Origin of the sequence: Paraburkholderia sp. (genome assembly GCF_035948235.1) — a bacterium.
Taxonomy (GTDB): Bacteria; Pseudomonadota; Gammaproteobacteria; order Burkholderiales; family Burkholderiaceae; genus Paraburkholderia.
Genome location: NZ_DASZJJ010000011.1, coordinates 1 through 48,460, shown reverse-complemented (window position 1 = coordinate 48,460; position 48,460 = coordinate 1). Strand labels below are relative to the sequence as shown.

47 protein-coding genes and 1 pseudogene are annotated in these 48,460 nt (G+C 63.1%); 25 read left to right on the top strand and 23 right to left on the bottom strand.

Annotation, left to right across the window (positions count from 1 at the left end; genetic code table 11):
• Nucleotides 1-381 precede the first annotated feature (381 nt).
• A complete protein-coding gene (locus tag VG320_RS00890) occupies nt 382-1,914 on the top strand; it encodes a methyl-accepting chemotaxis protein (protein ID WP_327198301.1) in 1,533 nt (510 codons plus the stop codon).
• 83 nt (nt 1,915-1,997) lie between these two features.
• Here the strand turns inward: VG320_RS00890 and VG320_RS00885 are convergent, their stop codons facing one another.
• Nucleotides 1,998-2,438 (bottom strand): hypothetical protein, encoded by a 441-nt coding sequence (locus VG320_RS00885; RefSeq protein ID WP_327198300.1) that lies wholly within the window; start codon nt 2,436-2,438, stop codon nt 1,998-2,000.
• 295 nt (nt 2,439-2,733) lie between these two features.
• On the opposite strand from VG320_RS00885, the gene VG320_RS00880 reads away from it, so the two are divergent.
• The 7 genes and pseudogenes from VG320_RS00880 (at nt 2,734) to VG320_RS00850 (ending at nt 6,290) form a co-directional block, all read left to right on the top strand.
• Nucleotides 2,734-3,060, top strand: a complete 327-nt coding sequence (locus tag VG320_RS00880) for a hypothetical protein (RefSeq protein WP_327198299.1) — start codon at nt 2,734-2,736, stop codon at nt 3,058-3,060.
• A 145-nt stretch (nt 3,061-3,205) separates the two neighbouring features.
• On the top strand, nt 3,206-4,087 hold the full coding sequence (locus VG320_RS00875; protein WP_327198298.1) for an alpha/beta hydrolase family protein: 882 nt from the start codon (nt 3,206-3,208) through the stop codon (nt 4,085-4,087).
• Nucleotides 4,088-4,329: 242 nt separating this feature from the next.
• A complete protein-coding gene (locus VG320_RS00870) occupies nt 4,330-4,695 on the top strand; it encodes a hypothetical protein (RefSeq protein WP_327198297.1) in 366 nt (121 codons plus the stop codon).
• A gap of 160 nt (nt 4,696-4,855) precedes the next feature.
• Nucleotides 4,856-4,957, top strand: a pseudogene (locus VG320_RS00865) (type 1 glutamine amidotransferase); the annotation flags it as partial.
• Between the two features lie 142 nt (nt 4,958-5,099).
• Nucleotides 5,100-5,408 carry a DUF1488 domain-containing protein gene (locus tag VG320_RS00860; RefSeq protein ID WP_327198296.1) on the top strand — a complete coding sequence of 103 codons (309 nt, stop codon included), beginning with the start codon at nt 5,100-5,102 and terminating at the stop codon, nt 5,406-5,408.
• Between the two features lie 37 nt (nt 5,409-5,445).
• Nucleotides 5,446-6,024 carry a hypothetical protein gene (locus tag VG320_RS00855; protein ID WP_327198295.1) on the top strand — a complete coding sequence of 193 codons (579 nt, stop codon included), beginning with the start codon at nt 5,446-5,448 and terminating at the stop codon, nt 6,022-6,024.
• A 101-nt stretch (nt 6,025-6,125) separates the two neighbouring features.
• Nucleotides 6,126-6,290 carry a DUF1328 family protein gene (locus VG320_RS00850; protein WP_027820439.1) on the top strand — a complete coding sequence of 55 codons (165 nt, stop codon included), beginning with the start codon at nt 6,126-6,128 and terminating at the stop codon, nt 6,288-6,290.
• Between the two features lie 103 nt (nt 6,291-6,393).
• Here VG320_RS00850 and VG320_RS00845 read toward each other — a convergent pair whose 3' ends face one another.
• Nucleotides 6,394-7,188, bottom strand: a complete 795-nt coding sequence (locus VG320_RS00845; protein WP_327198294.1) for an SDR family oxidoreductase — start codon at nt 7,186-7,188, stop codon at nt 6,394-6,396.
• Nucleotides 7,189-7,337: 149 nt separating this feature from the next.
• Between VG320_RS00845 and VG320_RS00840 the strand changes: the two genes are divergently transcribed.
• Both VG320_RS00840 and VG320_RS00835 read left to right on the top strand, forming a co-directional pair.
• Nucleotides 7,338-8,579, top strand: coding sequence for a YbfB/YjiJ family MFS transporter (locus VG320_RS00840; protein WP_327198293.1), 1,242 nt, complete (start codon nt 7,338-7,340; stop codon nt 8,577-8,579).
• A gap of 287 nt (nt 8,580-8,866) precedes the next feature.
• Nucleotides 8,867-10,072: an NAD(P)/FAD-dependent oxidoreductase gene (locus tag VG320_RS00835; RefSeq protein WP_327198292.1), complete on the top strand. Its 1,206-nt coding sequence runs from the start codon at nt 8,867-8,869 to the stop codon at nt 10,070-10,072.
• 116 nt (nt 10,073-10,188) lie between these two features.
• On the opposite strand, the gene VG320_RS00830 is transcribed toward VG320_RS00835, so the two are convergent.
• From VG320_RS00830 to VG320_RS00815, 4 genes are all read right to left on the bottom strand, one after another.
• Nucleotides 10,189-10,710, bottom strand: coding sequence for an Rrf2 family transcriptional regulator (locus tag VG320_RS00830; protein ID WP_327198291.1), 522 nt, complete (start codon nt 10,708-10,710; stop codon nt 10,189-10,191).
• A gap of 90 nt (nt 10,711-10,800) precedes the next feature.
• Nucleotides 10,801-11,406 carry a TetR/AcrR family transcriptional regulator gene (locus VG320_RS00825; RefSeq protein ID WP_327198290.1) on the bottom strand — a complete coding sequence of 202 codons (606 nt, stop codon included), beginning with the start codon at nt 11,404-11,406 and terminating at the stop codon, nt 10,801-10,803.
• Between the two features lie 77 nt (nt 11,407-11,483).
• The gene (locus tag VG320_RS00820) at nt 11,484-13,616 is read right to left on the bottom strand and encodes a phosphocholine-specific phospholipase C (RefSeq protein WP_327198289.1); all 2,133 of its coding nucleotides are present in this window, start codon (nt 13,614-13,616) and stop codon (nt 11,484-11,486) included.
• Between the two features lie 109 nt (nt 13,617-13,725).
• On the bottom strand, nt 13,726-14,634 hold the full coding sequence (locus tag VG320_RS00815) for a LysR substrate-binding domain-containing protein (RefSeq protein ID WP_327198288.1): 909 nt from the start codon (nt 14,632-14,634) through the stop codon (nt 13,726-13,728).
• A 189-nt stretch (nt 14,635-14,823) separates the two neighbouring features.
• Between VG320_RS00815 and VG320_RS00810 the strand changes: the two genes are divergently transcribed.
• Nucleotides 14,824-15,090, top strand: coding sequence for a hypothetical protein (locus VG320_RS00810; RefSeq protein ID WP_327198287.1), 267 nt, complete (start codon nt 14,824-14,826; stop codon nt 15,088-15,090).
• Between the two features lie 82 nt (nt 15,091-15,172).
• On the opposite strand, the gene VG320_RS00805 is transcribed toward VG320_RS00810, so the two are convergent.
• From VG320_RS00805 to VG320_RS00795, 3 genes are all read right to left on the bottom strand, one after another.
• Nucleotides 15,173-15,379 carry a hypothetical protein gene (locus tag VG320_RS00805; protein ID WP_327198286.1) on the bottom strand — a complete coding sequence of 69 codons (207 nt, stop codon included), beginning with the start codon at nt 15,377-15,379 and terminating at the stop codon, nt 15,173-15,175.
• A 78-nt stretch (nt 15,380-15,457) separates the two neighbouring features.
• A complete protein-coding gene (locus VG320_RS00800) occupies nt 15,458-15,958 on the bottom strand; it encodes a response regulator (RefSeq protein ID WP_327198285.1) in 501 nt (166 codons plus the stop codon).
• Between the two features lie 69 nt (nt 15,959-16,027).
• Complete coding sequence (locus VG320_RS00795; protein WP_327198284.1) at nt 16,028-16,303, bottom strand: DUF2795 domain-containing protein; 276 nt, start codon at nt 16,301-16,303, stop codon at nt 16,028-16,030.
• 330 nt (nt 16,304-16,633) lie between these two features.
• On the opposite strand from VG320_RS00795, the gene VG320_RS00790 reads away from it, so the two are divergent.
• Nucleotides 16,634-17,857, top strand: a complete 1,224-nt coding sequence (locus tag VG320_RS00790) for a GGDEF domain-containing protein (protein WP_327198283.1) — start codon at nt 16,634-16,636, stop codon at nt 17,855-17,857.
• A gap of 893 nt (nt 17,858-18,750) precedes the next feature.
• Nucleotides 18,751-20,049 carry an alpha-hydroxyketone-type quorum-sensing autoinducer synthase gene (gene cqsA / locus VG320_RS00785; protein WP_327198282.1) on the top strand — a complete coding sequence of 433 codons (1,299 nt, stop codon included), beginning with the start codon at nt 18,751-18,753 and terminating at the stop codon, nt 20,047-20,049.
• Nucleotides 20,050-20,127: 78 nt separating this feature from the next.
• On the opposite strand, the gene VG320_RS00780 is transcribed toward cqsA, so the two are convergent.
• The 3 genes from VG320_RS00780 to VG320_RS00770 form a co-directional block, all read right to left on the bottom strand.
• Nucleotides 20,128-21,165 (bottom strand): response regulator, encoded by a 1,038-nt coding sequence (locus tag VG320_RS00780; protein ID WP_327198281.1) that lies wholly within the window; start codon nt 21,163-21,165, stop codon nt 20,128-20,130.
• The gene (locus tag VG320_RS00775; protein ID WP_327198280.1) at nt 21,162-22,271 is read right to left on the bottom strand and encodes a HAMP domain-containing sensor histidine kinase; all 1,110 of its coding nucleotides are present in this window, start codon (nt 22,269-22,271) and stop codon (nt 21,162-21,164) included. The genes VG320_RS00780 and VG320_RS00775 overlap by 4 nt, the downstream gene beginning before the upstream one ends.
• 630 nt (nt 22,272-22,901) lie before the next feature.
• Nucleotides 22,902-24,569, bottom strand: coding sequence for a benzoate-CoA ligase family protein (locus tag VG320_RS00770; protein ID WP_327198302.1), 1,668 nt, complete (start codon nt 24,567-24,569; stop codon nt 22,902-22,904).
• 223 nt (nt 24,570-24,792) lie between these two features.
• On the opposite strand from VG320_RS00770, the gene VG320_RS00765 reads away from it, so the two are divergent.
• The 5 genes from VG320_RS00765 to VG320_RS00745 all read left to right on the top strand — a co-directional run bounded on the left by VG320_RS00765 (nt 24,793) and on the right by VG320_RS00745 (nt 30,924).
• A complete protein-coding gene (locus VG320_RS00765; protein ID WP_327198279.1) occupies nt 24,793-25,767 on the top strand; it encodes a helix-turn-helix transcriptional regulator in 975 nt (324 codons plus the stop codon).
• A gap of 157 nt (nt 25,768-25,924) precedes the next feature.
• Entirely contained in the window at nt 25,925-27,655 is a 1,731-nt protein-coding gene (boxC, locus tag VG320_RS00760; RefSeq protein ID WP_327198278.1) for a 2,3-epoxybenzoyl-CoA dihydrolase, read from the top strand.
• A gap of 26 nt (nt 27,656-27,681) precedes the next feature.
• On the top strand, nt 27,682-29,121 hold the full coding sequence (boxB, locus tag VG320_RS00755) for a benzoyl-CoA 2,3-epoxidase subunit BoxB (protein ID WP_327198277.1): 1,440 nt from the start codon (nt 27,682-27,684) through the stop codon (nt 29,119-29,121).
• Between the two features lie 13 nt (nt 29,122-29,134).
• Nucleotides 29,135-30,334 (top strand): benzoyl-CoA 2,3-epoxidase subunit BoxA, encoded by a 1,200-nt coding sequence (gene boxA, locus VG320_RS00750; protein WP_327198276.1) that lies wholly within the window; start codon nt 29,135-29,137, stop codon nt 30,332-30,334.
• A gap of 125 nt (nt 30,335-30,459) precedes the next feature.
• Nucleotides 30,460-30,924 (top strand): PaaI family thioesterase, encoded by a 465-nt coding sequence (locus VG320_RS00745; protein ID WP_327198275.1) that lies wholly within the window; start codon nt 30,460-30,462, stop codon nt 30,922-30,924.
• 26 nt (nt 30,925-30,950) lie between these two features.
• On the opposite strand, the gene VG320_RS00740 is transcribed toward VG320_RS00745, so the two are convergent.
• The 6 genes from VG320_RS00740 to VG320_RS00715 form a co-directional block, all read right to left on the bottom strand.
• The gene (locus VG320_RS00740; protein WP_327198274.1) at nt 30,951-31,874 is read right to left on the bottom strand and encodes a 2-dehydropantoate 2-reductase; all 924 of its coding nucleotides are present in this window, start codon (nt 31,872-31,874) and stop codon (nt 30,951-30,953) included.
• A gap of 59 nt (nt 31,875-31,933) precedes the next feature.
• A complete protein-coding gene (locus VG320_RS00735) occupies nt 31,934-32,779 on the bottom strand; it encodes an NADPH-dependent oxidoreductase (RefSeq protein WP_327198273.1) in 846 nt (281 codons plus the stop codon).
• 331 nt (nt 32,780-33,110) lie between these two features.
• Nucleotides 33,111-34,181, bottom strand: coding sequence for a PHB depolymerase family esterase (locus VG320_RS00730; protein WP_327198272.1), 1,071 nt, complete (start codon nt 34,179-34,181; stop codon nt 33,111-33,113).
• Between the two features lie 32 nt (nt 34,182-34,213).
• Entirely contained in the window at nt 34,214-34,639 is a 426-nt protein-coding gene (locus VG320_RS00725; RefSeq protein WP_327198271.1) for a CopG family transcriptional regulator, read from the bottom strand.
• 276 nt (nt 34,640-34,915) lie between these two features.
• Nucleotides 34,916-35,188 (bottom strand): hypothetical protein, encoded by a 273-nt coding sequence (locus VG320_RS00720; protein WP_327198270.1) that lies wholly within the window; start codon nt 35,186-35,188, stop codon nt 34,916-34,918.
• A gap of 202 nt (nt 35,189-35,390) precedes the next feature.
• On the bottom strand, nt 35,391-35,936 hold the full coding sequence (locus VG320_RS00715) for a hypothetical protein (protein ID WP_327198269.1): 546 nt from the start codon (nt 35,934-35,936) through the stop codon (nt 35,391-35,393).
• A 123-nt stretch (nt 35,937-36,059) separates the two neighbouring features.
• Here VG320_RS00715 and VG320_RS00710 point away from each other — a divergent pair, with 123 nt between their 5' ends.
• Nucleotides 36,060-38,723, top strand: a complete 2,664-nt coding sequence (locus VG320_RS00710) for an excinuclease ABC subunit UvrA (protein WP_327198268.1) — start codon at nt 36,060-36,062, stop codon at nt 38,721-38,723.
• Between the two features lie 30 nt (nt 38,724-38,753).
• Here VG320_RS00710 and VG320_RS00705 read toward each other — a convergent pair whose 3' ends face one another.
• Together VG320_RS00705 and VG320_RS00700 are read right to left on the bottom strand one after the other, a co-directional pair.
• The gene (locus tag VG320_RS00705) at nt 38,754-39,005 is read right to left on the bottom strand and encodes a hypothetical protein (protein WP_327198267.1); all 252 of its coding nucleotides are present in this window, start codon (nt 39,003-39,005) and stop codon (nt 38,754-38,756) included.
• 13 nt (nt 39,006-39,018) lie between these two features.
• Entirely contained in the window at nt 39,019-40,050 is a 1,032-nt protein-coding gene (locus tag VG320_RS00700) for a LysR family transcriptional regulator (protein WP_327198266.1), read from the bottom strand.
• A gap of 178 nt (nt 40,051-40,228) precedes the next feature.
• Here VG320_RS00700 and VG320_RS00695 point away from each other — a divergent pair, with 178 nt between their 5' ends.
• From VG320_RS00695 to VG320_RS00680, 4 genes are read left to right on the top strand one after another with little or no spacing between them, the layout of a single operon-like run.
• The gene (locus VG320_RS00695) at nt 40,229-41,587 is read left to right on the top strand and encodes an MFS transporter (RefSeq protein ID WP_327198265.1); all 1,359 of its coding nucleotides are present in this window, start codon (nt 40,229-40,231) and stop codon (nt 41,585-41,587) included.
• 21 nt (nt 41,588-41,608) lie between these two features.
• Nucleotides 41,609-42,349 carry an SDR family NAD(P)-dependent oxidoreductase gene (locus VG320_RS00690; RefSeq protein ID WP_327198264.1) on the top strand — a complete coding sequence of 247 codons (741 nt, stop codon included), beginning with the start codon at nt 41,609-41,611 and terminating at the stop codon, nt 42,347-42,349.
• On the top strand, nt 42,346-43,179 hold the full coding sequence (locus VG320_RS00685; RefSeq protein WP_327198263.1) for a sugar phosphate isomerase/epimerase: 834 nt from the start codon (nt 42,346-42,348) through the stop codon (nt 43,177-43,179). Before VG320_RS00690 ends, VG320_RS00685 begins: the two co-directional genes overlap by 4 nt.
• 14 nt (nt 43,180-43,193) lie before the next feature.
• Nucleotides 43,194-44,036, top strand: coding sequence for an amidohydrolase family protein (locus VG320_RS00680; RefSeq protein WP_327198262.1), 843 nt, complete (start codon nt 43,194-43,196; stop codon nt 44,034-44,036).
• A 54-nt stretch (nt 44,037-44,090) separates the two neighbouring features.
• Here the strand turns inward: VG320_RS00680 and VG320_RS00675 are convergent, their stop codons facing one another.
• Together VG320_RS00675 and VG320_RS00670 are read right to left on the bottom strand one after the other, a co-directional pair.
• On the bottom strand, nt 44,091-44,741 hold the full coding sequence (locus VG320_RS00675) for a hypothetical protein (RefSeq protein WP_327198261.1): 651 nt from the start codon (nt 44,739-44,741) through the stop codon (nt 44,091-44,093).
• An 11-nt stretch (nt 44,742-44,752) separates the two neighbouring features.
• The gene (locus tag VG320_RS00670; protein ID WP_327198260.1) at nt 44,753-46,147 is read right to left on the bottom strand and encodes a selenium-binding family protein; all 1,395 of its coding nucleotides are present in this window, start codon (nt 46,145-46,147) and stop codon (nt 44,753-44,755) included.
• 265 nt (nt 46,148-46,412) lie between these two features.
• Between VG320_RS00670 and VG320_RS00665 the strand changes: the two genes are divergently transcribed.
• Entirely contained in the window at nt 46,413-46,715 is a 303-nt protein-coding gene (locus tag VG320_RS00665; protein WP_327198259.1) for a DUF4148 domain-containing protein, read from the top strand.
• A gap of 76 nt (nt 46,716-46,791) precedes the next feature.
• Here VG320_RS00665 and VG320_RS00660 read toward each other — a convergent pair whose 3' ends face one another.
• Nucleotides 46,792-47,355, bottom strand: a complete 564-nt coding sequence (locus VG320_RS00660; RefSeq protein ID WP_327198258.1) for a TetR/AcrR family transcriptional regulator — start codon at nt 47,353-47,355, stop codon at nt 46,792-46,794.
• A gap of 111 nt (nt 47,356-47,466) precedes the next feature.
• Here VG320_RS00660 and VG320_RS00655 point away from each other — a divergent pair, with 111 nt between their 5' ends.
• Entirely contained in the window at nt 47,467-48,270 is an 804-nt protein-coding gene (locus VG320_RS00655) for an SDR family oxidoreductase (RefSeq protein ID WP_327198257.1), read from the top strand.
• Nucleotides 48,271-48,460: the final 190 nt, after the last annotated feature.

The following is a 48,460-nucleotide window of genomic DNA, read 5'->3' as shown; positions in this document are numbered from 1 at the left end:
GAAGTGATTCTCGGGCCGCCCACGACTTTCGATTCGTCGAATATCGATAACTTCAATTTCTAGTCTGTTTGCAGTAAGACGAAAACGATTTCATTTGGTATGCAGAATAAAAGGCCCGAATCATTCGGGCCTTTTTCTTTCGGAAATCGCTTTCCATTTATTGCGCTTTCTGACGAGGCATTTCGTCAGCTAATTCGTCTGATTAAATCTTTATCGACAACCGTCATTTATCGCCCTTCAGTTTTGCGCGCATATGCCGATAGCATGGCGGGGCAGTGGCCTCCCGCGAGGTCTGCATGATCTCTGCACCGCGCCAGTTCCGCGTATAACCCCCACGCTTTTAGCGCCGACGCCGCGCAAGCCAACTGCAAGGAAATGACGATGAAGTTGACCCTGAAGATTCCGCTCGCCTTTGCGGCGGCGCTCCTGCTGATGTTTGCGGGTGCGTTTTACGGAATCTATTCGCTGAACCAGTCGCTGAATGTGTATGGCACGACGGTGCAGAACAGCGTGGCCAACGAGCGCGCAGTGATGGCGACGCTGCTCGCCTTCAAGGTGCAGGTGCAGGAGTGGAAGGACACGCTTTTGCGCGGCAAGGATCCGGCCATGCTCGACAAGCACTGGTCTGCGTTCGAGGCGCGCGAGCGCGAAGTGGACACGCTCGCGCAGCAACTCAAGTCGAGTCTGCCGGAAGGCGAAAGCCGCGATCTGATCGATCGCTTTGCCAGCGCGCACGCGACGATGGGACAGGGCTATCGCACGGGACTCGCCGCCTTCAAGGCGGCGGGCTTCGATCCCTCAGCGGGCGATAACGCAGTGGCGGGCGTCGATCGCGCGCCTGCAGCTTTGCTCGACGAAGCCGCGCACAAGATCGCGGCGCAAAGCGCCGACGTGTCCGCACAAGCCGCGGAGCAGGCGCATCGCGCGACGCTGCTCAGCGCGCTGTTGATGGTGGCCGCGCTGGCGGTGTCCATGACGGGCGCATGGTTCTTCAGCCGCACGGTGACGAAGCCGCTTGCGCGCGCGCTCGAATGCACGCAGGCGGTGGCGCAGGGCGATCTCGCTTTCGAGGTGCAGGCGCAGGCGGGCGCGCGCGACGAAACGGCGCTGTTGCTCGATGCGCTCAAGAGCATGCAGTCGAGTCTCGCGGGCGTCGTGAGCCAGGTGCGCAGCCATGCGCAGGGCGTGGCGTCTGCGAGCGACGAAATCGCGGCGGGTAATCTCGGGCTGTCGGCGCGTACGGAAGACCAGGCGGCCTCGCTTGAAGAGACGGCCGCGAGCATGGAAGAACTCACGGCCACGGTGCGCCAGAACGCGCAGAACGCGAAGCAGGCCGCGCAACTGGCCGGCGACGCGGCAGGCACGGCCGCGCGCGGCAAGGACCTGATGAGTGAAGTCGTGGAGACGATGCGCGGTATCGCGTCGAGTTCGGGCGAGATCGTCGACATCATCGCCGTGATCGACAGCATTGCGTTTCAGACCAATATCCTCGCGCTGAACGCGGCGGTGGAGGCGGCGCGCGCGGGTGAAGAGGGACGCGGCTTTGCCGTGGTGGCCTCGGAAGTGCGCACGCTCGCGCAGCGCAGTGGCGCGGCGGCGAAGGAGATCAAGGCGCTGATCGAGGCGTCGGCGCAACGTATCGACGCCGGATCGGCGCTTGTGAACGATGCGGGCAACGTGATCGGCGAAATGGTGGACGCGGTGCAACGCGTGACGGTGATCGTCGATGAAATCTCTACCGCTTCGCAGGAGCAGAGCACCGGCATCGAACAGGTGAACGTCGCCGTCACGCAAATGGACGAAGTCACGCAGCACAATGCGGCGCTGGTCGAGGAAGCCTCGGCCGCGGCCCATGCGCTCGCGGAACAGGCCGCTGAGTTGCGCGAGGCGGTGGGCGTGTTCAGGCTCGCCTGATTATCGCGAGCGAGCGCGGATAAAAAAACGGCACGGATAAAACCGTGCCGTTTGTCTTTCGAGCTCGGGGGCATCCCCGACGCTCAATCCCAGTGGTGGCGCTTGCCGTGGTGATGCTTGCCGTGATAGCCGCGCGAGTAGTCGTCGGCGTAGGAGTTCGAGCGCGAGATATTGCCGCCCAGCGCCGAACCCGCGCCGCCACCCAGGGCCGCGCCGATCAGGCCGCCGCTGCGCCCGCCCATCGCATTGCCAGCCGCTGCGCCCGCGCCGCCGCCCAGCGCGCCGCCGACGATGGCGCCCGTGCGCTCGCGGCGGTTCGACGTGACCGCGCCGCCTGCGCCGCCGCCAACCGCACCCCCGATCACCGCACCCGTGCTGCCGCCCACCGCGCCGCCCAGCGCTGCGCCGGCCACACCGCCGAGCGCGCCGCCCAGCGCGTTGTTCATGTCGCCGGCCATGGCGGGCAACGAAACCGCTGCGGCCAGCGCCGCAATCGCAACCATCGGGAGGAATTTCTTCGACATGGTGGAACCCATTTCATTTTTAAGATGGAGCGGAGTATAGCGGGCAATCTGAAAGGCTTCTGTAACACCAGCAGAAGTAGGGGGTAAGAGCTGTAACAAAATGATCCCAAACCTTCGGCATTGCGCGAGAGAGCATTACCCAAACTGAGACAGTCTCCCTAGACGCTGTGAATCGGCTCCTGGAGCACTGGCCGACCCCATTTCTTACATCCTCCAGGAAAATTCCTACGTGTGCTAACCTGTATATATATACAGTACTCGGCGCGCCGAATGAACCGGAAAGCAGGACGCAATCATGGGACGGGATCATCGTCATTTCCCGCCGCTCACGGCGGCGGAACTCGCCGACATTTACGACCGGCGCCCGCTGCCGGTCGTGCTGCGGCTGCTTTGGGAGATCCACCGGCTGCGCTCGACGATCCGGCGCGCCAACCAGATTCGCCTGATGATCGGTACGCGGGTGGGATCGGCGAATACGCCGGCGGGCATCTGGGAGCGTTTCGAGCAGGATCTGGACGCCGAGCCGTGCCTGACCGATCCGCTTACGCCGCGTCAGAAAGGCTTGCTGCACGAGGGCGAACCGCAAGGGCGTCTGAAGCGGCGACGGCGTAATGGGGACTAAACGCAGGAGCGAATCCGCTGGCTGAAGGCGCGGGCAATGTGAAGGAAGCCGTAGGGTTCGTAGAAATTTGGTTGTAAGTGGCCCTTGTTAGAGTCATCGCAGGCGTCGTGCCTTCCGTGGCAGTTAAAACAAGAGCGACTAACTCATGCTGACAGCCCGCGCGTTCCAGCCCTTCAAGTTACTCGCGTTCATCCTGGCGCCGCTTTTCGCGCTTTTGCTGGCCGCGCCCGCCTGGGCCTTCCAGACGCGTATCGTGTCGATCCCGAGCGCCGCCATGCATCGCTCGTTCGACGCCACCGTCGTGCTTCCCGACGACTACAAGCGCAGCAGCGGCGCGGTTCGCTATCCGGTGATCTACGTGCTGCATGGCTCGGGCGGCAGCTACGCCGACTGGACCTCGAACACGCAAATCGGCAAGCTGGCGGACCGCTACCATGTGATGCTCGTGATGCCCGACGGCGGCCACGAAAGCTGGTACATCGACAGTCCGTTCGATACGGCAAGCCGCTACGAAACTTATGTGGGCACGGAAGTCGTGTCGTATATCGACGCCCACTTCCGCACGCTTGCCACGCGCCAGACGCGGGCAATCACGGGGCTGAGCATGGGCGGCTTCGGCGCGCTGCGCATCGCGCTCGATCATCCGGAGGCCTTCGGCGCTGCTGGCAGCATCAGCGGCGCTGTCGACCCGCGCAACTGCGAGGACGAACCCGGCATCGACCGCATATTCGGCAATCCCGCGCGCCATGCCGATTTCTGGACGCGCAACGCCATTGTGGAAGGCGCGGATACCTTCGAGCGCGCACAGATCGCCCTGACCATCGATTGCGGCGTGAGCGACTCTTTTGTGCAATCGAATCGGACCCTGCACGAAAAGCTCATCGCGCTGGGCGTGCCGCACGATTATGCGGAGCGGCCCGGCGGCCATACGTGGTCGTATTGGTCGAATTCGATCCGCTATCAGGTGCTGTTCTTCGCCACTTCATTCCAGCGCAACGGCTGGCACCCGGCGACGCATCAGGCGTGATCGCTACGCTCCGGTCATGTTTCGCATGACTGATTAATATCTCCGAAATGCTTGTTCAGGCCCGCGCAATGCGGGCCGTTTTTCTTGCTGGCTCCCCTTCGCATACCGTTCCTGGCCCGTCTGGCTGACACGTCTGTGGCACATCGATTGCGCTTTCAGTGGCGTACGCGCGGCACGCCATGAGGCGCTGCCGTATGTCGACAAACGGATCTGCACACGGATCGTTACGAAGGAGAGCAATCATGAACTCGACCATCAAGGCAGTTACTGTGAGTATCGCGATGGCGCTGTCGGGCGCCGCTTTCGCCGCGGGCGCGGCCGGTGGTAGCGCCGGTGCGGGCAGCGGCGGCGGCATGGGCGGCAGCAACGGCGTAGGCGCTGGCGGTGGCAATACGCAGGGCGCGGCAGGCGTGGTGCCGGACAGCAATAGCAACAGCAACAGCAACAGCAACAGCAAGAGCATGAACGGCTATGGCAACAGCGGCTATGGTTCGCCGGGCACGACGGGCGTGGGTGGTGGCCAGGGTGCCGGAACGGGCGCTACGCCCAATGGCCATGGCGCAACGTCGACGATGCCGGGTTCCACTTCGCCCAGTTCCTCGCAATAAGCCATGCGCCAATCGAGGCGGACGCGGCGCAGTCCTTTAACGGGCGTTGCGCCGCGCCTTTCGGACTCAGGCATCGCACTTGCGCAAGGAGCGGAACATGCCTCGACGCGCGCAGGCGGTTGAGTGAATACCGCCCAAACGCACCGAATGGAGCTCAGCAATGACGAGTGAACTGAAACACTGCACCGTGGCCATCCTCGCCGTGGACGGCTTTGAGGAATCCGAGCTTACCGAGCCGCAACGCGCGCTGACCGAAGCGGGCGATGACGAGCTGGCCCTCGTGCGCGACGGCAATTTCGTATCGAGCCGCAAGCCGGACGATCTGCCCGCGTTCAACGCGGAACTGATCGCCTGCCTGAAGGCCGCCGCCTGAACCATGACGCGTAATCGATAAGGATACCGATATGAATATCCACTACCGGAACGAGCCGCCGCTATTCGACGGCGCGAATCTGCAAATGCACTTCGTCGCCGAGGTGGACGGCGAGCCGCTCGATTGCGCCATTACGGCGGAGGCGCTGGAGGATCACTTCGGTGCGCCGTCGGCGCTCGAAGAGCCGTTGCGCGAGGCATTCGAGCGCGGCCAGAGCCGCATCCACACGGTCTGCACGCGCGCCATCGAGCAGGGCGGCGCTCCGGTGGTGCTGCATAGCGGACGCTTTCGCGCACCTGATTTGCCCGATCTGCCCGGCGACACCGACGCGCTGCAGTGAGCCTGAGCGATTCGAACCGGGCATCGAGGAGGTCAACATGTCTCTGATCGTAGCGAGCCGTTTCACGACGTTCAACGACGCCGAAGCGGCCATGGACCAACTGCACACCAACGGATTCGTCGATGAGGACGTGTCGCTGTTCTACGTCAACCCGGGCGGCCAGCACGCGCGCTTTCCGGTCGGCGGCGACCGCTTTACCGATCCGCAATCGCGTTGGGCTTCGCTTGGCGCAGGAGCGGGGGCGGCGGCGGGCGCCTTTGTGGGCGTGATTCTCGCCATCGTTCTCTCGCTCCTCTTTTTACGTTCGCTGCTCGTGCTGGCGGTTGCCGCTGGCGTGGGCGCCTACGTGGGCACGCTCGCCGGCGCGTTGTGGCAGACACGCGGCGGCGGTCGCGGCCGGCGGCCCGATATTGGCCACGATCCCGATGGCACGCCTGCCGTGCGCGAATCAGGTGTGCTGGTGGCCGTGCATGTGAGCGCGGCAACGCAGCAACAGGCCGCGCACGTATTGGGCGCGGCGGGCGGCAAGGAAATCGAGCGCGCCAACGGGCGCTGGCAGGACGGCCACTGGTCCGACTTCGATCCGACCCATACGGTTGAGCCGCTGCAACGCTGAATGATGGACCAGGCGAACTGGAAAACACGCTGTTTTTACCTGCCGCGCAAGCGCGCGGCATCTGACCTTAACCCGGAGTGACCCGGAGACTGGAGGACATCATGCTTCAATACGCAGTCATTTTCTTCATCATCGCTATCATCGCCGCTGTGTTTGGTTTCGGTGGCATCGCAGCGGGCGCGGCATCGATTGCCAAGATCCTGTTCTTCATTTTCCTCGTGGTGTTTCTCGTCACGTTGTTGCTGGGCGTTGTGCGCCGAGGTTGAAGCGCCTGATTCGCTTGACCAGTCTCACGACGAAAAAACGGCCCGCGCTGCCATGCGCGGGCCGTTTTTTTTGATTGACCGTAATCAGGATTGCGAACGTTTTTCAGGCGATCGTGTCCACCACGCCGCCATCCACGCGCAACGCCGCGCCCGTGGTCGCCGAAGCCTGGGTGGAGCACGCATACACCACCATATTCGCCACTTCCTCGACGCTTGCCGCGCGCTGGATGATGGACGACGAGCGGTGCTCGCGCACGAAGGCCGCCGCCACTTCCTCGGCGCTTTTGCCGGTTTTCGCGACTTCGTCCTTGAGCATCGCCTCTACGCCGTCTGAAAGCGTCGGCCCGGGCAGCACGGAATTCACCGTCACCCCCGTGCCGGCCAGACGCTTGGCGAGGCCGCGCGCCACCGCGAGTTGTGCGGTTTTGGTCATGCCGTAGTGAATCATGTCGGCCGGAATATTGAGGCCCGATTCCGACGAAATGAACACGATGCGCCCCCAACCCTGTTTTGCCATCGCATCGGCATAAGCGCGCGAAAGCCGCACACCCGACATCACATTGGTTTCGAAAAAGCGCAGCCACTCGCTGTCGGGGATCTCGAAGAAGTCCTGCTGCTTGAACACGCCGAGATTGTTCACGAGGATGTCCACCTTCGGGAACGCCTTCACGAGCGCGGCGCAGCCCGCCTCGTTCGACAGGTCGCCGACGAAACCCTGCACCTGCGCGCCCGGCACGCTTGCGCGCACGGTGGCTTCGGCGTCGCGCACATTGGCTTCGTGGCGGCTGCTCACGATCACGCTTGCGCCCGTGCCGGCAAGCCCTCTGGCGATGGCCAGACCGATGCCCGCGGCCGACCCGGTGACGAGCGCGAGTTTTCCTGACAAGTCGATTTTCATGCTGGCTCCAGTCTCATGAAGAACGGGCAGTGTACTGCGCGCCCGGTAACGCTGCGCTCAATGCTGCTTTCATGCTTGCTTTTTATTGCGTTCGATATAGAATGCGTTCGTATTGTATCAAGTGATACATAAACTTGAGGAAAGCAAACATGTCCGCGACTCCTTCCACTTTGGGCGTTCGGGTGCCGGACCGGCTCGACGCGCATGCGCTGTTCGCGACGCTTGCCGGCCTGTGCGGCAGCTTTGTCGCCATCGGGCTGGCGCGTTTTGCCTACACGCCACTGATTCCGCCGCTGATCCAGGCGCACTGGTTCACGGCTTCGCAGGCCGTCACGCTAGGCGCCGCCAATTTCGCGGGCTATCTGCTTGGTGCGCTGCTAGGGCGGCCGATTGCGCATGCACTGGGTAACCGTCTTGCGCTGCGCGGCCTGATGGCGACGGCCACGCTGGCGTTTTTCGCCTGCGCGTTTCCGTTGTCTGTCGCGTGGTTTTTCGCGTGGCGGTTGGCTTCGGGCGTGGCGGGCGGCGCGATCATGGTGCTCGTGGCCACCTCGATCCTGCCGCACGTACCTCCCGCGCGGCGCGGCTTCGTAAGCGGGATGATCTTTCTGGGCCTCGGGCTGGGCATTGCCGCATCGGGCACTGCGATTCCCTGGTTGCTGCACCACGGCCTGCGCGCGACATGGATGGGTCTGGGCGTGATTGCGCTGCTGCTCACGGCGATCAGCTGGTTCGGCTGGCCGCGCAGCGATGCGCCGGCGGCGTCGCCCGCGCATGCAAACGCGCCGCATGGCCAGCATCACGCGGCGTTCCACGCGACGGGTGCGCTGCGCGTGCACTATGCGCAATATGCCGCCAACGCGCTCGGGCTCGTGCCGGTGATGGTGCTGCTGGTGGATTATGTGGCGCGCGGGCTTGGACAGGGTGCGGCGAACGGCGCGCATATCTGGGTGCTGTACGGCATTGCGGCGATTGCAGGGCCGATCGTGTGCGGGCAGGTGGCCGACCGCATCGGCTTTCGTCTGACATGGCGCTTTGCGCTGCTGGGGCAAGCGGTGGCCGTCGCTTTACTGGCGCTGTCCAGCCATACGTTTGCGATCTTCACGGCAACGGTGATACTGGGCGCTTTCACACCCGGCATCGTGCCGCTGGCGCTTGGCCGTATCCACGAACTGATCCCGCACGATCATCTGCAGCAGCGTGCCGCGTGGAGCCGTGCGACCACGGCGTTTGCGCTGTTCCAGGCGCTGGGCGGCTACGGTTACTCGTATCTGTTTTCACACACGCACGAAAATTACGCGCTGATCTTTACTTGCGGCGCGGTCGCACTGACGTTGGCATTCGTTATAGATCTGCTCATGAGCCGACGCTCCGGAGCCAACGCAAGGTAATTCGCAGCGCAAACTAAATGATGGAAAACGCCCGCGTGTCGCAAGCACGCGGGCGTTTTTATTTCCACTGGCGCACGCATGCTGAATCGATTGATCCGACGAATGATGCTGGTGGTCCTTATCGATCATCGCTATTCCGGTCAACAGTGTGTTTCACAAAGTCGCATTGTGCGGCATAACTACGACTCATAGAATCGTAGTTATGCGTTGCGACGATGCGATGCGTTTTTCCAGATGCTGTAGTTCGACAGGGTTCGGACTCACGCAACTAACTTCAGGAGTGGACCATGTCGAAGCGAATTCTGATTGTCGGAGCCGGTTTTGCCGGTATGTGGAGCGCGCTGAGCGCAGCGCGTCTGATCGACGAGGCCGGCCGTGCCGATGTCGAAATCGCGTTGATCGCGCCGGACCCGCATCTGCACGTGCGCCCCCGTCTGTACGAGGAAGGCCCGGCGAACATGAAGGCGCCGCTCACGGAAATCTTCAACGCAGTGGGCGTGAAATTCGTGCAGGGCACCGTCGAACAGATTCACACCAATCGCCACGAAGTCACGGGTCTGGATGCGCAAGGCCGCGCGTTCACGATGGCTTATGACCGTCTGGTGCTGGCCACGGGCAGCAAGCTGTTCCGCCCCGCGATTGCCGGTCTTGCCGAACACGCCTTCAGTGTCGACCAGGTGGACGAAGCCGCAGCGCTCGAAACGCACATCCGCAATCTGGCGCAGCGGCCCGATACGCCTGCGCGCAACACCATCGTGGTGGCGGGCGGCGGCTTCACCGGTATCGAAACGGCCGCCGAAATGCCGGCGCGTCTGCGCGCCGCGCTGGGCGAAGATACGCCGGTACGCGTAGTAGTGGTGGAGCGCAACGAAGCGATCGGCCCCGATCTCGGCGCGGGCCCGCGCCCTGTGATCGAAACGGCTCTGCGCGATCTGGGCGTGACCTGGCATCTGGGCCACGGCGTGTCGGCCATCGACGCCGACGGCGTGACGACCGCCGACGGCACGCGTATCGAATCGAACACCGTGATCTGGACGGCGGGCGTGCGGGCCAGCGCGCTGACCGCGCAGATTCCCGCGCAACGCGACGCGGCCGGCCGTCTCTACGTGGATAGCAATCTCGCCGTTGAAGGCGTGCCCGGTGTGTACGCAACCGGCGACGTCGCCAGCGCGGCCACCGACGACGAAGGCAACCGCACGCTGATGTCGTGCCAGCACGCGATGAATCTGGGCCGCTCGGCGGGGCACAATGCGGCCGCCGATCTGCTCGGTCTGGAAACGCTTGCCTACAGCCAGCCGAAATACGTGACCTGTCTCGATCTGGGGCCGTGGGGCGCGGTCTACACGGAAGGCTGGGAGCGCGAAGTGAAGCTGAGCGGCCAGGAAGCGAAGCAGCTCAAGCAACGCATCAACACCGAATGGATCTATCCGCCGCGCGCGGATCGCGACGAGGTGCTGGCGGCTGCCGATCCGCGTCGAATCGTGGTGGCTTGAGATCGTTCACGCAGATTGACGCTGGTGCGGCCATTCAGGCCGCAACGTAAAAACAGGCTCTTTTCAGAGCCTGTTTTTTTGCGCCGGCGTTTTATGTCGGCAATTCAAGGCTGTTCTCAAGCTCGATCGCTGCGCCGGTTCGCGGCGCGTTCGTTGAACCATTGCACCACATGCTTGCCGTGGTTTGCTGGCGCCTTGGAATGCGCGCGCATGGCGAGATCGGCGAGCGTGTGCTTTTTCAGCTCCTCGCGCATGCTGCGTTCGGCGGCTTGCATGACCGCATGAATCGAGCAGGTGCCGCGCGTAGCCCAGGCGGGCGCGGTGTCGTCGAACAGCGCGCATTGCGCGCGGATTTCGCGGCAATCGAATAAGGCTTTTTCGCCGTCGATCGCTTCGACGACATCGTGCACCGTAATCGCCTGCGGCGCGCGCGCGAGCGTGAAGCCGCCGCGAATGCCCTCGGTGGCCGAAACGAGACCGGCCTTGGCCAGACGCGTGAAAAGCTTGGCGGCGTAATCGACGGAGACGCCCTGCATCTCGGCCAGATCGCGCACGCTCGCTTCGCGCACGCCTTCGGGATCGGCCAGATAGAGCAGGCAGTGCAAACCGTACTCGACGCCGGTGCTGATGTAAGACATGGCTATACCACGACTGATTGAATCGGAGTTATAAGCGTATCACGGCTCGGCGGCTCGTGCAGGCTTAAGGACATACGGCGAAAAAAGGTCTCAATGCGCGGTCTGGCCCGGCAACAGTCCGAGCAGCGTGAGCGCAGGCGCGACCGCGCCCGTGAGCCACTCGCGTTCGGGATGAATGCGGGCGATCACGCGCAGGCCCATCAGCACCGCGAGCAGATGTTGGGCCGCTTCCGGCGCGCTGACTGTTCTGGCGATTTCTCCGCTGCGCTGGCCGGCTTCGACGCAGCGCAAGAAAAAGTCGCGGATCTGCGTGATTTCCGCGGCGATGGCGTCGCGTAGCTCGTTGTCGTCGGGAGCGGCTTCCAGGCCGGAATTCACCATCAGGCAGCCGCGTTTGTCCGGATCGTCGAGCGAGCGCTGCACGGTCTCGGCGAAAAAGCCGGCGATGGCGGTGCCCGGCGTGGCAGCGGCTTCGTGTCGCACGATCCGCTCGCGCAGCGAATGCTCCAGATAGTGATCGAGCACGCGCAGAAATAGCGCGCGCTTGTCGCCGAATGCGTTGTAGAGGCTGGGCTGCGTGAGCCCGGTGGCTTTCACGAGATCGCGTGTCGAGGTGGCTTCGTAGCCGCGCGCCCAGAATGCGCCGCAGGCGGCGTCCAGTACGCGGGTTTCGTCGAATTCGCGGGGGCGGCCCATGGCGGCTCCATCGGGTTGAAGACGCTCTATTTTAAATCAATCGATATAAAATGTCCCGAGAGCCACAGAGGTCCGGTTCAGGTGTTCCCCATTTCCGGGTCGCTGATGCTGTCGCGCCCGGTTTCCAGTCGGCCCGCGAAGCGGCGCGTGACGCCGTTTTCCGCGCTTAGCGTGAAGTCGTACCAGCCGCCCGATGGGCCCAGCGGCCAGCTTTGCTCGGCGCGGCCGTTGGCGGGTACGGCGGCGCTCCAGGGCGCATCGGTGCGATAGGCGTTCGGCTTGACGCTGCATGCGGCGGGTTCGCGCCCGCTGTTCTCGATCGTGAGCGTCAGGACGTTGTTCGCCGGGTCGTAACGCAGTCGCGCTTCCGGATTCGCGCCGTGGCGCGCGGCGGCCACGTCGCCGGTAAAGCCGCGATGAAAGCCGTGGGGGCCCAGTACCCAGAGATCGTAGCGGTTGGCGTCGGCCGTCCATGCGTCGCTCAACTGCTTGCCTGATTCGACGGTATAGCGGCGCGGCACGCGCTCCAGGTGCAGCCGGTCATAGACGTGAAAGACCGCGCCGGCGCTGCCTTCGTTGACGAAGGCGAGACGAATTTCGCGCCGCGCGCTCACACTCGCGTGCACATGCAACTGATACGGCAGTGCGCGCGAAGGCCGCGCGAGCCGCGCCTGGCGCGGCAGCGCCTGATCGGCCACGGTGGGTGGCGGGACTGGCTTGAGCTTGCTTTGCTGCGCGTTGAGCGCGTCGGCGGCGGCCTTGTTCGGCGTGGGAAGCGATGTCGTGGTCTTTTCGTTAGGCGTGCTGAAATTAAACGCAGAGGTCATATCGCCGAATACCGCGCGCCGCCACGCGCTGATATTGAGCTCTTCCACGCCAAAGCGCCGTTCGAGAAAGCGCAGCACGGAAGTGTGGTCGAAGGTCTGCGAGTTGACGAAGCCGCCCGTGCTCCACGGCGAAATCACGAACATCGGCACGCGCGGGCCGGGGCCATAAGGCAGCCCGTCCGGCGTGAGCGGCTTTTCGTCGCCGGGCGGGTTGGGCACCGTGAAGTATTCGTGTTTCGTGCTGACCGTGGATTTGCCCGCAAAGCCGCCGTCGCCGTTGGGCGAGGGTGCATCGGGCGGCGGGACGTGATCGAAGAAGCAGTCGTTTTCGTCGTAGTTCAGGAACAGCACAGTCTTGCTCCAGATTTCGGGCCGTGCCGTGAGCGCGTCGAGCACCTGCTGGATGTACCACGCGCCCTGGTTTGGCGTGGAAACGGCCGGATGCTCGCAATAGGCCTGCGGCGAGACGATCCAGCTTACCTGGGGCATGCGGTCGGCGGCGATGTCGTCCTTGAGCGCCTGCAGAAAGCCGCCATCGGGCATGGTATTGCCGATGCCTTTGTAGAGCGGCGCGGCTGATTCGATTTCGGGCGTCCACGGTGCATTGGGCGCGCCGCTGATCGATTCGTGGACCTTGCGAAAGCTCGCGAAACCGCAGAGCGGATTGTCGTTGTAATTGTCGGGCTGGTTTTCGTAGACCTTCCAGCTCACGCCGGCTTTTTGCAGGCGCTCGACATAGGTGGTCCATTGCAGCCCTTTCTCCGAGGGGCCGAGCCAGTCCCAGCCGTTGTTGTTCACCACGGCATGCGGTGCGAACCCGTCGCCGCCGGGGCCGTTCGTGCCAGTCCACAGGAACAGGCGGTTCGTATTGGTGCCGCCATGCAGCGAGCAATGGTACGCATCGCAGATCGTGAAGGCATTGGCGAGCGCGAAGTGAAACGGCAGATCTTCGGCGTCCAGATAGCCCATCGAGGTATCGCCTTTGGACTTTGGCCATTGCGTCATGCGGCCATGATCCCAGGCGCTGTGCGCATCGAGCCATTCATGTGCGCCGCCCGCGAGCAGTGCATTGCCCCGCGTTTTGTCGAGGTGAAACGGCAGCACGCTGCGGGTGCCGTCGCTCTGTTGCCAGACGCTCGCGCCCTGCGGCTGCGGGATCGTGATGCGGTCGCCAAAGCCGCGCACACCCGGCAGCGTGCCGAAATAATGATCGAACGAGCGGTTCTCCTGCATGAAGATCACAACATGCTGGACGTCCTGAATCGTGCCGGTGACGTTATTCGCGGGAATCGCGAGCGCGCGTCGAATGGCCGGAGGAAAGAGGCCAAGCGTGGCGCCCGCGGCGGCGGCGCGCAGAAAATGACGGCGGTCCTTCGAGGTCATGGTGCCAGCTCGTTGCAGGTCGTTACGGGGCGTGGTGGAGCTATCGTACCCGGAACGCGTGCTGGCGGCTTTTATCAAGCCGATGCCCTACGCAAGAAGCTATGTCGTTCTACGAAGCATCTGCATAAGCGTCAACGGCCTCGATTGGCGTCGCATCGAGCACGCCCATGAAGGCTTCGATCAGGCGTGCGTTAGTGCGGCTCTTGAGGTGGTAGAGATATTCGTGCATGACCGGGCCATCCGGTTCGATCGGCACGCTTGCCAGCGCCGCGCCTCGCGGCACTTCGCCCGAAGGCATCAGTGAGCAGCCCAGGCCCTGGCGGATCGCCTCGCAGATGGCTTCGCGGCTGCCGATTTCGATCAGCGCGGCGGGCGTGACGCCACGTCGCTTGAGCGCGGCCTCGGTGGCGTCGCGCGTGCGCGAGCCTGGCTCGCGCAGCAGCAGCGTTTCATGGGAGAGCACGTTCAGATCGGTGCTGCGCCGTTGCGCAAGGGCGTGCGACGGATCGACCACCAGCACGAGCGAATCGCTCGCGATGCGGTGGCGCGCGAGCGTGGGGTCATCGACGCGATTCGAGGACACGGCAACATCGACGCGATATTCGACCAGTGCGTCCAGCACTTCCTTCGAATTGCCCACCTCGATGCCAATCTGCACGTTCGGATAGCGGCGGCGAAACGCCGCGACGGCCGGCAGAATGTAGTAGGGGCCGGTCGTGCCCAGCCGGAAACTGCCCGCGTCCAGCGTGCGGCCGTCGCGCAGTGCGCAATCGATCGCGAGTTCGCTTTCCATCATCCGGTCGATGAGCGGCATGAGCGCCGCGCCCGTCTGCGTGAGTTCGACGCGGCTGCCGCGCCGATGGAACAGTTCGACGCCATAGTGCTTTTCGAGCTGCTGGATACGCGCGGTAACCGTGGGCTGGCTGATCGAGAGATGCCGTGCGGCGGCGGTGATGCTGCCATGCCGGACGGTTTCGTAGAAGGCGGCGACGAGCGGCGCGAGTTGCGGGGCGAGCATAGGGGACGAGGGACGGGGATGAGGGGCGGGGCTTTGAAGGCGGGGCGAGAACGCGGAACTGAATGGCAAATAGGCTCGACTCTACCGTGCGTGCGCGACAGTTTCATTAAGGCGGGAAGGGAAGCGAAAACGCGAGATGCGGGCATCGGGCTTGCGCCGCCTGTTCCTATAACAGTACGGAGGTTCGCCATGAAAGATCAGCGCAAGTCGGCGCCCGCCCAGCCGGAGCGCACGGAGCACGAAGACGACGCTCCGGTCAAACATCCGCGCCACGAAGGCGGCGAGCCGGTAGCGACGAAACACCCGCACGAGCCGCGCTCGGTCGGCAAGCAAGGGCATGAAGACCTCGAGCGCGGTCTGGAGGATACCGACCGCTGGGGCGGCGACGCGTACCAGGAACGCACGCAAAACGATGCCCAGGTGAACCAGAACACGCGTGAAAAGCGTCAGCGTTAAAGGTTCAACGCTTTGATCACAAGGCGCGCGGCACGCGGACTATCTATCCACGCGCCGCGCATGATCTCCATCCATAGTCCGATCAGCCTGTTTTTCCTCCGCCATCGATGCCCGCGCCGCGGCGCCAGACTTCCTTGCCGCGCTCGGATAGTTCGCCGCAACTGTGCGTGCGGTCGGGCTCGGTTCCGTGTACCGCCATCTCGCCGCCCGGCGACTCCTGGGCGCGCTGCTTTTCGTGCTTGCGTTGCGCAACGCGATCGTCCTGCGAGCGTCCTGCGTAGTCGTTCATGCTAGTTCTCCCGGATCGACAGGATCCCGTTGCTATATGCGCATCGCGCATACCTTGCGCGTGAATTCCGCAGCCCAATCAGGGCGCGGCAATGCGATGAAGCATGTCGAGCAGTTGCGAAACGGCAAACGGCTTGCGCAAAAAGCCGACCACATCCGCGTCCGGCGGCGGCGTGACCAAGGCCGATACGAGCACGAGCGGCACGTCGGCCAGCACGCTATTGGCGCGCATTTCGCGCATCAGGGAAAGGCCGTCCATATGCGGCATCATGCAGTCGGAGATCACGACATCGGGCGGCTCGGCCAGTGCGCTCTTGAGCGCATCGAGGCCATCCCCGGCCGTTCTGACCCGATAACCCTCCTGTCCGACCAGTTCTCTCAGGGCATTCAATGTATTGATGTCGTCGTCGACGAGTAAAACGGTAGCCATACGTCGTTTACCTGGGCGGCGCGCGCCCGTGTCCTTCCCGGAGTTTTGACTTTTTTCGCGACGGCGGCTGGCGCCGGCCGGGTCAGGCTTTTGCCTGGCGATGGGGGCGGTGCGCGCAATTTCTGTTCCCATGGCTTTTATCGGATTCATGGCGATCCTCCCTTGGCGCACGCATGAGCGCTTTTCGGCACGCCCGAGTGTGCGCATTGATGAACGCCTTCAGCCCGGCACTTCGCGGCGCGGCAGGGCGCGCGCGTCGAGCGCGGCGACAATCGAGGCCGACACTTCGGGAAAACTGCCGAACGCTTCGTCGGGCAGGCGGCGCAGCGCTTCGAGCACCTCGGGGTCCGCGTGTTCCTGCGTGGCCGCGTCGATCAGCGTGCCGGGGTGCGCGGGATAAGACACGTCGTTGACGGCGCGCTGAACCCGGTCGACCAGCGCCTCGCGTGGATTGCCGGGCGAGGCCGGCGTCGAAGAAACCGGAGTGGTGGGCATGAGCGTCTCCTGCAGGTAATGGCGAGTAAGCCAATTGAATACAGCAGATGCTGTGCCCGTGAAGCGCCGATTATGGTTTTTGCATCGTGGGTCCTGCATGAACGCTAATCAATTTGATGCGCATGCAATCAAATTGCTCCGGAAAATTCCAATCGGAACTATTTACCCGTTAAATCGAGGCAAACGATTTGGCGCTATTGAAAAGCATAAATTCATATGCCGACGCGATTTCTTTAAAGTTTCTGTCCTAAACTGTTGCGGGCCCCTTTTTATTGGCCCGTGGCGCGCGATTCCAGGCGCCGCCCCCAGACCTTGCGTCGTGCGCCGCTCATGCTAGATCCGGTCAATATCCTCCTCGTCACGGTGCTTTCGAGCATCATGAGTCTTGCCATTCTCGGTTCGCTGCGGCCCGCGCGCATTCCCGGCGTGAGCCGCTGGATCGGCGCATACGTGCTGGCGAGCGTGGCGCTCGTGCTCACGGGCATGCAGCGCATGGGGATGCCGCTGCTCACGATCCTCGCGTCGAATACCCTGCTGGCCGTCGCGGTGACGCGCGTGCTGGAGGGCTGCCGCGAATTCTTCGGTTTGCGTGCCCGCGCGCCGCTCGCGCGCATCGGCTGCGGCGTGGTCGCGATCGGCATGGTCTGGTGGTACTGGGTGGAGCCGAGCCTGGCCGCGCGCATTGCGCTGGTTTCGGCATTTCATGCCGCGATTTACGCGGTGATCGGCTGGATGGCGATGCGCCACCGCCCGCCTGGGCGTCCGGTCTACAGCTATCGTTTCGTGACGGTTTCCGCGTGGGTGGGCGCTTTCGCGCATGCCTTGCGCGGCCTGACTTACGGCACGGGCATGGTCGAGCAGAGCACGCTGCTAGTCGCCACGCCGCTCAATGTCGTCTGGCTCGCGCTGGGGATTCTGGTGCTGCCCTCGCTGTCCATCGGCATGGTGCTGCTTGCGCACGACCGTATGGCGGAGCGGCTGGAGCGACTCGCCAACCGCGACGAACTCACGGGCGCACTGACGCGCCGCGCCTTCGTTGCGCATGCGGGCGCGATGATCGAAGCCGCGCGCACGCAAGGTATGCAGGTCGTGCTCGCGATTGTCGATATCGATCACTTCAAGTCCATCAACGACCACTTCGGCCATGCCGCGGGCGATCGCGCGCTGGCGCACTTTGGCCGCGTGGTGGCGACGGGCGTGCGCGAGAGCGATCTGTTCGGCCGCCTGGGCGGCGAGGAGTTCGCACTGCTGTTCCCGGCGATCACACGCGAAGACGCCGTGATGCGACTGGATGCGCTGCGCGTGGCCGCGCTCGCGGTGCGGCGCGGCGGCGACACGCCGTTGCAGGTGCAGGCGCAATCGCCGGCTAACCCTGCAGCGCACTCGGCGCAGACGCCGGGGCTGACCCATTCTGGGCTGACCTTCAGCGCGGGCGTGGACGTCCTGCAATCCGGCGATACCTTGGCCAGCCTGATGGCGCGCGCGGACGCGGCGCTCTATGAAGCGAAAACACGCGGACGCGATCGGGTGGTGACGGCGCAGCCAGCGCCCTGATTGACTGCGCGAAAGTAAAACATCCAAAGCCGGTGTCATAAAGAATTCAAAGAGAAACCGGCAAGCTTTCCGGCGGATGATGAGTCCGCCGGATTCATTCTGGCTTCAGGTCACCCGGCTGACAGCAATGCGCAATGGTTAAAAAAACCTGGCGCTAGACCGTCTGGTTTTCCGCATCTTATGCGCTACGACAGCGCGCAATCGTTTCGCTATGCGTAATAGATCTCGTTGCAGATGAAATCTGCCACGTCGCTGTTTTTAAACGATAATTATCAAAAGGTGTGAGCGAGCTTTTACGCAACATTCACTCCAGCCGGCCGCGCAGCCCCCATGCTCGCGCTGTCGCGGCAAGCACCGGATCCTTCGGGCAGGCGTCTCAATCTTGGTACCCAGTGGCGATCACGCGAAGCGGGAGTCGTGCGGATGTCGAGGCGCTCGCTCATCGCGTCGAGCGAATCGCTTCACTTCGCTTCGCTTGCAAAAACCGCTGCCTCTTGCGCGAACGCCCGACGCATCGACGAAACAAGGCGCACCACGGCCCCCTGATGCGGCCCGTGGCGCCAGCCGGTCCCGCGCGCTGTAGCGCGCCGCGCACGCTCTCGTGCGCCCTTGCATGCGCGCGCAACGCCGATGCATCCGGGCGCGGGCGTAGCCGCTGGCGCAGCCCGCGCGGGCCCCGCTCTCATGCGTGCGCTTCCCACAATTTGCGCGCCTTGCGCGCATTCATCGGTCTTCGATTTTTCCGTATTCAAGCGTCCATGCACGGTGTGTCCGCGCGAGCTTCGTTCGCGCGCGTCACGCCGGCGTGGGCCTATTACCGGCCAGCCATCCCAACGGTCTTCTGACGGGAAGTCGCCTGCGGGGAGGCGGCCATTAACCACAAGGAGCCTGAGATGCAAGTAACCAATAACAATTGGCGGGATGCGCACAACAACGACGCCGCGCTGCCGGCTTTCCTCGCTGCGCGCGTGGACCGCTACTACGGGGAACGTGTGCAGCAAAGCTGGGGGGGCGGCCACATCATGCGCGGCCGCGTTCCCGATGCGAATGCGCTGCATTTGTCGAGCAACGACTATCTGTCGATTGCGCGTCACCCTGAGATTCTCGACGCGATGTGCTCGACGATCCGTGCGGATGGCAACGGATTGCTGATGTCGGGCGTCTTCCTGCACGGCGACGATTGTCCGCAATTGCAGCTTGAAGACCGTTTCGCCCGCTATATGGGCGCTGAAGCGAGCGTGTTGTGCCAGTCGGGCTTCGCGGCCAACACCGGCCTGATCCAGTCGATTGCCAATGCGCAGACGCCGGTGTACGTCGACATGATGGCGCACATGTCGCTCTGGGAAGGGATTCGTAGCGCGGGCGCGAAGGCAATCAGTTTCTTCCACAACGATGTCGATCATCTCGAGCAGCGCATCCAGCGCTATGGACCCGGCATCGTGATCGTCGATTCGGTGTACAGCACGAATGGCAGCGTGTGTCCGCTGCAAGCGTTTGCCCAGGTTTGCGCGGAGTATGACTGCGTGTTCGTGGTCGACGAATCGCATTCGCTCGGCACGCATGGGCCGCATGGCGCCGGACTCGTCGCGCAGCTCGGGCTGGGCGATCGCGTGCACTTCCGCACGGCGAGTCTCGCCAAGGCGTTTGCCGGGCGCGCGGGCATTGTCACGTGTTCGAAGCGCTTTCAGGAATACTTCAAGTGCGAGGCGTTGCCGGCCATCTTCAGTTCCACCTTGCTGCCGCATGAAACGGCGGGGCTGGCGGCCACGCTCGCTGTGATCGAGCGCGACGACTGGCGCCGCACGCGAGTGGCGGCGAACGCGCGCTATCTGCGTTCGCGGCTCGCAGCGCTTGGCTACAACCTCAATGGCAGCGAAACGCAGATCATCGCGCTCGAAGCCGGGCCGGAGCCGCAGACCATCATCCTGCGCGACGCCCTGGAGGCGCGCGGCATTTTTGGTTCGGTGTTCTGCGCGCCGGCCACGGCGCACAACCGCTCGCTTGTGCGGCTTTCGATCAATGCTGCGCTGGCAGAGTCGGAGCTTGAGCGTCTTGTGGATGCGTGCGAAGCGATTCGCGACGAAGTGCAGATGTGGAACTGGCCGTCTACGCGCCGCCTTGTCGAGCGCGGCGCAGGCCGTGCGCGCGTGCGTCAGGCGCCGGTGCTCGCGGATCTGCCGGTGGCGGCTTGAGTTGACGGGAAGCGACGCTGATGACGCGAGCTTTCTATTGAGGCTTGCCTGAAGCTGGCGCAGGCGGTGTGGGAATATTCAGTGTGAATCCCACACCGTCTGGATTTCACGATCGACCTGCTGCAGGTAGGTGTCGTAAGGCAGCACATTGTCGAGCGCGAATCCCGCCGGTTTCTTCACGATCGCGTAGGTATAACGGCGGTCGCTTTCGAAAACCGACGCCTCATGCATGTACGGCTGCCATTCCGCGCACTGCGCGGGATAGTAGCCTTCGGTGCGCCAGAAGTAGGGCACCGCGCGATGGCTGTCGAGTTCGTCGAGAAACGCCGCCGGGGCGCCCTGTTCGACGGCGATTTCACGCACGCCGCGCAGCGATTCGTCGGTGTGCAGGATCAGCAGGTATGAGCAGCCTTGGGCATCGAACATCAACAGGCCGTGCGGTTGATACGAGAGATAGTGTTCGACGATGCCGAGCGATTCGAATATGCCCTGCACATGCCTGGCGAGACCACAATCCTTGAGGAATGCATATTCGGAGACCGCGAGCGCATCGAGCACCGCGCTGCAGGTCTTGTCGAAGAATGCCGCCTGCATGTCTCGAATCGTTTGATTCAGGGTTTCCACTGCGTCAATTTCATGCTTGCGGATGAAGCGGTCGATCACGCCTTCGTTAAAGCTCTTCACGGCGACATGTTCGTCCGCCTTGCCGGTCAGCACGATTTTCTTGATCGCCGGATTGGCCAGGCGCCGGCAGAATTCGATGCCGTTGAGTTCCGGCATGTCGTAATCGACCACCACGACCGAAACCGACTCGAATCGCGTTGACCGATGCACGAGCGAGCGAATCGCATCCACGCGCATGGCGATCACCTGATGCGCATCGTTTTCCTCGGTGCGGTCCAGATAGGGGCTGAAGATGGGCGAGGCGGGCTGGTCCAGTGCCGCGCGACCGTTCAGAAAGCGCAGCGCCTCCGTGGGCGAACTGAAGAGCCGGAATGCCAGTTCCGGATCGAGTTGCAGGCTCAGGTTCGACAGAAAGGCCGCGCTGTCATCGACGAACGCGGCGGTGGTCGGCCAGGAGAGGGGCTGAATGGCTTTCAGAGTGTCTTTCGTCATGGCGCTGGGAATGTCAAAACGAACTCGGTGTACTTGCCTTTCACCGAAGAGCAGGCGATGGCTCCCCCCATCGCTTGCATGACATCGCGGCAAAATGCCAGCCCGATTCCTGCTCCGAGCGCCACGTCATCGGTGGTGGTGGAAGAAGTATAAAAGCGGGTAAAGATATGCGGCAAGACCTCTGATGAAATACCGGCGCCCGTATCGCTGAAAATCAGATGATTAACGCGATTGGCGCTTTCGAGCCGGATCGCAATATGAGCCCCTGCGATACTCCCCATATGCCGGAATGCATTTTTCATCAGATTGAATAACACGTGAACCGTGAGCATTTCCGAACCCATAAATTCGAAATCCGGCCGCAGATTGCAGTGCACGCGCGCGCGATCGCCCTCGCGGAACGGATAGCGCGCCAATGCCGTTTCGACACAATGCGCAATCGAACACGTCGTTGCATTTTGCATGCTGCCACCGGTGAAGCGAGCGGTCGCAAGCAGCATGTCGATAATGGCATTGGAATGGAGTGCCTCCTGCTCAATGCGGCTTACTACGCCCTGCATCGAATAAAGATGCGCGGCGCGTATTTTCGGTACGGGAAGGCGGCTGCGTTGTGCCAGCGCATAGGTATCGAGCAGGGCGGGCAAGTAACGCATCAGGCCGGCCGCACCCACGCGAATCGCCACGAGCGGCGTGCGCAATTCGTGTGCGACGCTGCCCGCGGTGGCCAGCATGGCGCGCTCCTGTTCGATCTGGATGCGGTCGGAATCGTAGTTCGCGACGGCGCCAATCGCCACCGCGAACGAGAAGATCGCCAGATGCGTAAGGTAGTTCGCATTGAGCACGATCGGATCGGTCGTGAGTACATAGGCAAGCAGCGCAAGACCAATGCCGACGAGAAACTGCAGCACGAGCATGAGCCAGTCGAGCAGCAGCACCATCACGAAGGCCGCGATCAGGGCGCTCTCTACCCACACATCGTTGCCGTTATTCTTGAGCAGCATGAAGGTGAAGAAGAACGGCAGCGCGTAGAGCGTGGCGAGGTACCAGTACCACGGCAGCAGCTTTTTGGCTGAGGCGGGCCAGCGCTCGAAAGCGAGAATCGGCACGAACAGCGCAGCGCCGACCAGGCGCAGCCACAGGTTCTCATAGGGCTGCGGAAAGAGGTCTTTCCAGACGAAGTAGTACAGCGGAAAGCCGATGCTCGCGACCACCGCAAGCGGGCGCATGCGCCGCTTGATATAGAGCAGATTGCGTAGTGCCGGCGCGAATGCGCGCGCCACGCGCGGTTTGAGCGATGCGCAACCGCGCCGCGCGCGCGATGTGAATCTCGATACGTTCATCAGGGTGGAATCGCTCATGTTTCGATGCCGGAATTCGATGCCGCGTGCATCACAGCCTGGTCCGCAGTCCGACCCGTTCACAGGTTGGCGATCATGCGTCCACGCTGTGGCCAGGCGGTAACCGCCCACGTTCTGTGCTTGCGTGAGGGTTGCGTGCGGCCGGGTGGTCTCCCGTGGTGGACTCGCTGGCGCGCCGCATGCGCCGCTGCCGCGCCTGGCGCGGCCAGTTGCAGACAATACATCATTGTGACGCGTGGATGTGGCATCGCCAGGGCGGCGATGTCACATTTCGGCATGTCGCGCGCAAGAATGCGCAGTGAGCGATGCGGTCTGCATCTGTGGCCACATCGCGGATCGCTTTCAATCCTCTGGGGAAAGAGGAGGGACGCGGCAGATTCAGCCGGTTGCGCTGTCCTGCGCGCGGAATTGTTCGCGCAGACGGAAGCGTTGGATCTTCCCGGTGGCGGTTTTGGGCAGATCGTCCACGAACATAATGTCGCGCGGATACTTATGCGGCGCGAGGCGCGTTTTCACGAACGCCTTGAGACCCAGCGCAAGTTCGGCGAGTTCGGCGTGCGCCGTGGGTGGCACACGCGCTTCGGCTTTCAGCACCACGAAGGCGCAGGTCTTGACCAGCCCATCCTGCTCGACGCCGATCACGGCCGCTTCCAGCACGGCCTCGTGCTGCACCAGCGCCATCTCCACTTCGATCGGCGACACATACTGGCCGCTCACCTTGAGCATGTCGTCGCTGCGGCCCGCGTAGACGTAGCAGCCGCCCGGCAGACGCCGGTACTTGTCGCCGCTCTTGACCCATTCGCCGATAAAGGTCGCGCGCGACTTTTCGCGATTGCTCCAGTACATCACGGCGGCGCTCGGGCCGCGAATATACAGGTCGCCAATTTCGCCATCGGGCACGAGGCGGCCGGTTTCGTCGCGCAGTTCGATCTCGTAGCCGGGCACGGGGCGGCCGGTGGTGCCGTACTCGACTTCGCCGGGACGGTTGGAGAGAAAGATATGCAGCATTTCCGTCGAGCCGATGCCGTCCAGGATGTCGCTGCCGAAATGATGGCTGAACCGCTCGCCGATCTCGCGCGGTAGCGCCTCGCCCGCCGAGACGCACAGGCGCAGCGCGACGTCGGCGCGCGCGGGCAAGGACGGCGAGGCCATCATGCTCGCGTAGAGCGTGGGCACGCCGTAGAACAGGGTCGGGCGATGGCGCACGAGGCGCGCGAACACGGCGTCGGCGGTGGGGCGTTCGGCCATCAGGATCGTGGTCGCGCCCACCGAAAGCGGGAACGTCAGGCCATTGCCGAGTCCGTAGGCGAAGAACAGCTTGGCGGCGGAGAACACGATGTCGCTTTCGCGAATGCCGAGTATCGGTTTCGCATAGGTCTCGACGGTCCAGTACAGATTCGCATGCGTATGCACCGTGCCTTTGGGCTTGCCCGTCGAACCGGATGAATAGAGCCAGAAGGCGATGTCGTCGCTGCCGGTTGACGCGGCGCGTTCGGCGGCAGGCGCATTATCGATCAGGTCGTGCAGGACGTGATGCTCGCGCGCGATGGGCGGCCCGTCCTCGAGCGGCTGGGAAATCACGAAGCGGCACGCGAAGCGACAAGCGCCGTGTTCAGCCTGCCTTTCTGTCTGGTCGAGCGCGGCGCACACGACGCCCTGCAAGGCACCCGACGCAATCACGAGGCGCGCGCGGCTGTGGCTGAGCATATACACATAGTCGGCGGCGCCCAGCAGCGTGTTGACGATCACGGGCACCACGCCTGCGTGCAGCGCGCCGAGAAAGGCCACGGGCAACTCGACCGTATCTAGCATCACGAGCAGGATGCGTTCTTCGGGCCGCACGCCGAGCGCGCGCAACGCGGCGGAAAAGCGCCGCGCGCGTATTTCCAGCTCGCCATACGAGAGCGTGTCGCGATCGTCGACATAGGCGGGCCAGGCGCTGCGGCCCGCGTTGAGCTTGAACAGATGCGCCGCGAAATTGAACTGAGCGGGCGGTGGCAGGGCGGGCGTGTGTTCGAGCGCCGCAAGCGTCGGCGCTGTCTGGATATCCACGTTGCTTGTCTCCGTCGTTTTCTTCGAGTCGCGCTACGGTACAGGGGGATTCGAATTGATACGGATTGCCAGGTAAATGCTCGTTTGCCCGAACGCGATGCGTGACGCATCTTCAAAGAGGTTTGTCGCCAGGACGACTTTTAGCGGAAAATCAGGGGCAAGCAAAGTGCGTGTCAAGCACTATAGTACATAAAACCGGGTTGAGAGGCCTCTGAAGATGAAGCAGACGTATATCGCCGATGCGCCGGCGAACGACGTGACGGACAACGCGCAGGCCCGCGAGGGGGCCGACGCGACCAGCGGCGCGCGCAGCGAGCGCGATCCTTTCCTGACGGCAATGGGCGAGCGCGTGCGTATGCTGCGCGCGCGCCGCGGCATGACGCGCAAGGCGCTGGCGGCGGAAACCGGCCTGTCCGAGCGGCATCTCGCCAATCTGGAGTCGGGCGTGGGCAACGCCTCGGTGCTGGTGCTGCGGCAGATCGCGGCCACGCTGAACTGCGCGCTGGCCGAGGTGATTGGCGACGTCACGACTTCGTCGGCGGAATGGCTGCTGATCCGCGAATTGCTTCAGGGCCGCGACCCGGACGCGCTGCAGCGCGCGCGCATGGCGCTGGCGGATATGTTCGAGCAGACGCCCGCCGACGCGCATCGCAACGAGCGCATTGCACTGATTGGCCTGCGCGGCGCGGGCAAGTCGACGCTCGGGCGCATGCTGGCCCAGGAACTGAAGGTGCCGTTCGTCGAGTTGACCCGCGTGATCGAGCAACTGGCGGGCTGCCCGCCTTCGGAGATCCATTCGCTTTACGGCGCGAGCGCCTACCGGCGTTACGAGCAGCGCGCGCTGGAGGCCGTGATCGCGGAGCATCCGCGCGCCGTGATCGCCTCGCCGGGCGGCCTCGTCGCGGAGCCTGGGACGTTCAACGCCTTGCTCGCGCATTGCTTCACGGTCTGGCTCCAGGCCGCGCCCGAGGACCATATGCGCCGGGTAATCGCGCAAGGCGATCTGCGCCCGATGTCCGGCAACAGCGAAGCGATGGACGATCTCAAGCGCATCCTCGCAGGGCGTAGCGAGCTTTATGCGCGCGCCGATATGCGCTTCGATACCAGCGAAAAGACCCTGGCCGATGCGTATCTGCAATTGCGCGACCGGCTGGCGGCGCGTCTGGGCGCGGAGCCTGTGCGGCCGGATTGAGCACGGCAGGGGCAGGAGGGGCCTGCATTTCATTTCATTGTCTAGGTTTCGCATCGCTTGATATGCACTAAAGTGCTTTACATGGGTCGGATGCTGCACTATCGTTCAAAGCAACGAGAGGCACATTCCCGCGATGTTCCCGATACCGGAGACGCCCATGGCCGCCGCAGACGCTGCTACTGCCCCGCCTTCCGCTTGTCAGTCCGACTCGCTTCAGGATACGGCCCGCTCCCAGCGGGTCGATTACCGCACCGATCCCTCGCAATATCGACACTGGACGCTGAGCGTCGATGGTGTGGTCGCCACGCTCGGGCTGAATATCGCGGAAGACGGTGGCATACGCGAGGGCTATAAACTCAAGCTCAATTCCTATGATCTGGGCGTCGATATCGAGCTTTACGACGCGCTGCAGCGCATTCGCTTCGAGTATCCAGCAGTGCGTAGCGTGGTCGTTACGAGCCTCAAGGAACGCGTGTTCTGCTCGGGCGCCAACATCTTCATGCTGGGGTTGTCTTCGCATGCCTGGAAGGTCAACTTCTGCAAGTTCACCAACGAAACGCGCAATGGCATCGAGGATTCATCGCGCCATTCGGGCCTGAAATTTGTCGCGGCCGTCAACGGCGCGTGCGCGGGCGGCGGCTATGAACTCGCGCTCGCGTGTGACGAAATCCTGCTGGTGGACGACCGCTCTTCGACGGTCGCCTTGCCGGAAGTGCCGCTGCTCGGCGTGTTGCCCGGCACCGGCGGCCTCACGCGTCTTACCGACAAGCGCCACGTGCGCCATGACCGTGCCGATATCTTTTGCACCGTGGCCGAAGGCATACGCGGCGAACGCGCGAAGGCGTGGCGGCTGGTGGACGACGTAGTCAAGCCCAATCGCTTCGCTGAGACCGTGCAGGCGCGCGCGCTGGCGCTGGCGGCGCAGAGCGACCGTCCCGCGGGTGTGGCGGGCATCGCGCTCACGCGCATCGAGCGAGTCGAGCACGACCACGGCTTGAGCTACGCATGTGTGGACGTGACGATCGATCGCGCGAAACGCACCGCCACGTTCACGGTCAAAGCGCCGGATCTGGCCGCATCGACACGGATCGACAACATCGATGCGATGGTTGCGGCTGGGGCCATGTGGTGGCCGCTGCGCATGGCGCGAGAGCTCGACGATGCGATTCTTTCGATGCGCACCAACGAGCTGGAAATTGGCACCTGGATCCTCAAGACCGTTGGCGACGCGCGCGCGGTGCTGGCGGCCGATGCGGCCTTGCTGGCGCATCGCGATCACTGGTTCGTGCGCGAGACCATCGGCATGCTGCGGCGCACGTTGGCGCGCATCGACGTGTCGTCGCGCTCGCTGTTTGCGCTGATCGAACCAGGTTCCTGCTTCGCCGGAACGCTGGCTGAACTGGCGTTCGCCGCCGATCGAAGCTATATGGCCGCGCTGCCGTCAAACGAAGACGAAGAGCCCGTTATTACGCTATCCGAAGCAAATTTCACGCTCTATCCGATGGTGACGCAGCAGTCGCGTCTCGCGCGCCGTTTTTATGATGAAGCCGCGCCGCTGGACGCCGCTCGCGCACAGATCGGCCGTGCGGTGAAGCCTCTTGAAGCTGAAGCGCTCGGACTCGTGACTGCCGCGCCCGACGACATCGACTGGGCCGACGAAATCCGCATTGCGCTGGAAGAGCGCGCCGCGATGTCGCCTGACGCGCTCACGGGCCTGGAAGCGAATCTGCGCTTTAACGGCCCGGAGACGATGGAGACGCGCATTTTCGGGCGACTCTCCGCATGGCAGAACTGGATCTTCAATCGCCCCAACGCCGTGGGCGAAAAAGGCGCGCTCAAGGTCTACGGTAAGGGCAGCAAGGCGCAATTCGACCCCGCCCGCGTCTGACTTCGCCATCACCGCCAGGAACCGACATGTCCACGCTAAATGCCTCGATCAATTACAGCGACAAGATTCCGAACAATGTGAACCTCGCCGAGGATCGCACTTTGCAGCGCGCGCTCGAACAATGGCAACCCAATTTTCTTTCGTGGTGGGGCGACATGGGACCGGAAGGCTCGAACGGTTTCGATGTCTATCTGCGCACGGCGGTAAGCGTGGATGCGGGCGGCTGGGCGCATTTCGATCACGTCAAGATGCCGGACTATCGCTGGGGCATTTTCCTTGCGCCTGGAGACGCGGATCGCAAGATCCACTTTGGCGCGCACAAGGGCGAAGCCGCGTGGCAGGACGTGCCCGGCGAGCACCGCGCGAATCTGCGCCGTATCATCGTTACCCAGGGCGACACCGAACCCGCATCGGTCGAGCAGCAACGGCATCTGGGACTGACCGCGCCGTCCCTGTACGACTTGCGCAATCTCTTTCAGGTCAATGTGGAGGAGGGGCGGCATCTATGGGCGATGGTCTATCTGCTGCATCGCCATTTTGGCCGCGATGGTCGTGAGGAAGCCGAAGCATTGCTGGAGCGCAGATCAGGTGACGACGACAATCCGCGTATCCTGGGGGCGTTCAACGAAAAGACGCCCGATTGGCTGGCGTTCTTCATGTTCACCTATTTCACGGATCGTGACGGCAAATTCCAGTTATCGGCGTTGGCGGAATCGGGCTTCGATCCACTTGCGCGCACCACGAAGTTCATGCTGACTGAAGAAGCCCACCATATGTTCGTGGGTGAATCGGGCGTCTCGCGCGTGGTGCAGCGCACGGCGCAAGTGATGAACGAACTGGACACGAACGATGCGAAGCGCCTGCGCGAGGCCGGTGTAATCGACCTCGAAACGATCCAGCGCTACCTGAATTTCCACTATTCGGTGACGATCGATCTGTTTGGCGCCGATCATTCGTCGAATGCGGCCACGTTCTATAGCGCGGGCCTCAAAGGCCGTTATGAGGAAACGAAGCGCGACGACGATCATCAGCTCGAAGGCCAGACCTATCGCCTGCTCGACGTGCAGGACGGTCGGCTGGTCGAGCGCGACGTGCCGATGCTCAATGCCATGAACGAGGTGCTGCGCGACGATTACATCAAGGATTCAGTGGCGGGCGTGAACCGCTGGAACAAGGTGCTGGAGAAGGCCGGGATCGATTTCCGCCTGAGCGTGCCGCACAAGGCATTCAACCGCCGCATTGGCACCTTCGCGGGCGTGCGCGTTGCGCCGGACGGCCGCGTGATCGACGAAGCACAATGGGCCGCACACGAGGCAAACTGGCTGCCGGGCGCCGCAGATCGCGCTTACGTGGCTTCGCTGATGGGCCGCGTGGCGGAGCCGGGCAAGTTCGCCAACTGGATCGCGCCGCCCGCGATGGGCATCAATCGCCAGCCCGTCGATTTCGACTACGTGCGTTTCGATTGAGGCGTGCGCGGCCATGGATACACGCGTGGAGATGGACACAATCAGGCAACATCTGATCGATCCTGAGATCTGTATTCGCTGCAATACGTGCGAAGAGACTTGCCCCATCGATGCGATCACGCACGACGGCGTCAACTACGTCGTGAAAGCGGAGGTCTGCAACGGCTGCATGGCCTGCGTGCCGCCGTGCCCGACCGGTGCGATCGACAACTGGCGCCATGTGCTCAGGAGCGAAGCGTATAGCGTAGACGTTCAGTTCGGCTGGGATGAGTTGCCCGCGCAGGATGCGGATATGAATGCCCCTGCTGAGGCCGCGATACAGAGCGATGCGCCGACGGTTGCCTCCGATACCGTGCGCGGCTCGACCATCGCGCCCTGGTCGGCGGCGCGGCCTTATGTGCAGCTCTATACGCACAAGGCACCGGCCATGGCCACCGTGGTCGGCAATTACCGGCTCACCGACGCCGCCGCGCAAAGCGATATCCGCCATATCGTGCTGGATTTCGGCGCGCTGCCGTTTCCGGTGCTCGAAGGCCAGTCGATTGGCATTCTACCGCCCGGCATGAACGCCGATGGCCGCGCGCATCACGCGCGCCAATACTCGATTGCCAGCCCGCGCGACGGCGAGCGGCCCGGCTACAACAACGTCTCGCTGACCGTAAAGCGCGTGAAGCACGAAAACGGCGACGGCGTGTGCTCGAACTATCTCTGCGACCTGAAAAAAGGCGATGTGGTGACGGTGATCGGTCCGTTCGGCAACACCTTTCTGATGCCGAATCATCCGGATTCGCACCTGCTGATGATCTGCACGGGCACGGGTTCCGCGCCGATGCGCGCGATGACGGAGTACCGGCGTCGGCGCAAGGAGACCGGCAGGCTCATGCTGTTCTTCGGCGCGCGCACGCGCGAGGAGTTGCCTTACTTCGGACCGCTGACGAATCTTCCGAGGGAGTTTATCGATACGAATCTGGCGTTTTCGCGCACACCAGGCCAGCCGAAGCGCTACGTGCAGGATGCCATGCGCGAGCGCGCCGACGATGTCGCGCGGCTTCTCGACGATGCCAACACGCACGTCTATGTTTGCGGCCTGCGTGGCATGGAGGACGGCGTGCTGGAGGCGCTCGAAGCCATCGCCGGATCGCATGGCCTCGACTGGACGGCGTTGTGGGAGCGGCTCAGGCGCGAAGGGCGGTTGCACCTCGAAACGTACTGAATACGTCTGAGGAAATTCGCCGAAAGGCATTTAAGCACGATCGTTCGCAACAAGGTAGGATGTCGCCATGCGCTGCGCCGGGGATTGCCGGACGCAGCTCGCTTAACCGATGGAGACGCTTACCCATGAACCTCGTTGCCGAACTTCCCGCCGGCCTGACTGGCCTCGAACAACTACAGCAGATGCTCGCGAATGGCCGCGTCGCGCCCATCGGCGAGACGCTGGGCTTCAGGCTCCTGGAAGTGGAGGAGGGGCGCGTCGTGTTCGAAGGCGTGCCCGGCGTGCACGCGTATAACCCGATCGGCACCGTGCACGGCGGCTATGCGGCCACGCTGCTCGATTCCGCCTGCGGTTGCGCGGCGCATTCGCGCCTGGGCGCCAACCAGGCCTATACCACGCTGGAATTGAAGGTGGCCTATCACCGCGCGATGACGGCCAGCACCGGCCCCGTGTACGCCGAGGGCCGCGTGCTGACCATCGGCCGCCGCGCGGCCTTCACCGAAGCGACGATCAAGGACGCGGCCGGCAAGCTCTACGCGTCGGCCACCTCGACGCTGCTGGTGTTCGAGCGCGAGGCGGCCGGCGGCTGAGCGGTTGCGATCGCACCGGATGGCGCTTAAATCGCCCCGTGCGCCTTGTCTTCGACGAGCTTCACGATCGTATGCAGCAGACGATTGGCGGGCGTCGCGATCCCCAGCGCCTCGCCGCGTTGCACGACAAAACCGTTGAGATGATCGATCTCGCTGCGCTTGCCGCGCGCGAGATCCTGCGCCGTCGACGAGTACTGCTCCTGCATGGTCTCGGCGATACGGCGCACGGCCACGTCCACATCGGGCGGCAGCGTCACGCCGTCGGCCTGGGCGACGGCCTTGCATTCGGCCACCACATCGCGCATCGCGTCGCGCACGCCCACGCCCTGCACGAGCCGCCCGTACGGCAACTGCGCAATCGCCGAAAGCGCGTTGTACGCGCAGTTCAGCACCAGTTTGGCCCACAGCGCGCCGCGCACATTGGCCGAGACTTCCGTGGGCACGCCCGCGGCGATGAGTGCGCGCGCAACGGTTTCGCTGCTGTTCTCACCACTGCGTGATGGTTCGATCACCAGCTCGCCGCGGCCGTTGTGGCGCACATGACCAGGACCGGCCATTTCGCTCGCCACATAGACCACCGCTGCGGCGACATCCTGGGTGATCGCCGTGCGCAGCCGCTCGGCGTTATCCACGCCGTTCTGCAGCGTCAGCACGAGCGCGTCGTCCAGCAGATGAGGCGCGATGGACTTGCCCGCGCTCACCGTGTCGGTCGACTTCACGCAGAACAGCACGAGCTGGGCGCCTGCGACGGCGCTGGCATCGGCGCTCGCGCGCAGATGAGGCGCGCCGATGCGTTCGTCGAAGCTCTGCGTTTCGAGCCGCAGGCCATCACGTTCGATCGCTTCGACGTGCTGGCTGCGCCCGATCAACACCACATCGTGGCCTGCGCGCGCGAGCATGCCACCGTAGTAGCAACCCACCGCGCCGGCGCCCATGACGGCAACTTTCATCTGCATCCTTCCTTGCTCAATGTCGTTGTGAACGCAACGGATTCGCTCGTTGGCGTGCTTTAACGCAGCTCGAAACCGAGGGCGTTGAGCGCGTCGCGCAGACGATCGCGGCCATGCAGCGACTCGCGGCTGCGCCAGCGCGCGAGCGAACGCGAGGTCCAGCCCGCCGCGCTCTGGCCTTGCGCGGTCTGGAAGCCGCCGATCACTTCGTCATATTGGGCGATGCCTTCTTCCTGCGAGGGCGCGTCGTATTGCTCGCGATGGAGCACGACCGGCTGCGGCAGGCGCGGCTTGATCTGCGCGGGGCGCGATTCGTCCGCGTAACCCACGCACAGGCCGAACACGGGCAGCACGCGCGGCGGCAGGCCCAGTTCGGCGGCCACCTGCTCGGGCTGATTGCGGATCGCGCCGATATACACCCCGCTCATGCCGAGCGACTCTAGCGCCACCACGGCATTCTGCGCCGCGAGTGCCGCGTCGATCACGCCAACGAACAGCGTTTCCATATAGTGCAGACCTTCGGCGCTTGCACCGGTGCGCCCGGCCGCGGCTTCAAGGCGATTGAGGTCGGCGAGCCAGACGAGGAAGAGCGGCGCCTCGCGGATCTGCGACTGATTGCCGGCGAGCGTCGCCAGTCGCTCCTTTCGCTGCGGATCCTCGATCGCCACCACGCTCCACGTTTGCAGATTCGACGAAGTCGAAGCCGATTGCGCAGCGGCGATCAGCGTTTCGAGCGTGCCGGCGGGAAGCGGTTTGTCCGCGTAATTGCGCACCGAGCGGTGCGAGAGCAGCGAGTCGAGCGTCTCGTTCCAGGCGGGTAGTGGCGCGCTCCAGGGCGTGCCATAGCGCGTTTCGAGGGCACGTTGAGCGGCGGCGGACGTCTCGGGCGAGGTGACGGTGGACATCGGGTCTATTTCTCCGGCAGATACGATTGAAAGCGGTGTGCCCAGCGTTCTTTTGATTGCTTGAGGCGCGAGCGCCGTATGGTACATGGGCTGCGCGATTGGCGCTTGAGGCCGCGTGCACGCCGCAGACAACTGACCCGGCACGCGCACGCGTGTCAGGCCAGCCCGCTCACTTCGCAAAACCCGGCTCTCAATCTGCCTTTTGCTGCTGCGGCGTGCAGATTGAAGTAATCGACTGACCGACCAAAGCGCGCCGCACAAACGGCAGGGAGTCATGCAGGGGAGCATTCACTGTGCCGTTGTGCTCTAACCCCTCGTTGCCGACGCTTGTTTATCGCTTTGGATGATCGAGAAAAAAGCGAAGCATTTCGGCACTCGCGTTAGGTCCGGCGGGGTCCGTAAAACTTCCGCGGGTGTCGCCGCCCGCCCAGGCATGGGGCGCGCCATGCACGGTCCACAATTCCGCTTCCACGCCGGCGCTGGAAACCAGGTACGTCACCGTACTGCCACGTTTTCTGTGTCCGGGGTCTGGCGTTTCGCCATCGCGTTTGGCGGTTACTTTAAATCCATGGACAAGCCGTGCGGCGTTCGCCACATCGACAGTCGCATCCGCATCCCCATGAAATACAATCACGGGCCGAGCTGGCAACGCTGCATTGGACCTGCGCGCACCGACACCGCCTTTCATGGCCGCCAGTGCGGAGGGAAGATCGTGCGCACACTTTGCCGGTAAACCAGAATGGATGCCGGCCGCCGCATATAAATCGGGGTACTGATCAATCATCACCGCCGCCATCGCACCTCCAGCAGAAAGGCCTGCGATATACACCCTCGCTGGATCGACGGCATGTGTCGCGATGATATCGCGCGTAATACCCGCAATTATTGACGGCTCTCCGCTGTCGCGCTGCTGGTCTGCGGGCTTGAACCAGTTCCAGCACTTTGACGGATTGGCCTGCTGCGGCTGAATTGGATAAGCGACAAGTAATCCGTGCGCCGCGGCAAGCGTATTCATCTGCGTTCCGGCTGCGAAATCGTCGGCATTCTGGGTACAACCGTGCAACATGACAATCAGCGGCTTGGGTTCGTCCACAGGGGTTGTCGGCACGAATAGTCGATATTGACGCTGTCCCGCTGCATTCGAATAGCTGAGCGTGTCGAAATGGCAGCGATCTTCCACATCGGGATTTTTCTGGCGCCGGGCTACGGGGGGCGATCGTGTGGATGCAGGGGGCGTAAGCACTTCGCCGCGCGCCTGGGTTCTTTCGGCATAGGGCGCCTCGCGCGACGGCTCGCGGCGTAAAGCGCGCTGGATGATTTCCGTTGCCTCGGCGGGACCGCGCGTACGCAATAGCATCATCGCTTCACGCATTGAATCCAGAAAACCTTCATTCAGTTTCATGACCTGTCCGGTGAGTGCCAGAATTCGCTGGGCTAGCGGATCCTGTCGGCGAGCGCCGCCTTGACGGCGATAGAAGCGTGGAAGCTACCCAGCACAACGACACTCTCGATTGTCGCGAGCGCGAGTTCGACGGACACATCGTCGGCGATGCTGGCCAGCCCCAATACCTGAATGTTCAGGCGCTCGTGCGCCACGCGCAGCGCCTCCAGATCGTCGCGGGAAAAATGCTGGATGCCGAGTACGAGTGCGCGGCGTTCGATCGTCTGACTCATGGCCGCAGCGTGTATCGCAAGCTGGTTACGAATTGCGGTGCGTATGAGATCCGTACGGTTCGAATAAAAGCCTTCTTCGACCAGCAGATCGATTTGCCCCAGATCGACGGGGCCAAGATTGATCGTGATTTTTTCCGATTCACCGCCTTTGGGACGGGCCACGGCAGTCGCTGCGACCTTCTTCACTCTCCATCCCCTGAACATCCACATGGATGGTTATAGGCTTCCGGTCGCTGCCCTGCAACATGAAAATTAAGGGCGTAAGCGACGGGTCATCATGCTAACCGGGCACGTCTGATGCGAATACGGTGTATCAGCGAAGCGGTTCTTCGACAATTTCTGGAGACGATAATGCCTTATTTAATTGGTTGGCTACTGGGTGTTCCGTTGTTTGTTCTAGTCATTATTTATCTGATTTTTCGTTAAACGATCAGAGTTATTGCCTGCTTAAAAGATTGATATTCAAGATCGGCTTATGTCAGGAAGGATCGACGAATCGTTGTGGACAAAGTCGGGCCCGCCAACCCGACTGTCGATCCAGCGGAATGCCCAACGGCAGCCGCATTCGATCGCCTGATCCTCGAATTCAAACCACGCAATATCGCGTTCGATATGCATCTCCGGCTCGTTAGCCGACCCCGCCTGGCCGCACGTTATCCGGGCGCGGGCGAAGTACTTGCCTAAGTACTCATCGGGTGTCGGGTCGATAACCCAGCCTTTATACTCTGCGCGCATGATCGACCTCTCATAGCGAATGCGGGTGGTAGAACGGACTTTCGCCCCATCAGCAGCGGTCCTTTGCGGACTTCCAGGCGTTCATGCGAACGGGGATGTTCATCAGAAGCGCAAACGGCATTCCAGCGCTGAGAAGGCGCAGAAGAATTGAGCGGGACGATCGATAGGGCCGCTGGCCCTATCGCGGCAGTGACTCCCGCGGCTACGACGCGGGAGCGTCGATCAGCATGGCGAGATCGCTCACTTCGATGGTCATGCCGTATCGCGTCTTGATTGCGTGGCCCCAGGCTCGCACATGAATTTCGGGCTGAAGATAATCGGCAAGCGCCTCGGCTGCGTGCGGTGGCATGCGAATGGAGGTGCCGTCCTTGAGCAGCGCACCCCGCAGTTCGCCCCGCGGACCGTAAAGCGCCTGTTGAATCTGACCGTCGGTTTCTACCGGTCTGGCGGTTGGCTGCACGCGTTCAGGAGCGGCATGATCCGGTCCTTCGTCGAGGATGGGCCGTCCGCTGCTGGTGGTCACGAGCACCGCTGCGACAACGTCGGCGTGCCGGGGTTTGAGGCCACGAACGCTGATGCGCTCGCCCGGCTTGATGTATCGTCCGATCGTGCGGCCAAGATGGGGCGGCACATGCACCTGAAGGCGACCATCGAGAATCATGCCGTCGATATCGCCGTGCGAGTTGATCAGGAATTGCGACACGCGGCCGCGTCGTTCGGATAAACAGGCTGGGTCGATCCAATGCATCATCAAATCCTGGTTGGGTATGAAGGGTGCGGCCGGTCCCGCAAATTTCGCACCTGGGAATTGCCGGCAACTCGCACCGTCAACCGTCGTGCTATGCCGCTCAAGCGATAAATCTCTGCTGCCATGAAGAAAACACCGCAGAATTCGAACGACAGATCCTGTTTCGTGCGTGTTCGCGGCGCACGCGAACACAATCTCAAGAACGTCGAAGTCGATATTCCAAGAGATGCGCTGGTGGTTTTCACCGGGATTTCGGGCTCGGGCAAATCGTCGCTCGCATTCGGCACGCTTTACGCGGAAGCGCAGCGGCGCTATTTCGAATCCGTGGCGCCTTACGCCCGGCGTCTGATCGAACAGGCCGGCGTACCGGACGTGGATGCAATCGAAGGCTTGCCGCCCGCAGTCGCACTGCAACAGCAACGCGGCACGCCTGGCGCACGCTCCTCGGTCGGCAGCGTGACGACGCTTTCGAGCGTCGTGAGAATGATGTACTCGCGCACGGGCAGTTATCCGCCGAAACAACCGATGCTTTACGCGGAAGACTTCTCGCCCAACACGGTGCAGGGTGCATGCCCGACTTGTCATGGACTCGGGCGTGTCTACGACGCGACCGAACGCTCGATGGTCCCCGACGATTCGCTCACCATCCGCGAGCGTGCTATCGCGGCCTGGCCGCCCGCCTGGCATGGGCAGAACCTGCGCGATATCCTGGTCACGCTGGGCTATGACGTCGATACGCCGTGGCGCGATTTGCCCAAGAAGGATCGAGACTGGATCCTTTTCACCGAGGAACAGCCCACCGTTCCCGTCTACGCAGGCTTTACGCCGCAGGAAACGCGTGCTGCGCTCAAACGCAAGGCCGAGCCCAGCTATCAGGGGACATTCTCCGGCGCGCGTCGTTACGTGCTGCACACCTTCGCCAATACGCAGAGCGCGTTGATGAAAAAGCGCGTGTCGCAATACATGATCAGCAGCGAATGCCCGGCATGTCATGGCAAACGTCTGAAGCCAGAAGCGCTTTCGGTGAAGTTCGCAGGTCTGGATATTGGCGAGCTTTCCCAACTGCCCATCGAGAGGCTCGCCGCCTTGCTCGAACCCGTGTCGCGAGGGGAATGGCCGTCTGACCTTGCGTCGGTCAGCGGCGCGACGCTCGACCGGAAAAAGCGGCTCGACGCCACCGCGCGACGTGTCGCGGCGGGCGGCTCGGCGCATCGGGCCGCGCCCGACGTGCGCCGCACCCCCAATCTCTCCGACGAAAAGCGTGTTGCCGCGCAGCGGCTGGCGATCGAATTGCTGGATCGTTTGAAGACCTTGATGGATCTGGGTCTGGGCTATCTGGCGCTGGACCGCGCAACGCCAACGCTGTCTGCGGGCGAGCTTCAGCGGCTGCGGCTGGCGACGCAACTTTCGTCGCAACTCTTCGGCGTCGTCTACGTGCTCGACGAGCCGTCAGCCGGCCTGCATCCCGCCGATGGCGACGCGCTCTTCGAAGCGCTAAAGCGCCTCAAGGCGGCGGGCAATTCGCTGTTCGTGGTCGAGCATGACCTCGCGTTGATGCAGCGTGCGGACTGGCTCGTCGATGTCGGTCCTGAAGCGGGCGAGGCGGGCGGTCATGTGATCTATAGCGGGCCGCCCGCCGGTCTCGCTGACGTTGCAGCTTCGCATACGCGCCGCTATCTGTTCGCCTGCAATGAGCGCGATGGCGTCCCCGCACTGCGCCGCGAGCCGCGTGAGTGGCTGCGCGTCGAAGGCGTGAGCCGCAACAATCTGCGCGATCTGGATGTGGCCTTCCCGCTAGGTTGCCTGAGCGTCGTCACCGGCATATCGGGGTCGGGCAAATCGAGTCTGGTCAGCCAGGCGCTGCCCGATCTGGTCGCGCAGCGGCTCGGCCACGCGGTCGAAGCCTCGCAGGACGAGGAAACCGAAGCGCTGCTCGCCGCGCCACAAGCGGCGACTGACGGGCGCATCGTCGCGGGCATGGAGCGGATCCGCCGGCTTGTCAGCGTCGATCAGAAGCCCATTGGCCGCACGCCGCGCTCCAATCTCGCGACGTACTGTGGGCTCTTCGACCATGTCCGCAAGCTGTTTGCGGACACCCCAGCCGCGCGCAAGCGTCGCTACAGCGCGGGCCGCTTCTCCTTCAATGTCGCGCAGGGACGTTGCCCGACGTGTGAAGGCGAGGGCTTCGTGATGGTTGAACTGCTCTTTTTGCCGAGCGTCTACGCGCCGTGTTCGACCTGCCACGGCAATCGCTACAACCCGCAGACGCTCGAAATACGCTGGCGCGAGCGCAATATCGCCGAAGTGCTGGCGATGACGGTGGACACGGCATGCGAGTTCTTCGCGGGCGAGGCGCAGGTCATGCGCTCGCTCGAGGTGCTGCGCGCGATCGGCTTGGGTTATCTTCGGCTAGGCCAGCCGGCAACGGAGTTGTCGGGTGGAGAGGCGCAGCGCATCAAGCTGGCTACCGAACTGCAGCGCGCGCAGCGCGGCGACACGCTCTATATCCTCGACGAGCCCACCACCGGTTTGCACCCCGCCGACGCCGATCGATTGATGGTGCAGTTGCATGCGCTGGTGGACTCGGGCAATACCGTGATACTCGTCGAGCACGATATGCGGGTGGCCGCGCAAAGCGACTGGATGATCGATATCGGTCCCGGCGCGGGAAACCAGGGCGGCCGTATCGTCGCGAGCGGCGTGCCGGAAACGGTAGCTCGTTCGACGCAGAGCAGGACCGCCCCCTATTTGAGGACGGCGCTCGATTCGCTGGCTCACGGCAAATGATTGCCGCCGTGGGTCAGCGTCGACAGCTATTTACTGGCTGTTGCCGGCCGGCGTCGCTTGCATCATCGATGGCGTGGCTGCCGTACCAACTGGTTGACTTCTTGCCGCTGGCTGCATTTGTTGCGGTTGGGGCAGCGGGCTTGTCGGTCCGGAAATCGGGTCGCCGTGATACGTCATACCTGCTGTTGCTGCGCTGTGTGCATTGCCGGCGTATCCGGCCTGCGGCAGTACGCCACCGGCGATAGCCGCGAGAATGGCAAGGGTCGTCAGCGGTGTTTTCATCGCGTGCTCCGGTTTATGCCCTGCCAGAATGACAGTGCGAATACCTGCACTTACGTTCAAAACCTTCTGCCGGATGCGTGTTCTTGTCGATTTCCCGCGGGCAGTGGAATGTCGGCCTGCGCAGTCCTATGCTGCCTCGCGCGGAGGGCCGCCGATGTGCCGCCCCAGTTGTTCGGCACGCCGGTAGATCGCCTCCATCAGCAGCCTGGCGCTGCCCGATGGCGGCGAAAATTTCGAATAAACGAAAGTCGATGTCATTTCCAGGCTCTCGACCAGCGGGCGGACGACACAGTCGGCGCTCCTGCGCAGCGAACTCGTCGACGATGGCCAGCCCAAGGCCCCCGCGTACGAGCGCCAGCGCCTGATCGGCGCGGGTTACGTCGACAACCGATGTGAGATCGACATCGGCTTGCTGGCAGGCGTGCACGATCACCGTCCCAAAGGGAATGTCACGGCGGAACAGAATCATCGGCTGTGCCTGCAGGTCGGCCAGTGCAATGCGCTCCTGTGCCGCGAGCGGGTGATTGGGCGGCAGGGCGCAGACCATGCGCCCGCGCATGAAGGGGACGACTTCCAGATGCTCGTGCTCGATCGGCATGGACGTCACGGCGACATCGACGGTTTTGCTCAACACCTCCAGCGGCATCTCGGCCATGAGCGTCGTGTGCCAGTCGACCCGCAGCCCGGGCAGCCGGCGTTTGAGCTCGACGATAGCGGGCGCCACGATCGTCGTCGCAAGCGACGGGCTGCACGAGATTCGCAACAGGCTGGCCGGGCCGAGCGCGAGGGCGCGCGCGAACTCGTCCACGCGTAGCGCCGACTGGTAGACCTGCTCCACTTCCCGAAAGAGCGCCTGGGCTTCCGCCGTGGGGATCAAGCGGCCTTTCACACGCTCGAAAAGACGCAGGCCCAGCGTGGTTTCGGTGTGCGAGACGAGCTTGCTGATAGCCGGTTGCGACACGTAGAGCATCTTCGCGGCCGCATTGATCGAACCCGTGAGCATGACCGCCCGGAACACTTCCATCTGGCGAAGCTTGAACCGCATCGTTTCCTCGTGGCGCGTCGTCGCGCACATTGAGCCATTAACCAAAAGTTATAGGATAGCGGAAACTCGGCATACGACAGCCGGACGGCAACTCCCTAGTATTTCCATCGAGCAGCGCGTCAGCCGCAACAGGGCACGAGACCCGGCGGCGCGTCACAAGATCAACGATGGAGACGAGATGAACCCAGTCCAGACACCCAGGGTGCTTGCGGCTCAAGCCGCTCAGTCCGGCCAGGCGAGCGCTGCTGCCACGCGCACGCGAGCGCGCTTCGGCATCCTTGCGCTGCTCGCGGTCGGCACGATGATCAACTATCTCGACCGCAGCGTCGCGGGCATCGCCGCTCCAGGAATGAGCCACGATCTGAACCTGACGCCCGCGCTCATGGGCGTGATTTTCTCGGCGTTTTCCTGGACCTATACCGCTTCGCAGATTCCCGGCGGCCTGTTGCTCGATCGGATCGGCACGCGCTGGACCTACTTTTTTGCGCTGACGCTGTGGTCTTTCTTCACGGGCCTGCAAGGACTCGCCACCGGGTTTGTCTCGCTGCTCGTCATGCGCCTGTTGATCGGCGCCGCTGAAGCACCGTGTTTTCCAACCAATAGTCGCGTCGTGGCGGTGTGGTTTCCGCAGGGCGAACGCGCGCGCGCCACGGGCGTCTACACGTTTGCGGAATACGTGGGGCTGGCGTTTCTCAGCCCGCTGCTTTTCTGGCTCGATCAACGCTACGGCTGGCGCGTGCTGTTCGGCATGGTCGGCGCGGTGGGCGTCGCCTTTGGCGCAGTGTGGCTGATGCGCTTTCGCGAGCCGCATCAGTCCACGCGCGCCAATCGCGCCGAACTCGACCATATCGCACGCGGTGGCGGCGTCGTCGACGGCAGCCGTGAGGTCACGCGCTTTCGCTGGGCCGACGTCGGCGCGCTGCTGCGCTGCCGCAGCATGCTGGGTATCTGTATCGGCCAGTTCGCCTGCAATTCGACCAACGTGTTTTTCCTGACGTGGTTCCCCACCTATCTCGTCACCGAGCGCCACATGCCGTGGTTGAAAGTGGGCATCGTCGCCGTGCTGCCCTTTATTGCGGCTTCGGTGGGCACGCTCTCGGGTGGCTGGATTTCCGATGCGATGCTGCGTCGTGGCGTCTCGCTGAACTGGGCGCGCAAGCTGCCCGTGATCTCCGGCCTGTTGTGCGCGGCGACCATTGTCTTTGCCAACTACGTCGATTCGACCGCGGCGGTGATCGCGATCCTGTGCGTGGCGTACTTCGCACAAGGCATGTCCGCGCTGGCCTGGGGCATCGTCTCCGATATCGCTCCGAAGGGCCTGCTGGGCTTGAGCGGCGGCATTTTCAATCTGTTCGCGAACGCAGCTGGCATCGTCACGCCGCTCGTGATCGGGCTGATCGTCAACGCGACGGGCTCCTTCGTCTACGCGCTTGCCTTTATTTCGGCGGTCACGCTGATGGGCGCGCTCTCCTACCTGTTCGTGGTGGGCGACATCAAGCGGATCGTCTTCCCGAACACCGGTTCTTCCAGCACCTGAATTGAAAAGGAAATGTTTGCCATGAGTCACACTCTCGACGGCCAGATTGCGATTGTCACGGGCGCCGCGCGCGGCATCGGGCTCGGTATCGCACGCCAGTTGAAAGCGGACGGCGCTCGCGTCGTCATCTGGGATCTCGATATCGGCGGCTGCGATGCGAAGCGGCTGGGCTTCACGCCAGATCATCTGGAGTCCGTAGATGTTTCGTCGTTTGAATCGGTAGCACGCGCATTTGAAGGTACGGTTGCCGCGCTGGGCCATGTCGATATCCTCGTGAATAACGCGGGGATCAACGGACCGGTGGCGCCAAGCTGGGAATATCCTGTTGATGCGTGGCAGCGCGTGCTGGCCGTCGATCTGAACAGCGTGTTCTATACGTGCCGCGTAGCGGTTCCGCACATGCGCGAGCGCGGTGGTGGCCGCATTCTCAACGTCGCCTCGATTGCCGGCAAGGAAGGCGTGCAGTTCATTTCGGCTTACTCGGCGGCGAAGGCCGGTGTGATCGCCTTTACGAAAGCTGCCGCCAAGGAACTCGCTCACGACAACGTGCTGATTAACTGCATCGCGCCTGCGATGGTCGAGACGGAACTGTTCCGTGAGATGTCGGATGAGCACATCACCGCGAGCAAGGCAAAGATCCCGATGGGGCGTTTTCTGCAGATCGAAGAGGTTGGCCGGATGGTGAGCTGGGTGGTGAGCCCCGGCTGCAGTTTCACCACCGGCTTCACCTTCGACCTCACGGGTGGGAGGGCGACATATTGAAGCCGTCTGGCAATGCAACACGGCCGCTTGCCGTCGCGCATTTAACCGCACTGGAGGCGCCGCCCGTAGAGTGCGTGCGTCTCGCGGCGAAGGCGGGTTTTGACGGTGTCGGGCTGCGGCTGCATCCGGCCACGCCCGGTGGCATCGCTTACCCGATTGTGGCAGGCAGCGCTGCGCAGCGAGAACTGCGCGATACGCTGGCGGGCGTTGGGGTTGCGCTGTTCGACGTTGAATTCATCCCGATCGTGCCTGAGTTCGATCCGCGCTCCTTCGAGTCGCTGTTCGAAGCGGCGGCTTCGCTTGGTGCGTCCAGCGTGAGTGTCTCTGGCGATGATCCCGACGAAAATCGCCTCGCAGCAAATCTTGCTGCGCTCGCCGGTATCGCAAAGTCATTCGGATTGCGAATCGATCTGGAGTTTATGCGCTGGCGGCATGTTGGTACACTCGCGCACGCTCGTGCAGCCATCGAGCGCGCCGCACAACCCAATCTGGCGCTGGTGATCGATGCGCTGCATTTGTCGCGCTCGGGCGGCACGCCTGATGACGTTGCCGCCATGCCGTCGGCGCAGATTGGCCTCATGCAGCTTTGCGACGCGCCGCGCGCGCTGCCCGTCTGCGACGACGACGCGATCCGCGAGGCTCGCATCGCGCGGCTTGCGCCGGGTGATGGCGCATTGCCGCTCGAAGCGCTGCTTCACGCGGCGCCGCGCAATGTCGCGCTGAGCGTTGAAATGCCGATGCCGTCTCTGTCCGCCGATGCACGTATGAAGCTCGCCTGGCGCAGCGCGCGACGCGTGGTGGATAGCGCAAGCGTTGCGGCAAAGGTCTAAAACAGGAAACCCGTATGTCCGTATTCGACGACGACAAGATCGATTGTCACTGCCACGTATTCGACCCCGTTCGCTTTCCGTATCGCGAGGACACCGCTTATCGGCCCGCGCAACAGGAACTGGGCACGCCGACGCAGTTTGTGCGCGTCATGGACACCTATGGCGTGCGCCACGCGTTGCTCGTTGGCCCGACGAGCGGCTACAGGACCGACAACCGCTGCCTGATCGACACGCTCGAAAGGTGGGAAGGGCGCTTTCGCGGCATTGCCGTGGTCGACAGCAACATCGATCGCGGCGAGCTTGTCGCGCTGCGCCGCGCGGGCGTGGTGGGCGTGGCGTTCAACCCGGCCATGGAAGGCCTAGACCTCGTGACGCGTGCGGGCCCGCTCTTCGCCTTGCTGGCCGACCTCGGCATGATCGCCCAGGTCCAGGTGGAGGGCGAGCAGATGAGTGCGCTGGGCGAGTGGCTTGCGCGCCAGCCCACCACGATCGTCGTCGATCACTGTGGGCGCCCGCAAAGCGAAAGCGGAATCAGTCAGGCTGGCTTCGACGCGCTGTTGCGGCTGGCCGACAGCGGCAGGACTTATGTGAAGCTGTCGGGCTGGCAAAAGTATTCGAGCGGCCCGCATCCCTATGAAGACACGTGGCCTTATGCCCACGCGCTGTTGCGCACCTTCGGGGCCGAGCGCTGCGTGTGGGGTTCCGACTGGCCGTTTCTGCGCGCGCCCGAGCGGCTCGATTATGGTCCGCTGCTGACGCTGTTCGCGTCGATTGTGCGCGACCCGGTCGTGCGGCGTCAGATTCAATGGGACACGGCACGACGGCTGTTCGGTTTCGAGCGTTCGACGATCGCTTGATGAATGTGGCGACATGCCGGTGTACAACCGGCTAGCGATTGCAACGTGGTTGATTCAACCTGCGGCGATCATGATCGCGCCCGTGGCGACGAGCGCGCCTTGCCACAGCCATTCGAAATTGATCCAGCCGCGCCGCAGGATGCCCAAGCCCAGGTATTCATAGGCGAGCAGCGCAATGGCGGCGGTTGTCGCGAGTGTAACGGCCGTATGCAGCACCGTAAAAGCCGCTGATACCGCGAGCGGGCCGCCCGCAGTCATGCCACTGCCGCAGACGGGAAGTAGCGCGGGCATCAGCATAAGACCCGCACCATGCAGCGTCGCCATCAACGCCGACCACGCCGCGAGGCCCAGAAACCCCGCGGTCATGCCCACCCGCACGCGATGCCGATGCCCATAAGCATGCTGCCAGGCGGCCCAGCCGATCAGCAAGGCACCCAGCACCCAATGCAGGCCGCTGTGCGCGAGCGGGGGCATCCACGCACCCAGCATGGCGATCGAACCCGTAAACAGCAACACGGACGCCGCATGACCGAGCGCGATGGGCGGCAGCGCCAGCAACAATGCCGAGCGGCTACCGCGCTGTAAGCCGAGCGCGGTCGCGAAGAGCCAGCCCATCGCAGGATTGACGCCGTGGAAGACGCCGCTGGCGACCACGGCGCTCCACGCGGCCCAGTGTGCGTTCAGACTGCCCGCCAGGTTTTCCATGCCGGGCAGCGTTAAGGATAGCAGTACGAATCAGACGAACAATCGCCGCCCTCCAGCCGGATCTGGTGGGGCCGATGCGTTTTTGGCCATTCGACGAAGAAGCGTTCATCGAAATCGAGGCCGCCATCAGGACCGGCATCGAGCTTGACCATCCAGCCGTCGATTCCTTGCGGATAGAACTGCGCGTCGATCGCACCGTACAGCGAGTTCGTGAAATAGACGCGGCGGCCGTCGCGGCTCACTTCCACCATTTGCGGGCCACCGTTGAGCGCACGGCCTTGTGCCCCTGGATGCGTCGCGTTCGACACGATGCCGCCCACGCGTACCTTGCCCGTCAATTTAGGATGTTCGGGGTCCGAAACATCGTATTGGCGCAGGTCGCCGGTTCCCCAGCACGCCACGTAGAGAAAGCGGTCGTCGAGTGAAAGCGCAATATCGGTGACGAGCGGCGGCACGGCCGAAAAGCCCTTGAGCATGGGCGGCAGCGTTTCCGGGTCGGCCGGTTCGGCGGGAATTTCGATGATCTTGCGCGCCGCCCACTGGTCGCCGTCCAGATACCACTGCCAGATCGAGGCCGAAAGATCCTTGAGACTGATGACGGAGTTGACGAAACCATAAGGTTTGGTGGGATCGTGAGCGGGACGCAGTTCGAAGACGAGCTGGTTTTCCGCGCCGAAATCGAGCACCTGTTTATGCTTGCGCGTATGCAGATCCCAGAAGTGCAATCGGTGGCCGTACTGGCCGCCGAGCAGCACTTCGGGCACGAGGCCGTTTTCGAACGCCGCGGGCAGGCCCCATTCGCTCGTCACGAGCGTGTCATAACCGAGGTGCCACCAGCCGTCGTAGGCCAGTTGTTGCGGACCACGATCGATTTCCCATTGGCCGAGAATATCGAAGCTTTCGTGATCCATCAAAAAGATGCCGCCGGGTGCTTCGCCCTCGCCATTGGCGAGCGCGGTCACATAAATGCCATCGGGGCCGCAGTGTACCGTGTGAGGGCGCGAATAGCCCGCGCGCCGTGCGACGTCTTCCGGTTCATGCACGCGCACGATGGAAGGGCGGCGCGGATCGGGCTTCGTATCGACTATATGAATACGCGAAGAACGCAGCCCAGGCACGATCAGATAGCGGCGTTCCGTGTGTGCGTGCGGCGCGTTCGGGCAGAGGCACGAACTGCACGCGTTCCAGCCGAAATGATGGAGTTCGTCGCCGGTGTTTGGCATGGCGAGGCGATGGACGATGCGCCCGTATTCGGGCGAGGTGGGATCGAGATCGACTACGTCGAGCGAATCGGGCACGCTGCCAGTAGGGTCAAAACTCGCCACCCACGCGAGCGTTTCCGCTTTCGCTCCGGCCGCCAGCCGCGCAGAGGGATAAAAGCTCGGATCCGGCTTCCATGTCGCCATCTTTGCCTCCTCTTCGATAGGGTCGAGCGGCTATCATGACCCATTTAGCGCATGTATGGATCGCGTTTGCGCGACTTTTTTAAGCGCTTATTCCTGTTGGGTTTGAGCTTATAAGTGGGGGTGATAAGGCGCGCGATTATACGTTCCGCGAAAACAGTGAATTCGCCGCGTCGGCATTTATCTGGCGCTCCGATCTTTCTAGACTTAACTCACCGGTTCGCAGCCTGCGCTGCACCGAACAAGTCAAGTTATCGGAGGTGTAGTCATGAAGTCGCTGATCAAGGCAGTTGCGCTGGCCGCGGTACTCGCAGCACCGGCCGTTTCTTTCGCTCAATCTCAGGCCGATAACGGTCCCGTTACGCGTGAACAGGTGCGTAACGAGCTAAAGGCGCTCGAATCGGTAGGCTGGCGCCCGAATGTGGCCTCGCCGTATTATCCCGAGGATTATCGCGCCGCCAAGGCGCGTCTCGATGCACGTAACAACAGCGGTTATGGCCCCGCAATGGACGGCACTTCGCAAAGCGGCGCCGCGAGCAACTACTCGCCGCCCGTCTATATGAACCGCTAAGGGTTCGCTGCTGTAGCGCTATATGACACGCGGCCCGGATGGAAACATCCGGGCCGCGTTGCTTTATCGGCGGACTTCAGTGCGATGTCGATAGATCGGCATCCTGATGTTCGATCCAGGCGAGGGTTTCGCTCAGCACCTCGTCAGAAAGCACCGGATCGTCGACCAGGCGCGCGAGAATCACCGCGCCCACCATTGCCGACCAGCCGCCAATGGCCGCGCGCCGCGCCTGCGCCGCGTCATTCGAACCGCGCGCGCTCAATCGCTCGATCTGCTTCTTCAAGCCCGCCGCCATCGCGGCGCGTGCTTCAGGCGTTTGCCGCACGGTTTCGGCGCCGAGCGCCGCAGTAGGGCAGCCGCCCGCGAGATTGTCGCGATGTTCGCCCGACAGATAGCGCGCTGCATAACGCACCAGGTCGGCTTCGCCAGCCTCGCCTTGATCGAACACATGCTCGAGCGTCTGCGCGATCAATTCGTCCTTCGACTTGAAATAGCCATAAAAACCGCCGTGCGTGAGCCCGGCGGCGCTCATCACGTCCGCGACCGTCACGGCGTCGTAGCCGCGCTCCCGGAAAAGCCGGCTCGCGGCCTCCAGAATTTTCTGGCGATTGATCGCCACCTGCTCCCGACTGACTCGCATCACGTCCTCCGTACCTCATTTTCCTGCTTGACATTATACATGACGACCATCATTATTCCTCCAGATACATGATGATCGTCATGTAAAACCGACACTCGAAGGAGTTTCACCATGTCTGCTCAACAACCCGCAGTGCTCATTACCGGTGCTTCCTCTGGCATCGGCGCTGTGTATGCCGATCGCTTCGCCAAACGCGGTCATGACCTCGTGCTGGTCGCGCGCAATCTCGAACGCCTGGAAGCGCTCGCGGAGCGTCTGCGTAAGCGCGACGGCGTCAACGTGGAAATCCTGCGTGCCGACCTTTCGCAGCGCGCCGATCTTTTGCAGGTGGAAAAGCGCGTTGCTGAAGATTCTCGTATTGGCGTGCTGGTGAACAACGCAGGTGTTGCGTCGGCGGGTGGCTTTCTCGATCAGGATGTCGATGAAGTGACGCGCGTGATTGATCTGAACACCACGGCGCTCGCGCGTCTGGCATCGGCGGTGGCGCCGCGTTTCGTGCGCGAAGGCAAGGGCGCGATTGTGAATATCGCTTCGGTGGTGGGACTTGCGCCTGAATTCGGCATGAGCGTGTATGGCGCGACCAAGGCATTTGCGTTGTTCCTTTCGCAAGGCCTGCATCTGGAACTGGGCCCGAAGGGCGTTTATGTTCAGGCGGTGCTGCCTGCGGCCACGCGCACGGAAATCTGGTCGAGCGTCGGTAAGGACGTCGACACGATCGAAGGCGTGATGGAAGTGGACGATCTGGTGGACGCGGCGCTGGTGGGCTTCGATCGCCGCGAGACGGTGACGATTCCGCCGCTGCCCGATGTGCAGCAATGGAATGTGTTTGACGAAGCGCGCCGCGCAATGGTGCCGAACTTCGCGCAATCGCAACCGGCGGCGCGTTATCGCGAAGCGGCGCACGACGCGAAGTAAAAAAAGTCTGGGGGCAGCGGCGCGTATTCAGCGCCGCTGCGAGGTTGCGGTTATGAAGTCGGATACGGCAAGTACCGGATCCGCCTGTTGTTCAGTCGGAGTGGCCAGCCTGCCCCACCGGCTGCGCGCCTTGCCCAGCCGCCGGTTTCTCCTGATCCGGCTCCCAGCCTCCGCCCAGCGCGAGGAACAG

Excerpts from the sequence above, each read along its gene's own strand:
- VG320_RS00890 (WP_327198301.1), top strand. The coding sequence starts at position 382 with ATGAAGTTGACCCTGAAGATTCCGCTCGCCTTTGCGGCGGCGCTCCTG.
- VG320_RS00885 (WP_327198300.1), bottom strand. The coding sequence starts at position 2,438 with ATGTCGAAGAAATTCCTCCCGATGGTTGCGATTGCGGCGCTGGCCGCA.
- VG320_RS00880 (WP_327198299.1), top strand. The coding sequence starts at position 2,734 with ATGGGACGGGATCATCGTCATTTCCCGCCGCTCACGGCGGCGGAACTC.
- VG320_RS00875 (WP_327198298.1), top strand. The coding sequence starts at position 3,206 with ATGCTGACAGCCCGCGCGTTCCAGCCCTTCAAGTTACTCGCGTTCATC.
- VG320_RS00870 (WP_327198297.1), top strand. The coding sequence starts at position 4,330 with ATGAACTCGACCATCAAGGCAGTTACTGTGAGTATCGCGATGGCGCTG.
- VG320_RS00860 (WP_327198296.1), top strand. The coding sequence starts at position 5,100 with ATGAATATCCACTACCGGAACGAGCCGCCGCTATTCGACGGCGCGAAT.
- VG320_RS00855 (WP_327198295.1), top strand. The coding sequence starts at position 5,446 with ATGTCTCTGATCGTAGCGAGCCGTTTCACGACGTTCAACGACGCCGAA.
- VG320_RS00850 (WP_027820439.1), top strand. The coding sequence starts at position 6,126 with ATGCTTCAATACGCAGTCATTTTCTTCATCATCGCTATCATCGCCGCT.
- VG320_RS00845 (WP_327198294.1), bottom strand. The coding sequence starts at position 7,188 with ATGAAAATCGACTTGTCAGGAAAACTCGCGCTCGTCACCGGGTCGGCC.
- VG320_RS00840 (WP_327198293.1), top strand. The coding sequence starts at position 7,338 with ATGTCCGCGACTCCTTCCACTTTGGGCGTTCGGGTGCCGGACCGGCTC.
- VG320_RS00835 (WP_327198292.1), top strand. The coding sequence starts at position 8,867 with ATGTCGAAGCGAATTCTGATTGTCGGAGCCGGTTTTGCCGGTATGTGG.
- VG320_RS00830 (WP_327198291.1), bottom strand. The coding sequence starts at position 10,710 with ATGTCTTACATCAGCACCGGCGTCGAGTACGGTTTGCACTGCCTGCTC.
- VG320_RS00825 (WP_327198290.1), bottom strand. The coding sequence starts at position 11,406 with ATGGGCCGCCCCCGCGAATTCGACGAAACCCGCGTACTGGACGCCGCC.
- VG320_RS00820 (WP_327198289.1), bottom strand. The coding sequence starts at position 13,616 with ATGACCTCGAAGGACCGCCGTCATTTTCTGCGCGCCGCCGCCGCGGGC.
- VG320_RS00815 (WP_327198288.1), bottom strand. The coding sequence starts at position 14,634 with ATGCTCGCCCCGCAACTCGCGCCGCTCGTCGCCGCCTTCTACGAAACC.
- VG320_RS00810 (WP_327198287.1), top strand. The coding sequence starts at position 14,824 with ATGAAAGATCAGCGCAAGTCGGCGCCCGCCCAGCCGGAGCGCACGGAG.
- VG320_RS00805 (WP_327198286.1), bottom strand. The coding sequence starts at position 15,379 with ATGAACGACTACGCAGGACGCTCGCAGGACGATCGCGTTGCGCAACGC.
- VG320_RS00800 (WP_327198285.1), bottom strand. The coding sequence starts at position 15,958 with ATGAATCCGATAAAAGCCATGGGAACAGAAATTGCGCGCACCGCCCCC.
- VG320_RS00795 (WP_327198284.1), bottom strand. The coding sequence starts at position 16,303 with ATGCCCACCACTCCGGTTTCTTCGACGCCGGCCTCGCCCGGCAATCCA.
- VG320_RS00790 (WP_327198283.1), top strand. The coding sequence starts at position 16,634 with ATGCTAGATCCGGTCAATATCCTCCTCGTCACGGTGCTTTCGAGCATC.
- cqsA (WP_327198282.1), top strand. The coding sequence starts at position 18,751 with ATGCAAGTAACCAATAACAATTGGCGGGATGCGCACAACAACGACGCC.
- VG320_RS00780 (WP_327198281.1), bottom strand. The coding sequence starts at position 21,165 with ATGACGAAAGACACTCTGAAAGCCATTCAGCCCCTCTCCTGGCCGACC.
- VG320_RS00765 (WP_327198279.1), top strand. The coding sequence starts at position 24,793 with ATGAAGCAGACGTATATCGCCGATGCGCCGGCGAACGACGTGACGGAC.
- boxC (WP_327198278.1), top strand. The coding sequence starts at position 25,925 with ATGGCCGCCGCAGACGCTGCTACTGCCCCGCCTTCCGCTTGTCAGTCC.
- boxB (WP_327198277.1), top strand. The coding sequence starts at position 27,682 with ATGTCCACGCTAAATGCCTCGATCAATTACAGCGACAAGATTCCGAAC.
- boxA (WP_327198276.1), top strand. The coding sequence starts at position 29,135 with ATGGATACACGCGTGGAGATGGACACAATCAGGCAACATCTGATCGAT.
- VG320_RS00745 (WP_327198275.1), top strand. The coding sequence starts at position 30,460 with ATGAACCTCGTTGCCGAACTTCCCGCCGGCCTGACTGGCCTCGAACAA.
- VG320_RS00740 (WP_327198274.1), bottom strand. The coding sequence starts at position 31,874 with ATGAAAGTTGCCGTCATGGGCGCCGGCGCGGTGGGTTGCTACTACGGT.
- VG320_RS00735 (WP_327198273.1), bottom strand. The coding sequence starts at position 32,779 with ATGTCCACCGTCACCTCGCCCGAGACGTCCGCCGCCGCTCAACGTGCC.
- VG320_RS00730 (WP_327198272.1), bottom strand. The coding sequence starts at position 34,181 with ATGAAACTGAATGAAGGTTTTCTGGATTCAATGCGTGAAGCGATGATG.
- VG320_RS00720 (WP_327198270.1), bottom strand. The coding sequence starts at position 35,188 with ATGCGCGCAGAGTATAAAGGCTGGGTTATCGACCCGACACCCGATGAG.
- VG320_RS00715 (WP_327198269.1), bottom strand. The coding sequence starts at position 35,936 with ATGCATTGGATCGACCCAGCCTGTTTATCCGAACGACGCGGCCGCGTG.
- VG320_RS00710 (WP_327198268.1), top strand. The coding sequence starts at position 36,060 with ATGAAGAAAACACCGCAGAATTCGAACGACAGATCCTGTTTCGTGCGT.
- VG320_RS00705 (WP_327198267.1), bottom strand. The coding sequence starts at position 39,005 with ATGAAAACACCGCTGACGACCCTTGCCATTCTCGCGGCTATCGCCGGT.
- VG320_RS00700 (WP_327198266.1), bottom strand. The coding sequence starts at position 40,050 with ATGCGGTTCAAGCTTCGCCAGATGGAAGTGTTCCGGGCGGTCATGCTC.
- VG320_RS00695 (WP_327198265.1), top strand. The coding sequence starts at position 40,229 with ATGAACCCAGTCCAGACACCCAGGGTGCTTGCGGCTCAAGCCGCTCAG.
- VG320_RS00690 (WP_327198264.1), top strand. The coding sequence starts at position 41,609 with ATGAGTCACACTCTCGACGGCCAGATTGCGATTGTCACGGGCGCCGCG.
- VG320_RS00680 (WP_327198262.1), top strand. The coding sequence starts at position 43,194 with ATGTCCGTATTCGACGACGACAAGATCGATTGTCACTGCCACGTATTC.
- VG320_RS00675 (WP_327198261.1), bottom strand. The coding sequence starts at position 44,741 with ATGGAAAACCTGGCGGGCAGTCTGAACGCACACTGGGCCGCGTGGAGC.
- VG320_RS00670 (WP_327198260.1), bottom strand. The coding sequence starts at position 46,147 with ATGGCGACATGGAAGCCGGATCCGAGCTTTTATCCCTCTGCGCGGCTG.
- VG320_RS00665 (WP_327198259.1), top strand. The coding sequence starts at position 46,413 with ATGAAGTCGCTGATCAAGGCAGTTGCGCTGGCCGCGGTACTCGCAGCA.
- VG320_RS00660 (WP_327198258.1), bottom strand. The coding sequence starts at position 47,355 with ATGCGAGTCAGTCGGGAGCAGGTGGCGATCAATCGCCAGAAAATTCTG.
- VG320_RS00655 (WP_327198257.1), top strand. The coding sequence starts at position 47,467 with ATGTCTGCTCAACAACCCGCAGTGCTCATTACCGGTGCTTCCTCTGGC.